52 protein-coding genes (2 of these 52 only partly in view) are annotated in these 57,671 nt (G+C 63.6%); 29 read left to right on the top strand and 23 right to left on the bottom strand.

The window, feature by feature from the left end:
• Positions 1-263: the 5' end (the start) of a TetR/AcrR family transcriptional regulator gene (locus tag CH290_RS17095; RefSeq protein WP_371828051.1), read on the bottom strand. It extends 352 nt beyond the left edge of the window; only the first 263 of its 615 coding nucleotides appear in the window; the start codon lies at positions 261-263; the stop codon falls past the left edge of the window.
• 86 nt (positions 264-349) lie between these two features.
• On the opposite strand from CH290_RS17095, the gene CH290_RS17090 reads away from it, so the two are divergent.
• The gene (locus tag CH290_RS17090; protein ID WP_020112725.1) at positions 350-1,702 is read left to right on the top strand and encodes a cytochrome P450; all 1,353 of its coding nucleotides are present in this window, start codon (positions 350-352) and stop codon (positions 1,700-1,702) included.
• Here the strand turns inward: CH290_RS17090 and CH290_RS17085 are convergent.
• Both CH290_RS17085 and CH290_RS17080 read right to left on the bottom strand, forming a co-directional pair.
• A complete protein-coding gene (locus tag CH290_RS17085) occupies positions 1,695-2,558 on the bottom strand; it encodes an alpha/beta fold hydrolase (protein WP_033188021.1) in 864 nt (287 codons plus the stop codon). The genes CH290_RS17090 and CH290_RS17085 overlap by 8 nt on opposite strands.
• 37 nt (positions 2,559-2,595) lie before the next feature.
• The gene (locus CH290_RS17080) at positions 2,596-2,892 is read right to left on the bottom strand and encodes an antibiotic biosynthesis monooxygenase family protein (protein ID WP_033187949.1); all 297 of its coding nucleotides are present in this window, start codon (positions 2,890-2,892) and stop codon (positions 2,596-2,598) included.
• 73 nt (positions 2,893-2,965) lie between these two features.
• On the opposite strand from CH290_RS17080, the gene CH290_RS17075 reads away from it, so the two are divergent.
• Entirely contained in the window at positions 2,966-3,277 is a 312-nt protein-coding gene (locus tag CH290_RS17075; RefSeq protein WP_033187948.1) for a hypothetical protein, read from the top strand.
• Positions 3,278-3,306: 29 nt separating this feature from the next.
• Here CH290_RS17075 and CH290_RS17070 read toward each other — a convergent pair whose 3' ends face one another.
• The 9 genes from CH290_RS17070 to CH290_RS17030 all read right to left on the bottom strand — a co-directional run bounded on the left by CH290_RS17070 (position 3,307) and on the right by CH290_RS17030 (position 15,693).
• Positions 3,307-5,712, bottom strand: coding sequence for an ATP-dependent Clp protease ATP-binding subunit (locus tag CH290_RS17070; RefSeq protein WP_033187947.1), 2,406 nt, complete (start codon positions 5,710-5,712; stop codon positions 3,307-3,309).
• A gap of 153 nt (positions 5,713-5,865) precedes the next feature.
• The gene (locus CH290_RS17065; protein WP_441347087.1) at positions 5,866-6,741 is read right to left on the bottom strand and encodes an SCO6745 family protein; all 876 of its coding nucleotides are present in this window, start codon (positions 6,739-6,741) and stop codon (positions 5,866-5,868) included.
• Between the two features lie 11 nt (positions 6,742-6,752).
• Positions 6,753-9,035 (bottom strand): ATP-binding cassette domain-containing protein, encoded by a 2,283-nt coding sequence (locus CH290_RS17060; protein WP_033187945.1) that lies wholly within the window; start codon positions 9,033-9,035, stop codon positions 6,753-6,755.
• Positions 9,036-9,160: 125 nt separating this feature from the next.
• Positions 9,161-10,174, bottom strand: coding sequence for a ferredoxin--NADP reductase (locus CH290_RS17055; protein WP_033187944.1), 1,014 nt, complete (start codon positions 10,172-10,174; stop codon positions 9,161-9,163).
• Positions 10,171-10,863 (bottom strand): TetR/AcrR family transcriptional regulator, encoded by a 693-nt coding sequence (locus tag CH290_RS17050; protein WP_033188020.1) that lies wholly within the window; start codon positions 10,861-10,863, stop codon positions 10,171-10,173. The genes CH290_RS17055 and CH290_RS17050 overlap by 4 nt, the downstream gene beginning before the upstream one ends.
• A gap of 4 nt (positions 10,864-10,867) precedes the next feature.
• Positions 10,868-12,328 carry a pyruvate, phosphate dikinase gene (locus CH290_RS17045; protein ID WP_033187943.1) on the bottom strand — a complete coding sequence of 487 codons (1,461 nt, stop codon included), beginning with the start codon at positions 12,326-12,328 and terminating at the stop codon, positions 10,868-10,870.
• The gene (locus CH290_RS17040) at positions 12,325-13,104 is read right to left on the bottom strand and encodes an SDR family oxidoreductase (RefSeq protein ID WP_019667716.1); all 780 of its coding nucleotides are present in this window, start codon (positions 13,102-13,104) and stop codon (positions 12,325-12,327) included. The genes CH290_RS17045 and CH290_RS17040 overlap by 4 nt, the downstream gene beginning before the upstream one ends.
• Positions 13,101-14,498, bottom strand: coding sequence for an aldehyde dehydrogenase family protein (locus tag CH290_RS17035; protein WP_230620840.1), 1,398 nt, complete (start codon positions 14,496-14,498; stop codon positions 13,101-13,103). The genes CH290_RS17040 and CH290_RS17035 overlap by 4 nt, the downstream gene beginning before the upstream one ends.
• Positions 14,491-15,693, bottom strand: coding sequence for a cytochrome P450 (locus CH290_RS17030; protein WP_033187941.1), 1,203 nt, complete (start codon positions 15,691-15,693; stop codon positions 14,491-14,493). Before CH290_RS17030 ends, CH290_RS17035 begins: the two co-directional genes overlap by 8 nt.
• A 146-nt stretch (positions 15,694-15,839) precedes the next feature.
• Between CH290_RS17030 and CH290_RS17025 the strand changes: the two genes are divergently transcribed.
• Entirely contained in the window at positions 15,840-17,336 is a 1,497-nt protein-coding gene (locus tag CH290_RS17025) for an AMP-binding protein (RefSeq protein ID WP_033187940.1), read from the top strand.
• Positions 17,333-17,944: a hypothetical protein gene (locus tag CH290_RS17020; protein ID WP_033187939.1), complete on the top strand. Its 612-nt coding sequence runs from the start codon at positions 17,333-17,335 to the stop codon at positions 17,942-17,944. The genes CH290_RS17025 and CH290_RS17020 overlap by 4 nt, the downstream gene beginning before the upstream one ends.
• Positions 17,945-17,995: 51 nt before the next feature.
• On the opposite strand, the gene surE is transcribed toward CH290_RS17020, so the two are convergent.
• A complete protein-coding gene (surE, locus tag CH290_RS17015) occupies positions 17,996-18,784 on the bottom strand; it encodes a 5'/3'-nucleotidase SurE (protein WP_027498975.1) in 789 nt (262 codons plus the stop codon).
• A gap of 269 nt (positions 18,785-19,053) precedes the next feature.
• Between surE and CH290_RS17010 the strand changes: the two genes are divergently transcribed.
• From CH290_RS17010 to CH290_RS16985, 6 genes are all read left to right on the top strand, one after another.
• Positions 19,054-20,787, top strand: coding sequence for a PEP-utilizing enzyme (locus CH290_RS17010; protein ID WP_033187938.1), 1,734 nt, complete (start codon positions 19,054-19,056; stop codon positions 20,785-20,787).
• A gap of 13 nt (positions 20,788-20,800) precedes the next feature.
• A complete protein-coding gene (locus tag CH290_RS17005) occupies positions 20,801-21,892 on the top strand; it encodes a phosphotransferase (RefSeq protein WP_033187937.1) in 1,092 nt (363 codons plus the stop codon).
• A complete protein-coding gene (locus CH290_RS17000) occupies positions 21,885-22,934 on the top strand; it encodes a TIGR03857 family LLM class F420-dependent oxidoreductase (RefSeq protein WP_033187936.1) in 1,050 nt (349 codons plus the stop codon). Before CH290_RS17005 ends, CH290_RS17000 begins: the two co-directional genes overlap by 8 nt.
• Entirely contained in the window at positions 22,931-23,281 is a 351-nt protein-coding gene (locus CH290_RS16995; protein ID WP_019663285.1) for a hypothetical protein, read from the top strand. The genes CH290_RS17000 and CH290_RS16995 overlap by 4 nt, the downstream gene beginning before the upstream one ends.
• Positions 23,278-24,384 carry a phosphotransferase family protein gene (locus tag CH290_RS16990; protein ID WP_020112742.1) on the top strand — a complete coding sequence of 369 codons (1,107 nt, stop codon included), beginning with the start codon at positions 23,278-23,280 and terminating at the stop codon, positions 24,382-24,384. Before CH290_RS16995 ends, CH290_RS16990 begins: the two co-directional genes overlap by 4 nt.
• A gap of 112 nt (positions 24,385-24,496) precedes the next feature.
• A complete protein-coding gene (locus CH290_RS16985; protein WP_019663287.1) occupies positions 24,497-25,039 on the top strand; it encodes a DUF2231 domain-containing protein in 543 nt (180 codons plus the stop codon).
• A gap of 38 nt (positions 25,040-25,077) precedes the next feature.
• On the opposite strand, the gene CH290_RS16980 is transcribed toward CH290_RS16985, so the two are convergent.
• Positions 25,078-25,761 (bottom strand): TerD family protein, encoded by a 684-nt coding sequence (locus tag CH290_RS16980; RefSeq protein ID WP_033187935.1) that lies wholly within the window; start codon positions 25,759-25,761, stop codon positions 25,078-25,080.
• Positions 25,762-25,896: 135 nt separating this feature from the next.
• On the opposite strand from CH290_RS16980, the gene CH290_RS16975 reads away from it, so the two are divergent.
• Positions 25,897-26,541 carry a VWA domain-containing protein gene (locus tag CH290_RS16975; protein ID WP_329955213.1) on the top strand — a complete coding sequence of 215 codons (645 nt, stop codon included), beginning with the start codon at positions 25,897-25,899 and terminating at the stop codon, positions 26,539-26,541.
• Positions 26,542-26,550: 9 nt separating this feature from the next.
• Here the strand turns inward: CH290_RS16975 and CH290_RS16970 are convergent, their stop codons facing one another.
• Positions 26,551-27,498 (bottom strand): GlxA family transcriptional regulator, encoded by a 948-nt coding sequence (locus tag CH290_RS16970; RefSeq protein WP_033187933.1) that lies wholly within the window; start codon positions 27,496-27,498, stop codon positions 26,551-26,553.
• A 107-nt stretch (positions 27,499-27,605) separates the two neighbouring features.
• Here CH290_RS16970 and CH290_RS16965 point away from each other — a divergent pair, with 107 nt between their 5' ends.
• The gene (locus CH290_RS16965) at positions 27,606-28,244 is read left to right on the top strand and encodes an isochorismatase family protein (protein ID WP_026347465.1); all 639 of its coding nucleotides are present in this window, start codon (positions 27,606-27,608) and stop codon (positions 28,242-28,244) included.
• Positions 28,245-28,246: 2 nt separating this feature from the next.
• On the opposite strand, the gene CH290_RS16960 is transcribed toward CH290_RS16965, so the two are convergent.
• A complete protein-coding gene (locus tag CH290_RS16960) occupies positions 28,247-29,044 on the bottom strand; it encodes a TY-Chap domain-containing protein (RefSeq protein ID WP_033187932.1) in 798 nt (265 codons plus the stop codon).
• A gap of 154 nt (positions 29,045-29,198) precedes the next feature.
• Between CH290_RS16960 and CH290_RS16955 the strand changes: the two genes are divergently transcribed.
• Both CH290_RS16955 and CH290_RS16950 read left to right on the top strand, forming a co-directional pair.
• A complete protein-coding gene (locus CH290_RS16955; RefSeq protein WP_230620839.1) occupies positions 29,199-30,584 on the top strand; it encodes a serine hydrolase domain-containing protein in 1,386 nt (461 codons plus the stop codon).
• 150 nt (positions 30,585-30,734) lie between these two features.
• Positions 30,735-32,969 carry an NADP-dependent isocitrate dehydrogenase gene (locus CH290_RS16950; RefSeq protein ID WP_033187930.1) on the top strand — a complete coding sequence of 745 codons (2,235 nt, stop codon included), beginning with the start codon at positions 30,735-30,737 and terminating at the stop codon, positions 32,967-32,969.
• Positions 32,970-33,045: 76 nt separating this feature from the next.
• On the opposite strand, the gene CH290_RS16945 is transcribed toward CH290_RS16950, so the two are convergent.
• Positions 33,046-34,194, bottom strand: a complete 1,149-nt coding sequence (locus tag CH290_RS16945; protein WP_019663295.1) for an MFS transporter — start codon at positions 34,192-34,194, stop codon at positions 33,046-33,048.
• Positions 34,195-34,305: 111 nt separating this feature from the next.
• On the opposite strand from CH290_RS16945, the gene CH290_RS16940 reads away from it, so the two are divergent.
• Positions 34,306-35,655, top strand: a complete 1,350-nt coding sequence (locus CH290_RS16940; RefSeq protein ID WP_033187929.1) for an amidase — start codon at positions 34,306-34,308, stop codon at positions 35,653-35,655.
• A gap of 24 nt (positions 35,656-35,679) precedes the next feature.
• Here the strand turns inward: CH290_RS16940 and CH290_RS16935 are convergent, their stop codons facing one another.
• Positions 35,680-36,867, bottom strand: a complete 1,188-nt coding sequence (locus CH290_RS16935; RefSeq protein ID WP_033187928.1) for a CaiB/BaiF CoA transferase family protein — start codon at positions 36,865-36,867, stop codon at positions 35,680-35,682.
• A 181-nt stretch (positions 36,868-37,048) separates the two neighbouring features.
• Between CH290_RS16935 and CH290_RS16930 the strand changes: the two genes are divergently transcribed.
• The 11 genes from CH290_RS16930 to CH290_RS16880 all read left to right on the top strand — a co-directional run bounded on the left by CH290_RS16930 (position 37,049) and on the right by CH290_RS16880 (position 51,657).
• Complete coding sequence (locus CH290_RS16930; RefSeq protein ID WP_033187927.1) at positions 37,049-38,134, top strand: XdhC family protein; 1,086 nt, start codon at positions 37,049-37,051, stop codon at positions 38,132-38,134.
• A gap of 78 nt (positions 38,135-38,212) precedes the next feature.
• The gene (locus tag CH290_RS16925) at positions 38,213-39,847 is read left to right on the top strand and encodes a helix-turn-helix domain-containing protein (RefSeq protein ID WP_019663300.1); all 1,635 of its coding nucleotides are present in this window, start codon (positions 38,213-38,215) and stop codon (positions 39,845-39,847) included.
• 143 nt (positions 39,848-39,990) lie between these two features.
• Positions 39,991-41,397, top strand: coding sequence for a uracil-xanthine permease family protein (locus CH290_RS16920; RefSeq protein ID WP_051104797.1), 1,407 nt, complete (start codon positions 39,991-39,993; stop codon positions 41,395-41,397).
• A gap of 76 nt (positions 41,398-41,473) precedes the next feature.
• Positions 41,474-42,373, top strand: a complete 900-nt coding sequence (locus CH290_RS16915) for an FAD binding domain-containing protein (protein WP_020112751.1) — start codon at positions 41,474-41,476, stop codon at positions 42,371-42,373.
• Complete coding sequence (locus CH290_RS16910; protein WP_019663303.1) at positions 42,366-43,004, top strand: (2Fe-2S)-binding protein; 639 nt, start codon at positions 42,366-42,368, stop codon at positions 43,002-43,004. Before CH290_RS16915 ends, CH290_RS16910 begins: the two co-directional genes overlap by 8 nt.
• Positions 43,001-45,469: an aerobic carbon-monoxide dehydrogenase large subunit gene (gene cutA, locus CH290_RS16905; RefSeq protein ID WP_019663304.1), complete on the top strand. Its 2,469-nt coding sequence runs from the start codon at positions 43,001-43,003 to the stop codon at positions 45,467-45,469. Before CH290_RS16910 ends, cutA begins: the two co-directional genes overlap by 4 nt.
• Positions 45,466-46,113 carry an SRPBCC family protein gene (locus tag CH290_RS16900; RefSeq protein ID WP_019663305.1) on the top strand — a complete coding sequence of 216 codons (648 nt, stop codon included), beginning with the start codon at positions 45,466-45,468 and terminating at the stop codon, positions 46,111-46,113. Before cutA ends, CH290_RS16900 begins: the two co-directional genes overlap by 4 nt.
• A 233-nt stretch (positions 46,114-46,346) precedes the next feature.
• A complete protein-coding gene (locus CH290_RS16895) occupies positions 46,347-48,446 on the top strand; it encodes a hydantoinase/oxoprolinase family protein (protein ID WP_026347468.1) in 2,100 nt (699 codons plus the stop codon).
• Complete coding sequence (locus CH290_RS16890; RefSeq protein ID WP_019663307.1) at positions 48,446-50,386, top strand: hydantoinase B/oxoprolinase family protein; 1,941 nt, start codon at positions 48,446-48,448, stop codon at positions 50,384-50,386. The genes CH290_RS16895 and CH290_RS16890 overlap by 1 nt, the downstream gene beginning before the upstream one ends.
• 9 nt (positions 50,387-50,395) lie before the next feature.
• Positions 50,396-51,211, top strand: a complete 816-nt coding sequence (locus tag CH290_RS16885) for an NmrA family NAD(P)-binding protein (protein WP_033187926.1) — start codon at positions 50,396-50,398, stop codon at positions 51,209-51,211.
• On the top strand, positions 51,211-51,657 hold the full coding sequence (locus CH290_RS16880; protein WP_019663309.1) for a MarR family winged helix-turn-helix transcriptional regulator: 447 nt from the start codon (positions 51,211-51,213) through the stop codon (positions 51,655-51,657). The genes CH290_RS16885 and CH290_RS16880 overlap by 1 nt, the downstream gene beginning before the upstream one ends.
• A 26-nt stretch (positions 51,658-51,683) precedes the next feature.
• Here the strand turns inward: CH290_RS16880 and CH290_RS16875 are convergent, their stop codons facing one another.
• Positions 51,684-52,046 (bottom strand): hypothetical protein, encoded by a 363-nt coding sequence (locus CH290_RS16875; protein ID WP_033187925.1) that lies wholly within the window; start codon positions 52,044-52,046, stop codon positions 51,684-51,686.
• Positions 52,047-52,111: 65 nt separating this feature from the next.
• On the bottom strand, positions 52,112-52,729 hold the full coding sequence (locus tag CH290_RS16870; RefSeq protein WP_033187924.1) for a cyclin family protein: 618 nt from the start codon (positions 52,727-52,729) through the stop codon (positions 52,112-52,114).
• A 229-nt stretch (positions 52,730-52,958) separates the two neighbouring features.
• Here CH290_RS16870 and CH290_RS16865 point away from each other — a divergent pair, with 229 nt between their 5' ends.
• Positions 52,959-53,474 carry a hypothetical protein gene (locus CH290_RS16865; protein ID WP_249277812.1) on the top strand — a complete coding sequence of 172 codons (516 nt, stop codon included), beginning with the start codon at positions 52,959-52,961 and terminating at the stop codon, positions 53,472-53,474.
• A gap of 3 nt (positions 53,475-53,477) precedes the next feature.
• Here the strand turns inward: CH290_RS16865 and CH290_RS16860 are convergent, their stop codons facing one another.
• The gene (locus CH290_RS16860; RefSeq protein ID WP_019663313.1) at positions 53,478-54,311 is read right to left on the bottom strand and encodes an adenylate/guanylate cyclase domain-containing protein; all 834 of its coding nucleotides are present in this window, start codon (positions 54,309-54,311) and stop codon (positions 53,478-53,480) included.
• Positions 54,312-54,565: 254 nt separating this feature from the next.
• Here CH290_RS16860 and CH290_RS16855 point away from each other — a divergent pair, with 254 nt between their 5' ends.
• On the top strand, positions 54,566-55,651 hold the full coding sequence (locus tag CH290_RS16855) for a PD-(D/E)XK nuclease family protein (protein WP_141216219.1): 1,086 nt from the start codon (positions 54,566-54,568) through the stop codon (positions 55,649-55,651).
• A gap of 19 nt (positions 55,652-55,670) precedes the next feature.
• Here the strand turns inward: CH290_RS16855 and CH290_RS16850 are convergent, their stop codons facing one another.
• A complete protein-coding gene (locus CH290_RS16850) occupies positions 55,671-56,522 on the bottom strand; it encodes an EamA family transporter (RefSeq protein ID WP_033187921.1) in 852 nt (283 codons plus the stop codon).
• Positions 56,519-57,391 carry a MurR/RpiR family transcriptional regulator gene (locus CH290_RS16845; protein ID WP_033187920.1) on the bottom strand — a complete coding sequence of 291 codons (873 nt, stop codon included), beginning with the start codon at positions 57,389-57,391 and terminating at the stop codon, positions 56,519-56,521. Before CH290_RS16845 ends, CH290_RS16850 begins: the two co-directional genes overlap by 4 nt.
• A 196-nt stretch (positions 57,392-57,587) precedes the next feature.
• On the opposite strand from CH290_RS16845, the gene CH290_RS16840 reads away from it, so the two are divergent.
• A protein-coding gene (locus tag CH290_RS16840) for an AAA family ATPase (RefSeq protein WP_033188019.1) crosses the window boundary here: on the top strand, positions 57,588-57,671 show its beginning. The gene runs 2,364 nt beyond the window's last position; only the first 84 of its 2,448 coding nucleotides appear in the window; its start codon is at positions 57,588-57,590; its stop codon lies off the right edge, out of view.

Genomic DNA, 57,671 nt, shown 5'->3' with positions numbered 1-57,671 from the left:
GGGGAGTGGAGTGCGTCCAGGGCTGCGGTGCGGATCTCGTCGGACACCGCGTCGACGACGTTGCGCAGTAAATCGTCTCGGCTGGTGAAGCTCTCGTAGAAGTAGCGTTCGGTGAGTTTGGCCTGTGCGCAGATCGCAGTCATGGTTGCGCCGTTGGCTCCTGAGGCCGCGAACACCTCCAGCCCGGCTTCGAGTAGGCGTGCCCGACGGTCGGCGGCACGGTCGTCGGCGCTCATGCCTGCGTATCTGCGGGTTGTCGACATGAGTAGATGTTGACAGACGCGAGAAGTGTGACGCACACTACAGTTATCTGACAGGGCTCCCTGTCAGATCGAGGAAGGTCTGGCGAATGGCACGAATCCTGGCGGAACCACCGGCTCGATCCCCGTTGAAAGCAGTCTCCGGTGACGGGGGACTGCCCGTCGTCGGTCACACGCTCGAATACATTCGCGATCCCCTGACTCTGTTTCGTAGTCGATGGGACAAGTACGGCGACGTGTCGTGGCTGACGATGGCCGGGCAGCGATGGATCACCGTCCTCGGGCCGGACGCATGCCAGGAGGTCCTGCAGAACAAGGACAAGGCGTTCGTCAACAGCGACGGGTGGTCGCTGCTCATCGGCCCGTTCTTCCACGGCGGGCTCATGCTGTTGGATTCCGACGAGCACCTGCGACATCGACGAATCATGCAACAGGCGTTCACCCGTGAGAGGCTCGTCAGATCGGTCGACTCTCTCAATCCGGTGGTCGCCTCGGGGCTCGACGGGTGGCATGCCGGTGACGCCGTACAGGTCTATCCGGCACTGAAGGCGCTGACTCTCGACGTCGCGACGTCGGTGTTCATGGGGGGAGCCGAGAACAGCAGCGATGCCGAGATCGACGTCGTGAACGCAAGTTTCGTGGCCTGCGTCCAGGCTGCCACGTCGATCGTTCGATACCGCCTACCCGGGACTCGATGGAAGCGTGGGCTCGACGGACGGAAGGTGCTCGACGACTTCTTCCGGCGTTATCTGCCTGCGCGTCGCGCCCGCGAGACCGATGATCTCTTCTCCGTTCTCTGTCACATCGAATCCGATACGGGTCAGCGTTTTTCGGACGACGAAGTGGTTGACCACATGATTTTCTTGCTGATGGCGGCGCATGATACCTCGACCATCACGCTGTCGACGATGATGCAGTATCTCGGGCAGCATCCGGAGTGGCGGGAGAAGTGCCGAGCCGAATCGCTTGCGCTGGAAACGGAGTCGCCGACGCTGGATCAACTCGACGAACTGGTGAGCGTCGACCTGGTCATGAAGGAATGCCTGCGCCTCGTGTCGCCGACTCCCGTCGTGGCTCGTCGCGCTGTGAAGGACACCGAGGTGCAGGGAAAGTTCGTCCCCGCCGGAACATACGCATCCGTAGCCCCGCACTTCACTCATCACATGGCGCAGTACTGGCCGGATCCGGAGAAGTTCGATCCGGACAGGTTCTGTGCAGATCGACGCGAGGACAAGGTTCATCGCTACGCGTGGGAGCCGTTCGGCGGCGGAGTGCACAAGTGCATCGGAATGTTCTTCGCCGGAGCGGAGATCAAGACGATCATGCATCATCTGTTGCTCCGATTCGACTGGGAAGTCGACCCGAGTTACGTTGCACCACTGAACTTCACGTCGCTGCCCTTCCCGGAGGACGGGCAGCCCGTGAAGCTCCGGCTCAGGTGAGGCGGCTCGTCAGCCATCCGACGATGTCTGCGGTGACTTCGTCCCTGTTCGTTTCGTTCAGGATCTCGTGGCGGGCTCCGGGGTAGATCTTCACCGTCACATCGCTGAGCCCGGCCTCGCGGTAGCGCGCGGCCAGTTGTTCGATCAGCTGTCCGCCGCCGGCCAGCGGGTCGTCGGATCCCGACGTGATCAGCAGCGGCAGATCGGACCGGATCTCCTCGAGCTCGTGCGGATCTGCAAGCTTGTCCGCCTCGGTGAACAACGCGGGCACCGTCGCCGCGGGCAGGTCGAAGCCGCACAGCTCGTCGGCGACGTAGGCGTCGACTTCCGACTCGTCGCGCGACAACCACTCGTATCCGGTGCGGTGCTCGAAGGCGCTGTTGAACACGCTGAGATCACCGGCCGGGGCGTCGACCATGCCCGCGGCGAGCACATCGAGGGTGGTAGACCCGGACAGGACCACGCCCTCGTACAGATCGGACCGCTCGATCAGAACATGTTGGGCAGCAAACGAACCCATCGAGTGTGCAAAGAGGAACAGAGGTAGGTCCGGGTACTCGTTCAACAGTTGCTCGCCCAGTTGTTCGATGTCCGCCCACAGCGCAGGAAAGCCCGGTGCCCCCAGATCGCCCGGTGTCTGCTCGATCGACGTGCCATGGCCTCGATGATCGGATGCCACGACGTGAAACCCGGCGTCGTTCAGCGCCCCGGCGAAGCGGGCGTATCGACTGCCGTGCTCGGCAAGACCATGGGCTATCTGAACGACACCACGAGCAGGCGTGACCGCTGTGGGCCAGGTATTGGTGCTGATCTCGAGCTGATCCTGCTTCGAGGTGTACGACGCTGCAGTGGGCACTGGTTGGTCTCCTTCGGTGCTGAGGGGTGCATCCATGCTAGGCCCGAAGAACCGGCGAGAAGTGCTCGACGACCGGAAACGGATCGTAGAAATGATGCAGCAACGCCTTCCACTCCTGGTACTCCGCTGATCCGCGGAAACCCTCGGTATGGGCTTCGAGGGTCTCCCATTCGACGAGCAGAAGGTAGACCCCTGGTTGCTCCACGCCGCGCGAGAGGGAAAGTGTCACGAACCCCGGCATCGCCGAGATGATCGACTTGGCGTGCGCAAAAGCGGTCTCGAATTCCTCCGAGCGATCGGATGTGACGTGAAGTAGAGCATGTTCAAGAATCATCTGCTCATCTTTGCCGCAGTGCGTTGTACTCTGCCGGTCGGGGAGTGTCGTCGATGGCGCTGGTGGGGGATCAATGGAACAGAAGCCGTCGTTCGTGTGGCTGTGGCGGGAATCGCTCGTGGTGAGTGCTGTCGCGACCTACGGGGTGTGCGAAGGGACTGCGATTGTTGTCCTCTGGGTCTTGGCGGCAATGAATGGGGTGTTCTCGCCGGAGACTGCAGGGGCGGCTGTTGCCCTCGTCCTGGTTTGGGGAACCTGGTACTTCGTCATGGTCGGATGGATTCTGATCCTTGTTGTTTCGCTGCTGGTTGCGTGGGTGCGCTACGTCGTAGCGGTACGCAGGTATCGGCGGTGGACACTACGTGAGAAACCCTCCCGCGCCTGACTGCACGGGAGGGTTTCGACGGAGTTGCGCTACGCCACGTTCAAGGCGAGTTCGTCGTCCGCGACGTCGACGGATACGCTGCCGCCTTCGGTGAGGGCATCGTCGAGCAGCAGGTCGGCGATCTTGTCGTCGAGTGCTCGCTGGATCGATCGGCGCAACGGCCGGGCACCGAATTCGGGCTGGTGACCGTTCTTCGCCAGCCAGTCGACGGCCGAGTCGCTGAACGTGATCTCGATGCCCTTGGCCGAGAGACGTTCCCGGCTTTCGGCGAGCATCAGGTCCGTGATCCGGTGGAGCTGTTCGGTATCGAGCTTGCGGAACACCACGATTTCGTCGATGCGGTTGAGGAACTCCGGTCGCATCGATTCACGGAGGCGTCCCATGACTCGCGCACGCAAGGGCTTCTCGTCGAGGACACCGGTGTTGAATCCGGTGCCGCCGGACTTGCTGGAGATGATGTCCGAGCCGAGGTTGCTGGTCATGATCACCACGGTGTTCCTGAAGTTCACCGTGCGGCCCTGACCGTCGGTCAACCTGCCGTCGTCGAGCACCTGGAGAAGTGTGTCGAACACGTCGGGGTGGGCCTTCTCGATCTCGTCGAGCAGCACCACCGAGTACGGATTGCGCCGCACCTGCTCGGTGAGCTGGCCTGCTTCGCCGTAACCGACGTATCCGGGAGGCGCACCGACGAGTCGGCTGACGGTGTGGCGTTCACCGAACTCGCTCATGTCGAGGCGCAGCATCTTCTTCTCGTCACCGAACAAAGACGAAGCCAGGGCTTTCGCGAGCTCGGTCTTGCCGACGCCGGTCGGACCGAGGAACAGGAAGCTGCCGACGGGACGGTCCGGATCGCTCATACCGGTCCGGCTGCGCCGCACCGCACGGGCGATGGCTTCGACGGCCTCGTCCTGACCGACGACGCGCTCGTGCAGCTCGGATTCCAGACGCCGTAGACGTTCCTTCTCCTCCTGCGTCATCTGGTTTGCCGGGATTCCGGTTGCCCGCGAGACGATGTCGGCGATGTCCTCGGCGGACACCTCGGGTGCATCGTCATCGGATTTTCCGTTCAGGCGGTCCTGCAGCCGCTGTGCTTCGTCGCGAAGCTGAGATGCGCGCTCGTAGTCTTCCTTCTCGATGGCCGTCGCCTTCTCGACTTCCACTGCGGCGATCTTCTTCTCGATCGCGTCGACGTCGATGCTCGGCCTGGCGAGTTGCTTGCGGGCACCCGCCTGATCGATCAGGTCGATGGCCTTGTCCGGGAGGAAGCGGTCACCGATGTAGCGATCGGAGAGTTCGACGGCGGCACTGATTGCCTCGTCGGTGAAGGTGACACCGTGGTGCTCCTCGTACCGACTACGCAGCCCGGTGAGGATGGCCTTGGCGTCGTCCACGCTCGGCTCGGGAACCGTCACCGGCTGGAACCTGCGTTCGAGGGCGGGGTCCTTCTCGATGTTCGTGCGGTACTCGTCCAGGGTGGTGGCGCCGACGATGTGCAGTTCGCCGCGAGCGAGCTTGGGCTTGAGGATGTTTCCGGCATCCATGGCGCCCTCGGCGCCTCCGCCCGCGCCGGCGATGGTGTGCACCTCGTCGATGAACACGATGAGCTCGTCGGAGTGCGCGACGATCTCGTCGATCACCTTTGTCAAGCGCTCCTCGAAATCACCGCGGTAGCGGGTGCCCGCGACCATGGACGACAGGTCGAGTTGCACGATGCGCTTGCCCGACAACCGATCGGGAACGTCACCGTCGACGATGCGCTGAGCCAACCCTTCGACGACGGCAGTCTTGCCGACACCTGCCTCGCCGACGAGGACCGGGTTGTTCTTGGTGCGACGGGAGAGGATTTCGATGGTCTGCGCGATCTCGTCGGAACGGCCGATGACCGGGTCGATACCACCCTCGCGCGCACGCTCGGTCAGATCGACGCCGTACTTGTCGAGCGTCGGCGTCTCGGACTGCGACTGCGGTTCCACGGAACCACCCTTCAGTGCAGTCTGCAGGCCTTCGGGAGTGATGCCCTCGTCCGCAAGCAGCCGGCCGGCGATGTGCTCCGGATCGGCGGCGAAGGACAGGAACAGGTGTTCGGGATCGATGTACGTCGAACCGAGGCTTTGTGCGATGTGGTGAGCCTCGAGAATGGCGGTTTTCAAGGTGCTGCTCAGGGTGGTGGCGCTGACCGAGGTCTCGCGCGCCTGGGGGAGCCGAAGCTCCACGGCGTCCGCCACCGAGTCGGGCGTCGCACCCGCGCGCTGCATGAGGTCCTGGGTGGGGTCGTTCTTCGCCATGACGTGCAGAACGTGCAGTGCATCCAATTCTGCATCACCGCGACCGGCAGCGAACGTGGCTGCATCTCCGATGAGCGACTGGGTAGCCGTGCTCATCAAACGGCTGATGTCGATACGGCGGGGACCCTGCGGACCCAGGTATGCCGGCATTCGTTCCTCCTACTGCAAGGTTGAGCGTCTTCGGCTCAATTAACGTGCTCGCGACGATATCAATTCCCTCCGACAAGAATAAATTCCCCCGGGCAGCCCGAAGCCCCGCCGACCACGGTCGACGGGGCCTCGTGCTCGGAGACGCTCGGTCGATCAGCTCTTCTTCTTGGTGCCGGGCAGAATGCCCGCATCGATGACGGCCTTGACGTACGGGCGGACACTGGTGACCAGGGCTTCCGCGTCGGGCACGTTCTTCCAGATCGACGACGCCAGCGCATCGGTCCTGGCTTCGATGTGCGCGTCCTGTTCGACGCCTCGATCGGTGAGGGCTTCTCGCCCGTCGGTGGTCGTGAGCAGTCCTCGGGAGGCGAGACGATCCGCGGCGGCGGCCCACTCCTCGTCCGACCACTGGCGGGTGAGTTGGGTGATGCGCTTGCCGAGCACTCGTCGAGCTTTCGGGTCCGGATGCTCCGCCTCGTGGAACACGACGGCTTCCGTCGGATCGAGTTGGGCGTCGACGAGTGCGGCCAGGTGACCGTCGCCTCGCCATTCGCGGATCACGGCGATGGAATGCCACAGCGCCAGATGTGGTGCGTCCGGTCGCTGTGTCGAGTGCCATGCTGCAGACAGTGGCCGACCTGCGAAACAGGCGGTGTCGCCGATGTCGCGCAGTCGATCGGCCACACGGGGGAGATCGGGGTCGGACACCAGTTCGCCCAGTGCGTCGCCGAGGACGGTGTCGAGCATGGTCCAGCGGCGTTCGGTGATCTTCTCCAGCCCGGCGTCGACGGCGGCCGGCCACACGCGCTCGATCAGCGCGGGATTGAAGTTGTAGAACGTCGCCGCGACGACAGTCGCCGCGGTCTCACCGAGCGGTGCGGCACGCGACCCGACGTACCACGCGTGCCCGTCCAACCCGGCGTCCACGGAGACCGTCTTCAGCAGGGGATTGAAATAGGCGGTGATGTGAAACGGCTCGAACGTCGTGTAGGCGGCGCGGGCCAGGGCGGTCGATGTGTCGCTGCTCATGATCACCGAACCTACCTGCCGTCGGGTCGGCGCCTCAGGCTCTTGGCGAGATGGACACCTGTGTGCGTGTCGGTGTTCACCAGATCCGCGACCGTTCCGGTGAACACGACCTCACCTCCGCCCAGACCGCCGTCGGGTCCGAGATCGATGACCCAGTCGGCCGCTGTGACGACGTCGAGGTTGTGCTCGATGACGATCACGCTGCGGCCCTCGTCGACCATGCCGGACAACAGTGCGATGAGATTCGAGACATCCGACGGGTGCAGGCCGGTAGTGGGCTCGTCCAGGACCAGTATGGGAGACGACCCGACCAGTTCCGTCGCGAGCTTGAGGCGCTGACGTTCTCCACCGGACAACGACGAAAGATTCTGGCCCAGCGAGAGATATCCGAGGCCGACGTCGGAGCACCGGTGCAGGATGTCACGAATCTTCTTGACCTCGAAGAAGTCCTGCGCGTCCTCGACGGACATCTCGAATACGTCCGCGATACTGACATCGTCGACGGTGTGCCGGATCGCTCCCGGCCGAAAACGCCGTCCCTGGCACGTTTCACAGGTACTGGACACCGGGTCCGTGAACCCCAGATCGGTGAAGATGATGCCGCTGCCCTGACAGTCGGGGCAGGCACCGTCGGAATTGGGAGAGAACAGAGACGCCGGCTGGCCGGTCTTCTTCGCGAAGTACGCACGGATGGGGTCGAGGAGTCCGGAATACGTTGCGGGGGAGGAGCGCCGTGACCCGCGGATGGGCGATTGATCGATGATGACGGCGTCGGGTGCGACCGAACGCAGATGACCGTGGATGAGACTCGATTTCCCCGATCCCGCGACGCCGGTGACGGCTGTCAGAACGCCCAGTGGAATGTCGGCACTGACGTTTCGGAGGTTGTGGGTGTCGGCACCGGTGATGTGCAGGTAGTCGGTGGGTGTTCGTGGAGCGGAGATGGAGTGACCGTCGCGGCGGAGCGCACTACCTGTTCTGGTGTCGGCGGCCACCAATTCGTCGTAGGTTCCTTCGAACACCACGTTCCCGCCGGTTTTGCCTGCGCCTGGGCCTATTTCGACGATGCGATCGGCGATGGCCATCACTTCAGGATCGTGCTCGACGACGAGGACCGTGTTTCCCTTGTCTCGCAGCGCAAGGAGCATGTCGTTGAGGCGGTGCACGTCGCGTGGGTGCAGGCCGGTGGTCGGCTCGTCGAACACGTAGAGCATGTCGTTGAGCGTCGCGCCGAGGTGGCGCACCATCTTGATGCGCTGAGATTCGCCCCCGGACAGGGTCGACGTCGCTCGGTTCAGACTGAGATAGCCGAGCCCGAGATCGACGAGCCTGCGCAGTTGCAGCACGATCTCGTCACGGAAGGTGTTCAGTTCCCTCAGGTTCCATCCGGCAATGCGCTCGGCGAGTTCGGACACTTGCATGGCGAAGGCGTCGGGTAACGACAGTCCGTGGAGGGTCGCGCCGCGGATGGTCTCGTTGTAGCGGGTGCCGCCACATGCCTCGCACTCGCCGCGTGTGACGATCCGGTCGAACGCTGCCTTCGCTTTGCCCTTGAGTGCATCGGCATCCTTCGACAGATAGCTGCGGCGAAAGCGCGAAACGATTCCTTCGTAGCTCTTCATGAGGGCCTCGGTGTTGACCACGTCGACCTCACCGGGCTTGGCATCGAAGAAGATGTGGCGTTCACGGGCGGAGTACTGCTCGACGGGGACGTCCAGATCGAACAACCCGGAGTCGGCGAACACCCGGTACGGCCACTTGCCCGGCTCGAAGTCCGGATGCTTGAAAGGGCCTTCGCGCAACGACTTCGATTCGTCGACGAGTTCGTCCATGTCGATGATCTTCGCTTCCCCGAGTCCCTCGCATTCGGGGCACATGCCGGCCGGGTCGTTGAAGGAGAACGCGTTCGCGTAGCCGATCGACGGCGTCACCCCGCGGGACCACAGCATGCGCAGCCAGTCACCGATGTCGGTGATGGTGCCGACGGTCGACCGGGGCCCTCCGAACAGACGCTTCTGGTCGACGATGACGACGGCGGAGAGGTTGGCGATCAGATCGGCATCGGGTCGGCCGTAGGACGGAAGGAACGTCTGGGCGAATGCGGTGAAGGTCGAGTTGATCTGGCGCTGCGCTTCGGCGGCGATGGTGTCGAACACCAACGAGGATTTGCCGGAACCGGAGACTCCGGCGAACACGATGAGCCGACGTTTGGGTAAGTCGAGGTCCACGCCGTGCAGATTGTTCTCGCGTGCGCCTCGAACGAGGATGGTGTCTAGTGCTTCGGCCGTGGTCATCGCGTGTAGTTGCCTTTCGCCGGTCGAGTGAACGACCAGTCTACCGTACGCTGTACGTTAGGCGTTCCTGGTTTTCGTCGATCGACTCCCGATCCTCCCTTCGACGGATGTGCGCCGGGCTACGATCAGAATTCGACTTCCAGGTGCTCGCTCGTCGGTGTCGCCTGGCACGCGAGTATGTAACCGTCGTCGAGGTCGTTCTCGGTGAGTGCCGTGCCGTCCCCCGGCTCGACTGTCCCGGATTTCAACGTGCATGCGCAGGAACCACATTCGCCCTCTCGGCATGAGTAGGGTGCGTCGATTCCTGCGTTCAGCAGCACGTCGATGAGTGTCGACTCGGCGGGCCACGTCAACGAGTGCTGTTCGCCGTCCAGTTCGACGGAGACAGTGGATGCCCGACCGGACGGGGCGGCCGCAGGCGCCAGCGTGAACGGGTCGCCCGTCAAGGAGGCGAACCGTTCGACATGAACGTGCCCGACACCGAGATCCTGCAGCGCGGATTCGACCGCAGCCATGAACGGGCCGGGGCCACAGATGTATGCGTGCCTGTTCGTGTAGGCGGTGGCGAATTGGCGGAGGTCGTCGTCGGTGGGGATACCACGTTCGGACTCCAGCCAGTGTTCGACGACGATTCGTCCGCGATAGCGCTCTTGGAGGCCGGCAAGTTCTGCGTCGAAGATGATCGACTCTCGATCGCGGTTGGCGTAGAAGACCGCGACTCGGGAGTCCGAAGACTCCAGTGCCGACTTCAGAATGGAGATGACCGGCGTTACTCCGCTGCCCCCGGCGAACAACACGAGATCGTGGTCGAACGAGGCAGGACCGAACGTGCCGCTCGGGGGAAGCACCCGCAGAACCGAACCCGGCTTGACGTTGTCGCACAACCAGTTCGACGCGTACCCGTCGCGCGTGCGTTTGACAGTCACCTTGGGATGGATGTCCGTAACCGGTGAACTGGCGAGTGAGTAGCACCGGGCCACGAACTCGGTGCGTTCGCTCGGCACACGAAGGGTGAGGAACTGCCCGGGGGTGTACGGGATCTGCGTATCGAACACGATCGACACCGCGTCCGCCGTCTCCTGGACGACGTCGAGGATGGTGAGATCCGAGCCCAGAGTGCGGACGGCGGGATCGGTCATGTCGTGGTCCTGAACGGAAGGGACTGGTACCAGACCTCGCCCAGAATCCGGCCGAGCTCGTCGATACGTTCGCGCTTCGGTGTGCTGGCCGGGAGCCCGATGTGGACGTAGGCCAACTGCTCGGTCATGCATCCGAGCGTTTCCGCGAGCAGCTCGAAATCTCGGTTCTCGATCACGTCGGATGCGGCGAGACGTTCCAGCCACCGCTGGGTGCGGGCGACGTAATCCGATCGGAGGTTCAGCCACAACTGCTGAAAGCCTTCGTTTGCGCTGGCCGCCGCTGCCTCACGAAGCAAGCGCAGCATGTGTCGGTGACGCGAATACGTCTGCAGGTAGGTCGTGTTCACCTCGATGAGAGAGTCGAGTTCGCCGTGGGCACGGTCCGGCCGCCCGCGCGAATTGGACAGATCCGCGAGCGCCGGCCGCAACGCCGCGAGAAACACGTCGTCGAGACCGGTGAAGTGGCGATAGAAATTCCCCTGCGCGGTGTCGGCGCGGTGCGTGATGTCGGAGATGCGTGTCCGCGTGTAGCCGTACTCGGTGAAACACTCGGTCGCGGCCGCGACTATCTTGTCCCGGGTCTGCTCGCCCCGACGATTGGCCCGCTTCGGGGAGGTCGGGGTGTTCTCGACGAGGCCGGCCCGGGTGAACTCGGCGTCGATTCCGGTGGTTGCCGCATTCTCTGTCATGTCGTCACGCACTTTCGAGAGGCCGGTTGGTCACCGACGCCAGATGGTGGTCGGCCGGAAGAGGGTTGGGAAGCCACGTCAACAGTTCGGTCAACGACTCATGAGTCCGCGTGCCTGCCTGCAGGACGTTCCCCTCGTAGATCTTCCCTGACGCGCCGTCGACGGTGATGGTGCGTCCCAGCAATGCATCGACGGTGCCCGGACCGCACCCGACTACGCAGGGCAGCCCGATCTCGCGACAGACGAGCGCGGCGTGCGACGTCGAACCTCCCACCTCGGTGACCACCGCCACGGATTCGAACATTGCAGGCACGTCGTCGGGTGCAGTCGACGGTCTGACGAGGACCACGGCCGTACCGTCGGCTCCGAGACGCTGAGCTTCGTCGGTATCGGTAACGGCCACACCTGCTGCTGCGCCAGGGCCGGCGCCGTTGCCCTGTGCGACGACAGGAGCACCGGCTCCGACCTCGTCGGTCTGTTCGAGTGATCGGATGTGCTTCGCCGATACTCGCTCGACGGCTTCGCTGTGCGAGATGGTTCCGGAGTGAGCCAGGTCGACGGCCACTTGCACCGCTGCGGCTGCGGACCGCTTGCCTTTCCGACACTGCAGTACGTAGAGCGTGTCGGACTCGATGGTGAACTCGATGTCCACCAAGTCGCGGTGATCCTGCTCGAGCACCTCGGCGATCTTCTCGAGCTCGGCATAGTGGTGCGGCAAGCTCTGTTTCAGATGGCCGACCGGCGTCGGGGTGCGTTCCCCGGACACCACGTCCTCGCCCTGCGCCCGGGCCAACCATTCCCCGAAGATCGCGTTCTCGCCGGTGCTCGGATTGCGACTGAACAGCACGCCGGTTCCGGATCGTTCGTCGCGATTTCCGAAGACCATGGCCTGCACCGTGACAGCGGTTCCGGTGCCCGTGCCGAGGCCGTGACGAGCCCGGTAAGCGGCGACACGTTCGTTGTTCCACGAATCGAACACCGCACCGATTGCGTTTCGGAGTTGTCGGTAGGGATCGTCGGGGACCGGTCCGACGATGGACGTGTAGCTCTCACAGAAGCGAGTCCACGTGTTTCGTGCCCACTCGGTGTCTCCGGTGGCGTCGGCAAGTCCGTCCCGCAGTGGCTCGGTGAGACCCAGATTGAGCACCGTGTCCATCATGCCCGGCATGCTCTGCGCGGCTCCGGACCGAACCGACACGAGGAGAGGAAACGGTCCGACGCCGAACTTCCGGCCTGTCTCGTGTTCGAGGCGGGCCAGATGCTCGAGGACCTCGGACCACACGTCGTCGGGTAAAGCTCCACCGTTGTCGTGGTACTGCGCACAGAGCGGTGTGGTCAGAGCGAAAGCCGGTGGAACAGGTAGTCCCAGGGCGCGCATCTTGTTGACGCTGTAGGCTTTTCCGCCGAGCAGCTCGCGGCTGCCTGGTTCGGTGCCGTTCAGATCTACGATCGTCGGCATGCTCATGACGCGAGTCCTTTCAGTGGGTTCGACACGAGAGCGGACCTGGTCGCGAACAGGCCGCCCTCGACCGGTACATCGATGCCGTTGGTCCAGGACGCAGCAGGGGAGAGGAAGAATTCTACGACGGCGGCGATTTCGTCGGCGGTACCGTGTCGACCGACTGCAGCCTGCGACCGATCGATGGAGGCCGCACCCATACTCGCTTCGAAGTCGGCGAGGATCGGCGTCTCGGTCGGGCCTGGGCTGACCGACACGACACCGATTCCGCGGGGGATCAGGTGGCAGGCGAGCGACGACGTCCACTCCAGCACCGCACGTTTCGACGTGTCGTAGGCGGCAGGGCCGTCGAGGGGATACGCGTCGAGCCACGAGCGCAGTCCTGCACGGTCCGTCACTTCCAACAGGCGGGCGATCTCGGGTAGTCCGAGTGTGTTGCGATGTGCCGCAACGGAAGCGACGTTGACTATACGCGCGCCTCGCTGCATCGTGCCCACACACCGTGCGGTGAGCAGTCGCATGCCCAGTGTGTTGACCGCGAGTACCGTGTCGGCTGGGGCCGTTCCGGGAACACCGGCGACGTTGGCGAGCATGTCGACCTGCGATGGAAGCTCCGCTGCCTCGATAGCGTCCGGATCGGACAGGTCGCAGAGAACGGAGCGGGCGTCCGGCTCCGGACACGGATTCCTGTCCAGGGCCCAGACCTCGTGGCCGGCGGCAACTGCTCGGCGCACCAGTGCCAAACCGATGCCCGACGCTGCACCCGTTACGACCAGTGTCATGACATCACCGCCGTGACATCGGTGAACTCACTGAGCCCGAGCGCGCCGAGCTCGCGTCCGTACCCGGACTGTTTGACGCCACCGAACGGTACGGCAGGCCTGTCTCTGGTTTTCACACCGTTCACCTTGACCTGTCCCACATGGAGTTTGGTTGCCACACTCTCGGCTTCGGACGTCTCGCCCCAGACTTCCGCGGACAGCCCGAAATCGCTGTCGTTTGCCAGCTGTATTGCTTCGTCGGCATCGCGGTAGGTCTGGAGTACGACGACCGGTCCGAAGATCTCTTCGCGAACGGCTCGGGCGGTTGCCGGAAGATCGGCAATCACAGTCGGGGCCACGAAGCAGCCCGACTCGGGCTTGCCGGTGCCGACGACGAGACGTCCGCCGTCGGCCAGGGCGGACTGTGCGTAGTCGACAACACGATCCAATTGACGTTTGGATGCGAGTGGACCGTGTGTGGTGGCTGGATCGGACGGGTCACCCAGTACGTAGGTCACCTCGGCAATGCGTTCTTCGATCTCACCTGCCAGTTCTGCGGGAATCACCAGGCGCGTGGGCGCATTGCATGCCTGCCCGGAGTTGACGAGTGCGCTTCCGAGCGCACCGGACACCGCAACATCGAGGTCGGCGCCGCGCAGGAGCACCGCAGGCGACTTTCCGCCGAGCTCCAGGGTCGTCCTGGACAGTGCCCCTGCTGCGAGGGTGGCCACTGTGCGACCGGCTGCGACGCTTCCGGTGAAGGACACGTGGGTGACGCCCGGGTGGGCGGCCAAGGCGGACCCGGTGACTGCGCCTGTGCCTTGGACCACGTCGAATGCGCCTGGTGGCACTCCCGCGTCCAGGAAGATCCGTGCGATCAGTACGGCATCGAAGGGTGTGGCTTCCGACGGCTTGAGGACAACGGAGCAGCCTGCGGCCAGAGCTGCGGACACTTTCGCGACGATCTGGTGGACGGGCATGTTCCACGGTGTGATCGCAGCTACGACTCCGCTCGGGCGACGCCGAAGTCGAGCACCGGCGATGTCTTCGACCCACGGGAACGACCGGGCTGTGGCCGCGGCGGATCGTAGAACCGTTGCGGGTAACCGAGCCTGTGTCACCGTGGAGAGTCCGATGGGCATGCCCATCTCTCCGGTCACTGTGGATGCGATGGTCGTGCTGTGTTCGTCGACCAGCTGTGCGGCACGTTCGAGCACGGCGGCACGTTCGTCGACCGGCACGCGTGACCACTCGTCGAATGCTTGTGCGGCAGAACGCACTGCGTGATCCACCGATGCAGGTCCGGATTCGTGTGTCGAGCCGATGGATCGGCCGGTGAACGGGTCGACGACGTCGATCAGGTCACCCGACGTCGACGCGGCACCGTCGATCAGGGTCACCGCATGTTCAGCCATCGAATCGGGTCACTTTCACCGGCAATGTCTTGATTCCTCGAAAGAAGTTGCTTTGCAATCGGTTCACGTCACCTGTGACGTCCATGCGCAGGCCTCGTTCGACGATGCGTTGAAAGAACAGCTTGGCCTCGAGGCGCGCCAGGTTCGAGCCGAGACACGCGTGCGCGCCCCAACCGAAACCGACGTGTTCGTTGGGGAATCGGTCACCTCGAAACTCCTCGGGATTGTCGAACACCCGCTCGTCGCGATTGGCCGAACAGAACCACATGACCACCTTGTCGCCGGTTCGGATCGTCTTGCCGTGCATATCGATATCGCGAGTCGCGGTGCGACGCATCGAGAGAACGGGAGAGGTCATTCGCACCATCTCCTCGACGACGACGCGGATCTTCGCGGGGTTCTCTCGCATGTAATTCCACCAACGGGGGTTCTCGTGCAGCAGCTGAACTCCGCCGGACAACAGGTTCCTGGTGGTCTCGTTTCCCGCGACCATGAGAATCAGGTAGTAGGCGTCGAGATAACCACGCGTCAGGGGCTTTCCGTCCAGTTCGGCAGCCGTGAGGACGCTGATCAGGTCGTCGGCTGGGCACTGTCGGCGCAGCTCCTCCAAGCCCCGAAAGTAGCCGAAGACCTCATCGCGGGCTCGGACTGCTGTCTCGGGACCCTCCGAGTAGTCCGGATCCTCGCTTGCCATCTGGTTGGTCCACCTCAACAGGTTCGGGCAGTCCTCGAGCGGAGCACCCAGGAGTCGGCCGATCATCACCAGTGGAAGTTGGGAAGTGACGGTGGCGACGAGGTCGACGGTTCCTGCATCGGTGGCGGTGTCGAGCAAGGAATCGATGACGGCGGCGATGTCCTTTTCCAGTGATTTGATCTTCACCGGCCGTACGTGAGGAGTCACTATCCCGCGTAGCGGTCCGTGTTCGGGCGGATCGACGTGATGGATGCTGCGTGCGCCTTCACCCTCGGCGCGCCTGCTGGCGATCTGGGTACCGTCGGTGACGGAGAAGTCCTCGAACGACGAGGCAACGGTCTTGACGTCGTCGTATCTGGTGACCGACCAGAATCCCGGTCCGTTCGGTTCTTCGTTCCAGTGCACAGGATCTGCGTCGCGTAGATGCGCGAAGATAGTGTGGTCGGATCCGTCCGCGAAAGGACGGAGGTCCATCAGGTCGACGTCGTCGGTGATCGTCATCGTGTCCTCCCGTGTACTGCTTGGTTTGCGACTCGGGTTTCACTAAACCACACTTTCAAAGTGGTGTGAACCACATCTTGTGAAAAAAGTGACGTGCGCATATCTTGAAAACGTTAGTGACCGACTATTCGCAAACGAGGTTTCAGGTGTACCCACCGAGCATTGCCCGGGACAGACCGGACGACCTGGCCTACGTCATGGCGGGTTCAGGTGCGTCGCTGACGTACGGCGAGCTCGATGCCCGGTCCAATCAACTGGCACACAGATGGCGTGAGCACGGCCTGAGCAGCGGCGACACCGTCGTCATCGTGATGGAGAACAATCTCCACTGGCCCGTCGTCGTCGCTGCCGGGATGCGTACCGGGATGTTCGTGACGCCGGTGAACTGGCATCTCCAGGCGACGGAGCTGGCGGCTCTGGTGTCCGAAGCGGAGCCCGCGTGTGTCGTCACCAGTGCAGGACTGGCATCGACGGTGGCAGGAGCATTGGAATCCGCAGGGCAACGCCCGCTGCGCTTGTGCGTCGACGACGTTCCCGGTTTCGAACACCTCGCGAGCACGCTCGACGGGCGGCCCGAGACTCCGGTCGACGGTGAACTGCTCGGTGCGCGGGTGCTGTTCAGTGGCGGAACAACCGGTCGTCCCAAGGCCTTTCGTCAGTCTCTTCTCGGAGTGCACCCGGAGGATGCGCCGCCGCGACATGCAGGTCTCGTCGACAAGTTGGAGATCGACGCGGACACGGTGCTGTTGTCACCCGCACCGAACTATCACGCAGCGCCGTTCACCTTCCAGCTCATCACGCTGGCGGCGGGCGGAACGATCGTCTGTATGGAGAAGTTCGACGCCGCGGATGCGTTGGATGCGATCGGGGCCTACGGAGTGACGCACTCGCAGTGGGTGCCGACGATGCTCGTCCGGTTGCTGAACCTTCAGGGCGCCGATCGTTACCGTCCGGTATCTCATCGGGTCGCGTTCACGTCGGGTGCTCCGTGCTCCGTCGACGTCAAGAACGGAATCGATCGGTGGTGGGGGCCGATTCTGCACGAGTATTACGGGGCTTCCGAGGGTTACGGGCATACGTACATCTCCCCGATGGACGCCAGGACGCATCCCGGTTCGGTGGGCACGCCGCTCGGATCGACGGCGGTGCACATCACCGACGACGACGGTGTCGAAGTGGTTGCCGGGCAGGTGGGAACTGTCTGGTTCGAACCCGTTACGGCGCAGTCCTATACGAATGCGGCCGACTCCAGCGGGTGGAAACAGATGGGCGATGTCGGATACGTCGACGTCGACGGCTTCCTCTATCTGGTCGGGCGCAAGGGTTTCATGATCATCTCCGGGGGTGTCAACATCTATCCCGACGAGATCGAGGCAGTACTCGTCGGACACCCGGGTGTTCTCGATGCGGCCGTCTTCGGCATTCCCGACGCGGAATTCGGTGAACGGGTCAAAGCTGTCGTCGAACTTGCCGACGCTGCGGTCACCGAGGCCGACCTCATCGCGTACTGCCGGGACCGATTGGCCCACTACAAGACTCCGCGGGTCGTGGAGTTCGTCGCGAGGCTCCCTCGGTTGCCGACCGGCAAGTTGAACAAGCGTGCATTGAAAGACGAATTCGCTTCTACAGGAGGGCACTCATGACGACCACTGCGCAGGAATCGTTCTCGATTCTGCATTCCATCCGAATCAAGGGACTGGCGACGGATCCGGTCCTGGCCGCGATGGTCGGACTTGCCCCTGACGTACTTGCGTCGCGGCTGGAGCCGCTCCTCCAGGATCATCTGGTCGTGCGGAAGGAGGGGCGGATGAGCGGGACGATGCTGACTCCGGTCGGGAAGGAACTCCATGCCGAGTTGCTGGGTGCGGTGCATCCGGGCCCGGCGGTAGCGGAGTTTCATCACGTGTTCCTGCCGCTGAACAGGCGATTCAAGCAGATCTGTAATGCGTGGCAGATGCGCGACGAGACGACGCCGAACGACCACTCGGATCCGGACTACGACTCCGGCGTCGTGAACGATCTGGCTGCCGTCCACGTCGAGATCGTCGAAGCGCTGGAACCGTTGGGGGTGGAGGACCCTCGCATGGGGTTGTATTCCTCCAGGCTGTCGGCGGCGCTGACGCGGATCGAGGGCGGTGATCGCGCTGCGTTCGCGAGGCCGATGTACGACAGCTACCACGACATCTGGATGGAACTGCACCAGGACCTGATCATGGTGTCCGGCCGGAAACGTGGTGAGCAGGACGAGTAGGCCGCTTCGCGGCATGTGAGTGGAAATGCGCACCAGGGTGCGCATTTCCACTCACCAGCGCGTAGCGCCCGCGGTCTTCAACACGTCGACGACCGTGCCCAGGGTCGTGGCGGCGACATCGTCGTCGGACCCGACGGACGTCAGTGCAGTCACCGCGACCGAGCCGGCTCGAACCGTCGCCGCATCGGTACCCATGCTCAAACCACTTGTGTTGTCGTAACGCAACAGTTCCACTCCGCCGTCCACTCGAGTGATTCTCAGCCCGAGCAGGCTGCGTGCGCCGAGGGATGCGACGCAGAGGCCGCGCAACTGGTCGAAGTCCACGTCCGGGACATTCACGTTCAGTGTCATTCGGTGCGCGTCGTTCTCCTCTATCCACCGCACGACTCGAACTGCGACCTCGGCTGCCGTGTCGAACCGGTGGTCGGGAGGGAAACCGCAGCTGACGGCCACCCCGCCTATGCCGGCGATTCGAGCCGTCAGTACAGCGCCCACGGTGGACGAGAAAAGTACGGATCTGCCGGTGTTGTGGCCGGGATTGATACCACTGACCACGAGATCCGGCTGCGGACCGAACTGTCCTGCGCAGAACGCGAGGACTGCGAATGCAGGCGGGCAGTCGAACGCGAACGCTTCCACTGTCGGAAGTCCTGGAAGCGTCCGTGGTTCGACGGCGACGACTGCGCCGTGTTCAAGCGTGCCGAGCGACGTTCCGCTTCCACTGCTCTCCGTCATGGGAGCGCCGACGACGATCTCGTGTCCTGCTCGGACGAGTGCCTGTGCCACGGTCGACAAGCCGGGCGCGTCGATTCCGTCGTCGTTGGTGACCAGAATGCGCATCGCAGTTCCCCTTTCGCGCACCCGGCAGAAAAGTGGGTGCACTAGTGATCGTCCACCGATAGTGACTTAGTGTTCGCACTTTTGTCCAGCTTTCGGGTGTGGACCACTGAACAGCGGGGCGAATGGCGTCCGGAATCCTCGGAAAGACTATTGACACCGTGATCGCAGTCACATAATACTGTGAATACACGTTCGCTAACCATTCGGTACGACAAAGGCTTCGACGGGATCGCCCGCACGGAAGACCGTCTCGACGAAAGAGGTACGACATGGCCGAGTGGCCGATCAACGACGCAACGTCCAAGGTGTTTCCGCTGTACTCGCGGGCCAACGTCGGTGAGATCTTCCCGGACCCCATCAGCCCACTGAATGCATCGGTCGGATTTCAGCACGGACTGGAACCGGGTTGGCGCGACGCCTTCGTGGCCTGCGGGGTGTGGGACAAGGACCTCTACGACGAGACCGTCCCCATGAACATCCTGCCGGCCTTCGGGAGCTACCTCTACATCAACATGTCCCTGATGCGGTTGTTCGGTGTTCGCGTCCCGGGGATGTCCGCGGAGGCTGTCGATCTGCAGTACTTCGGAGACATGCCGGGAATTCCCAGCTACGAGAGCGAACGCCGCGACTTCGACGAGAACGCGGAGTACGAGGCCAAGGCCGGGCAGTGGCTCGGCGAGCAGGTGCTCGGCGCCACCGATCTCGCCGCGTACGACGCAGACCGCGTCGAGGTGGAGCGAATCCGAGCGGAGCGTCCCGACTTGGCCACGCTGTCCGACGCCGAATTGTTCTCGCGCATGCGCTCGTTCGAGACACTGCTGCGTCGTCTCTTCAAGCACCACATCGAAGCCAGCCTCAAGTCGGGTGTCGGCCTGGGTGCCATGGCGCAGCTGACGGAAGCGATCGGCCGCCCCGAACTTGCTCTCACTCTCGTCGCGGGGATCGGGAACATCGACTCGGCACTGCCGTCGATCAGGATGTGGAACCTGGGCCGCCTCGCGCAGAAGCCGCAGATCGCCGAGCTCTTCGACGCAGGTGTCGCAGAGTTGTACGAGCGTCTGAGCGCTTCCGACGATTCCGATGTCGTGGCGTTCACCCGCGAGCTCGACGACTTCCTGACGGACTGGGACTTCCGCGGTCCCGCCGAGTGGGAGATCCGCGCCACCACGTGGGGAGTGAATCCTGCTCTGGCGCTCGGCACGATCGACAGGATGCGTCACGTCGACGAATCCGAGGCTCCGGAGACGAAGACCGCAGAACGTGCTTCCCAACGAGAGGCCGCATCGGCACTGGTGCGTGAAGCCCTTGCCGCGGAAGCGGAGGCGTCGGGACAGTTCGAAGCTGTGCTGAACGCTGCCGCACTCTGGATGCGAGGCCGAGAACGCGGACGCACGACTGCCGCGATGCTGATGCACGAGATTCGGCTCGCTGCACTCGAACTGGGCCGGCGCGGTGTGGCCGCGGGCTCGCTGATCGAAGTGAAGCACATCTTCATGCTGTTCGCCGACGAGATCGACACCTACCTCTCGGCTCCCGCGACGCTCACCTCCACGCTCGCCGACCGTGAGAGAACGTATCTGGACCTGTTCGACCGTCAGCCGCCTTTCGTCGTCGACGGCACAGCTCCACCGGTCGAGGAGTGGCCGCTCCGAGCCGACCGGCGCAGCACTCTGCTGGGGCAGGGGGAGTCGATCGTCGGTGTCTCCGGATGTACCGGAATCGCCCGCGGCCGAGCCCGTGTGTTGCTCTCACCGGACGATCCGTCGGCACTTGAGGCTGGCGACATTCTCGTCGCGCCCATCACGGACCCGTCGTGGACGCCGTTGTTCGTCACGGCCGCGGCAGTGGTGGTCGACGTCGGTGCCCCGTTCTCCCATGCCGCGATCGTCAGTCGCGAGCTGGGTATCCCGTGCATCGTGTCGGCGACGGACGCAACCGTCCGCATTGCCGACGGTGCCCAGATCGAAGTGGACGGTTCGACCGGAACCGTGACGGTTCTGTAGGAGGCGGCCCCACATGCACGCATCGGACATATGTCCCAGCTGGATCGACGAGGTTCTACACGACGCCGGCCTGCTCGACCCCATGTTGACCGTCACCGCCGTCGATGCACGTCCCATCGGGACCGGTCAGGTTGCCGACAGCATCCAGGTGACTCCGACGTACTCGGGATCGACCGACGCGCCGTCGTCGTTCGTGTTGAAGGTCAGTTCCGAGAACGAGCAGAGTCGGTCCGCGGGACGGACGGAGATGAACTATCTTCGCGAGGTCCGCTTCTACCAGGACATCGCCCCTCGTCTGAAAGTGCGAGTCCCGGTCTGTCATCACGCCGAGATCGATTCCAATCGAACAGAGTTCGTGCTCGTGCTGGAGGACCTCAGCCCCGCGCGACCCGGTGACCAGATTCGCGGATGCACCGTCGAGGAGACGACGCTCGCCGTCGTCGAGGCGGCGCGCATCCACGCTCCGTTCTGGGGATCCGCCGAACTCGACGGCAACCCGTGGCTCGACATTTCCGGCACCTACTGGGCCAGGTTCGTCGACATGATGCCGTCGTGGTGGAACGGGTTCGAGGAGAGATATCGTGACAGGCTCACCGCTGAGGACCTCGCGTTGGGGCGCGCGTTCACCGAGCACATAGCCGACTACTACGCGGCGCTGCGGACCGTCCCCTTCACTGTTCAGCACGGAGACTTCCGTCCGGACAATGTGCTGTTCGACGCGGCGGGTGGTGACGTTTCGTTGGCAGTGTTGGATTGGCAGACAGTGATATTCGCCCCCGGCACAGTCGATGTCGCGTACTTCGTCGGTGGTGCACTCGATCAGGACACCCGCCGGGCGAACGAAACGGCTCTGCTGAGGGCCTATCACGACGAGCTTCGTGCCCTCGGCGTCGCGAACTACGGCTTCGACGACTTGCTGCGTGACTATCCGATCGGGACGTTCCAGAACTTGGTCATCGGTGTCGCGGCAGCGATGCTCGTCGTTCGAACCGAGCGGGGTGACGACCTGTTCGTGTCGATGGTCGAGAATTCGCTGGCCCATGCTCGTGACCACGATGCACTGGCGAGGATCATCGAACAGTCGAAGCAGGCTGTCCATGTCTGAGCCGGGCGTCGATCGATTGGCTTTCTACACGCTGGGTGGCCACGTCGAGAGCCCGAGAATCATGCTCGACGAGTTGGCCGAGGCCGAGGCCATGGGCATCGGGCAGGCATTCATCTCCGAGCGCCTCAACGTCAAGGAGGCGTGCGCATTGTCGGGTGCTGCGGGCGCGGTCACGTCGACCATCGGTGTCACGACGGCTGCCACCAACATCAACACCCGTCATCCGTCGATCACCGCTGCGTTCGGGTCGACCATGCACCGACTGACCGGCGGCCGGTTCACTCTCGGTGTCGGTCGTGGACTCGTGCCGCAGATCGCGGCGATGGGGCTGAAGCAGACCACCACCGTGCAGCTCGAGGAGTTTGCGCACGTCATGCGTCGGTTGTGGCGAGGCGAGAAGATCCTGGATTACGACGGTCCGCTGGGTAAGTATCCAGCTCTGTCTTTGGATCCCACCTTCGACGAGGACATTCCGCTGGCGACGACTGCGTTCGGAGACCGGACACTTGCGATGGCGGGCCGGGCGTACGACGTGGTGGTCCTGCACACGTTCTTCTCCGACGAGACCGTCGTGCGGTCGGTGAAGGCGGTGCGGGACGCGGCCGAGCACGCAGGCCGCGATCCGAACAGTGTGCAGGTGTGGTCCTGCTATGCCACGGTCAGCGACGAGATCGACGAGCAGACGATGCTGAAGAAGACCGTCGGCCGCATCGCAACCTACCTGCAGGTGTACGGCGACCTGTTGGTGTCGACCAACCGGTGGGATTCGGCGAAGCTCGAGGAGTTCCGTCGCTCGGCCGTAGTACGAAACCTACCCGGATGGGCCGACGCGGTAGGCGACACCGACACATTCTCGGAACTGGCGAAGGTAATCCCTGCCGAGTGGCTGGACTGTGCGGCAACGGGTTCACCGCAGCGGTGCGCAGATCTGGTCCGGCATCAATTCGACCTGGGCGTCGACGGGGTGATCCTGCACGGTGCAACGCCGTCGGAACTTCGGTCGACGGTGTCGGCCTTCTCGAATGCTGCGATGTCCGCATGAACGCCGTTCGACTGGTCGAGAGGTACCTCTTCGAGCTCTACAACGATCGGCAGCTTCAGCTGGTGTACGAGATCTGCGGTGACCCGATGGTGCGCCACGCGGCTGGGTCGGTCACCGCACTGAACCGAGACCAACAGTTCGCGCGGATCGAGGCCGATCTCGCAGCTCACGAGCCGGAGTTCTCGGTGGTGACCCTGGTCGGCGACGACACCCATGCGTCGTTGACGTGGAATGCAGTCCGTCGTGCAACAGGCGAGAAGCTGTGCGGCATCGAGATTTTCAAAGCTGACGGCGGTGTCATCACCGACGTCTGGAATTCCGGCTACTTCGAAGGATCATGGTCATGAGTACAGTCGAACCACGATTGTTGGACACTGTCGCGGAAATCGATTCCGCGTGGATTCAGTCGGTCCTTCGGTACGCCGGAATTCCGGGTGTCGATGTCGCCTCCGTGTCGGCTGCCCCCATCGGCGCCGGAAACGTCAGTGACACGGTTCGCGTGGCGATCGAGTACTCCGGTGCGGCGGGCGAGGCACCGAAGTCGCTCGTCGTCAAACTGAAGCCGAGTGATCCCGGTGTACATGCTCACGGTTTGCGGAGCGGCGCTTATCACCGGGAGATCGGAGCGTACGTCGATATCTCGGAGCGTCACGCGTGCCGAATTCCGCTGAAGTACTGGGTGACAGGCGACGAGACCACCATCAACCTCGTGATGGAGGATTTGAGCACCACGACGACTGCGGGCAATCAGATCGCGGGGTGCGGCCCGGTGGAAGCAGAATCCGTGATCGTGGAACTGGCTCGGCTGCATTCGGAGTTCTTCCCACTCACCGACGCAACGGCTCCGGGGTGGATGATCCGTCTCGGCGACGTGTGTGAATACTGGTCCGCTGCTGCCGAGAGAGGCGCGCAGGCTGCGTTACGTCGATTCGCCGAAGACCTACCTCGGGAATCGCTGATCGCTGTTTCGGAGGCCACCGCGCTCGTACGAGACTGGTACCGGCTTCCGCAACGCAGACTCACCTTCACTCACGGAGACCCGCGGGTGGACAACATTCTGTTCGACACCTCGGGTGCTGTCCCGGCCGCGATCCTCATCGATTGGCAGGTGACGGGCCTGCGCAATCCCATGTACGACGTCGGTTATTTCATGTCCGGAAGTGTTGCGACGGACGACAGGCGAATCATCGAAAGGCGGCTGCTGCAGCGGTACGTCGACGTGTTCGCCGAGCGTGCATCGGGATACAGCATCGACAAAGCAACGTGTGATTACCAGATCCAACTCCTCAGCGGCCTGTACATCACCTTGGCGGCGATCGACGTTCTACCGGACAACGACGTCGTCAACCGACTGATCCTGGCGTTGCTCGAACGTAACTGCGCGGCAGTGATCGACTGGAAGTCGGTTGCTGCGCTGACGAACGTGACGCAGGCGTTGGAGGTGGCCTAACCCTCACGTAGGGATCAGTACAGCTAGTCCTCGCCGCTGGCGTGTACGACGGGCAGGTGTGGTTAGCCAACCCAGAGGTTGACGTCGTGATCCGCGGGGTAGGCGAGATCACATGAGCCTCCCCGGAGTATTGAACAGCCTCGAAGATGCGTCCTTCCTGGACAAGGAGAGCGATGCGATCAACGGCGTCCTGAAGCCCGCACTCGACGACACAGTGGTCGGTGGACTTCTACGCGGGTCGTTCGTGGGCCACCCCATCCACCCCGCATTGGTGAACGTCACGGTCGGCGCGTGGACGAGCGCCGTCGTGCTCGACCTCGTCGGCTTCGAGTCGAAGGCCGCTCAGCGGCTGATCGGGCTCGGTCTGCTGTCGGCGCCCGCAACCATTGCCACCGGGTGGGGTGACTGGTCCACCCGCGGCCCACGTGCACGCCGAGTCGGGATCATCCATGCGGGAGCGAACGCCACCGGCGTATTCCTGTTTCTCGGCTCGTTCCTCCGCCGACGCCGTCGCACGGACGGAGCCGCGAAGGGTCTCGCGCTCGCCGGACTCACCGCCGCCGGTCTCGGCGGCGTCATCGGTGGTCACCTTGCCTACAGTGTCACCGAGGAGCCGGCCGAGCAGCCCGCGTTCGACGAGCACCAGCTGACGTAGAACCTCGAATCCACGCGGGGCGGGACGATCGCCTTCGGCTACTTTCGTCCCGCAGCCCATTTCATGCCCCAGCCGTACTTCTTGTCGAGATCCGACTGGCTGCCCTGGATGTATTCCACCAAGCGGGTTACGGTGACTCCCTGTTTCCCGCTCTCCAGCAACGCAATTGCGCAAATTCGAGCGGAGTTGCTGTCCGATTCGAGCTTCACCTCGACCTGTGGACCCGAGGTCGGGAACAGGGTGACGACGCCGTCGACTGCGGCCCAGTTGGGGGCGCCCTCGTAGATCATCGCGAAGATCAGGACCCGCTTGAACATCTCGGGGCGGGCGAGGTTGATGTGCATGTTCTCGCCGCCGACGACAGTGCCCGAGCGATCGTCACCGTCCAGTGCGATGTACGGAGCGCGATCGACCGCGCCGAAGCTGTTGCCGAGCGCCTGAATGACGCCCTTGGAGCCGTCGGCGAGTTCGTAGAGGCAGCCGAGGTCGAGGTCGACGCCGCCGGTCCCGTAGGACGCCGCGGCCAGCTTCGCCAGAAAGCCCTTCTTCTTCGGTGCGGGTGTCGCACCCGTCGACCAGTTCAAATTGACACGCATCGTGCCCTGTGACTCGCCCGCCTTCGTCAGGTTCACCGAGGGCGCCGACTTGGACAGCGTCACCTTGCTCAGGCTCACTGCGGGCGTTGCCGGGGTCGAAGGCTTGCGGGTGTAGTCGATCGCCATGAAATTTGCCTACTCGTCGTGGTGTCCGTTTTGCCTTGTCCGAGAATAGCGGGCAAACGTGTCGGTACCCCTCGGTACGGTTCTTTTCATCAGCTTCACCCGCGCGAGTCCGCGCACTTTCTCAGGAGGTTTTCTTTGACGAATCCACAGTTGTCTCTGGTGGCCGCGTTGCTCGACCGCTCGGGTTCCATGAACGCCATTGCCGATGACACTCGCGGTGGTTTCGACTCGTTCATCGCGAAAGAGCGTGCGCACGAGGGTGACACGGTGGTCACTCTTGCGCAGTTCGACGATCGCTACGACATGGTCTACAGCTCGCAACCGATCGATTCGGTTCCGCCTCTCGTGCTCGAGCCTCGGGGCATGACGGCGCTGTACGACGCCATCGGCCGGCTCATCACCGATGTGGGCTCGGAGCTCGCAGCAACACCCGAGGACGAGCGTCCTGGTTCCGTCACCATCCTCGTGATGACCGACGGTCACGAGAACGCGAGCAAGGAGTGGAGCAACACGGCTGTTCGCACCCTCATCGAACAGCAGGAGCGGGACTATCAGTGGGACTTCGTGTTTCTCGGCGCCAACATCGATGCAGTGGACGTGGGTACCGATCTCGGCTTCGCCCGTGACAAGTCAATGACGTACGTGTCCACCACCGTGGGCGTCACGTCCGCGTTCGATTCGGTGGCGAGCTATCAGAGTCGCAAGCGCGCCTCGGTGATGGGGGCGCCCCCGGTGCAGGGTTTCTCGGAAGAGGATCGTCGCCGAGCTCGAGGGGAGTGAGCGAGGCCGCTACCGCCTGGGGGCGAACTGTTTTCGGTATGTCGTGGGTGCAACCGCGAACGCCGAAGCGAAGTTCTGTCGAAAGGTCACCGTGCTGCCGAATCCGCAGGCAGTCGCGACGTCGTCGATGGATTTCGTCGTGGTCTCCAGCAGGCTCCTGGCTTCGTCGAGGCGTCGATCCAGTACCCACCGTGCGGGCGTGGTTCCGGTCGCCGACTGGAACTGCCGGATGAAGCTCCGCCGGCTCATGTGCGCACGTTCGGCTAGCCGGTCGATCGGTAGGGGCTCGTGCAGGCGTGCAAGAGCCCACTCCAGGACGTCGGCGATGGTCGTGTCCTCGGCGTGCGTGAGGGGCCGCTCGATGTACTGGGCTTGACCGCCCTCGCGGTGGGGTGCGACGACGAGGCTGCGCGCGACGGAGGTGGCCGCGGCGGATCCGACGTGCTTGCGGACGATGTGCAGGCACGCATCGATCGACGACGCGGTTCCCGCCGACGTGAGGACGTCACCGTGGTCCACGTAAAGCACCGAGGAGTCGGGTTGTGTCTGGGTGGTCCTCGCTTGCAGTTCCGCCATCTTGGTCCAGTGCGTGACGGCCGGGCGGCCCGCGAGGATGCCTGTGTCGGCAATCGCAAAGGAGCCGAGGCACAGTCCGGCGACCTCTGCGCCGCGCCGATGAGCTTGTCGTATGCGTGAGCCGAGTTCTACGTCGACGGGCGGTAGGGACACCGGCCAGGACGGGACGATCACGATGTCCGCCCATTCGATTGCCTCGGGTCCCGCGAGTTCACCCAACGAGTAGCCCTCGGCCGTCCTTACCTGCTGTGCATCGTCCGACCACACGCGCGTTTGCCAGTCCTGCGCCTCGTCGAGTCGAGTGACCTCGCCGAACACCATGAGCGGCGCGGCGAGATGGAACATGGTGATTCCGTCGAATGCGTACAGCGCAATCTTCATACCCCTCCAACTGTGGCGCAAAGTCATCGAAAGTATGCATCCGTGCCACTCGTCGGCGCAAGAATCAGGCTGAAGAATCGGAGTTACCCAACACGAGGAGGATGACCATGACTGCACCACGCCGCGCGCTGATCGTCGTCGACGTCCAGCAGGAGTACTTCGACGGTGTACTGAAAATTCAGTACCCACCGCGTGAGGAGTCGCTGGCCAACATTGCCAGCGCCATCGAAGTTGCTGCCTCGCAGGATATTCCGGTTGCGATCGTGCAGCACGAGATGCCGGAAGGGTCGCCCGCATTCGTCAAGGGCACACCCACCTGGGAACTCCATCCGCGGATCGCTGCGCTGGTACAACCTACGTTCGAACGCGTCGAGAAGAAGTTCAGCAGCGTGTTCGAGGGAACCTCCGTCGCGGAGTGGTTGACGGCCAACCGGATCGACACGATCACGATCGTCGGATACATGACCAACAACTGCGACCTGGCCACGGCAGCCGGTGCGGAGGCGCTCGATGTCAGCGCTGAGATCCTCTCCGACGCCACCGGCGCGATCAATCTCGCGAACGAGGCCGGCACGGTGTCGGCAGAGGATCTGCACAGCACGTTGATGGTGCTCTATCAGTCCAACTTCGCCGCGGTGGCGTCGACGTCGGACTGGATCGAGGCCGTCAAGTCCGGATCGAGCCTCACCGCGAACAACCTGGTCGTGTCCGCGGCCCAGGGGAACGACACTTTCGGAGGAGAGTGACCTCAGCGTCGACGGCTTGCGCTCCGTGATTCGCGGTTCGTCAAGCGGGCGCCTGCCTCGTCGAGAAATCGAAGGAACATACGAGTTTTTCGGGCCAGGTGTTCCTCGACCAACGGAGAGCAATCGACGCGCGCCACCACGGCAACCGCGTCGGGCGCGACGCGAAATGCCATGTCGGGCCACGATTCTGCCAACCGAAGTATCGACGCAGGTGTGGGCGGCTCCCCGGTGTAGGTTGCCGAGTACTCGACGACGGCCTCGTCGTCGAGTACTCGGATGCGCGCGTCGCGGACGAGGCGATCCACGGCGACAGGTCCCAGCACGGCGAACACACGCGAGGTCAGATCGTCGTCCGTTCGGGCCCGGCTTCCGTCGAGAATCCAACCCGGTGAAGCGCCGGTGGCGTCGAGAGCCAGAAACGATGGGTGGCTGATCCGTCCGAAATCCCGGAACAGTGTCATGACCGTGCGGGCAATGGGCGTGCCGTTGCCGCTGATCCTGAGCTCCGTGCCGTCCGAGTGCGACCGGGCGGGGCTGGCGCGCCACCGGGCGTACGCGAGGGTCGTTCGCTCCTCCGCAGTGCGTGCGTCGAGCAGCGACCTGGGGACGTGCGCCACCGCGTCGACGAGGTCACGGTCCTTGGCGAGAACCACCGACAGTCCGCTCACCTGCCAGACCGAGTCCGACAGAAGGGTGAGGGTCTGGGGTGCGCGCATGCCGTCGAGATACCGGCCCAGACGGGCAGCGAACACTGTCCAGGACGTGTTCACTTCCGTGTCGAAGTCAGGGTCCTCCATCATGAGGCCTCCTGAACTGGACAAGTTTTGAACTATCCGAACCATGATAACTGCTGGTCCGACGGGTGCGGGCCCACTGGGTGGGCCGAGGGTTGCGCTCGGATTGCTACGCCGTCAAGATTCGAGGGGCAAACGACTTCGGGTGGGAGCGAGTGCGGTGACGGCTGTTCGACGTGGGTTCCTGGTAGTTCTGCTCCTCCTGGTGGCCTCCGGGGCGACGATGTTCGCCCACGCTGATCCGCCGCCCTCACTGCAGCAACAGGTCGAGCGATGGGCCTCGGACATCGGGGCGCCGAGTATCTCCGTGCAGATCGTCGATTCCGACGGGCTCGTCGACGACGCCTCGTCGGGGCCGGATGCCGGCGCCCCCTTCGTGTGGGGTTCGGTGTCGAAACAGCTCGCGGCAGCCACGGTTCGAGGGCTGGAGCGCGACGGCCTTCTCCAGGACGACACCGTCGTCGTCGACGTCCTGCCGCAGGCCGAGCACCTGCTCGGTGACCCCCAGGTCACCGTCGGTGACCTGGTTCGTCACACCAGTGGGCTACCGCACGACGTCTCCGTCACCGACGACTGGACCCGTCGGGAATCCGCGTCGGATGTTCTGGCGTCGATACCGCAACCGAGCGGAATGGGCGAGCGAGGCACGTTCCGGTATTCGAGCCTCAACTATCTGCTCGTGCAGGCCGTGGTCGAGCAGGTCTCCGCCGGGCAGTATGCGGATGCCGTCCGCCGGTACGTTCTCGATCCTGCGGGCGCGTCGGGCACCATCACCGATCCCGACGCCTTCACCGCGGCCGTCCCGGACGGTCACGTTCCGTTCTTCGGGACCTCCAGGGCGGTGGACGTGGGCGTGGATTCGGCGGGGCTCGGTTACGGATACCTGGCCGGGACGATCGAGGACCTCGGCCGGTACGCGTCGTGGCGGCTGGACAACCTGGGCGATCCCGTGGTGGCCGAGACCGGTCACGGCACGGCGTACGGCGACGGTCTGTACAACGAGGACATCGATGGTCACGACGTGTGGTGGCACTCGGGTGCGGTGCCCGGCTACTACACCTACGTCGCGTTGGTGCCGGGGGAGGACCGCGCAATCGTGCTGGCCACCAACCGGTATGGCGAGATCGAGGCCGAGCGTGTGGCGGCCGTCGGCAGAAACGTGACGACTCTGGTGCTCGACGGGTCCGCGTCGGATCTGCCGTCGTCGATGGCGCCGGCGGTGTTGGGCACCCTGCTCGGACTCGCGACTGCTCTGCTGGCGGCGTCGGGATGGTCGGTCGTGCGTGGAACGAGAGAGCGCTCTGCTGTGGGTGCGATCGTTCGGAGCGTCGCCGCTGTCGTGGTGGGAGGGACAGTGATCGTCGGCGTCCTGATCGGTGTCCCGGCTTTGGCGGGCGGTACGTTGTCGGCGATGTGGTTGTGGACGCCGGACGTGACCGTTGCGTTCTGGGTGTTGCTCGCGGCGGTCTTCGTCGCCACCGTAGTTGTGGTCATAAAATCCGCGGCCGGGTACCGAAAACTGCGTTCTCGCACTGCCGAGGGGTGACGAGCAGGCCCTGCTCGGCGACGCCGACGGGGCTACCGATGGGTAACTAAGCCGTACCCAACACTGCCCCGCACGGACTCGCGTCGGCAAGTTTAAAGTTGGAGGTGGACGCATCCAAAAGACGACGTTGAAACAGAGGCAAAGGCGAACATGACAGCAAAACAGCCGACCATCATCTACACCCTGACCGACGAGGCGCCGATGCTGGCGACTCACGCGTTTCTGCCGGTCATACGTGCTTTTGCCAGCGCGGCCGAGATCAACGTCGAATCCAGTGACATCTCTGTCGCCAGCCGCATCCTCGCCGAGTTCCCCGATTACCTGAACGAAGACCAGCGCGTCACGGACAACCTGGCCGAGCTCGGGCGCCTCACCCAGGACCCCGACACCAACATCATCAAGCTGCCGAACATCAGCGCCTCGGTCCCTCAGTTGCTCGCAGCCATCAAGGAGCTGCAGGACAAGGGCTACGCCATCCCGGATTACCCGGGCAACCCGAAGACCGACGAAGAGCGCGAGATCCGCGACCGCTACACCAAGTGTCTCGGCAGTGCAGTGAACCCTGTTCTGCGTGAAGGCAACTCGGATCGCCGCGCACCGAAAGCCGTGAAGGAATACGCCCGCAAGCACCCGCACAGCATGGGTGAATGGTCGCCCGCGTCGCGCACGCACGTCGCACACATGCGTCACGGCGACTTCTACCACGGCGAGAAGTCCATGACGGTCGACGGCGACCGCGAGGTGAAGATGGAGCTGCTGACCGAGAGCGGGAAGACCGTCGTCCTCAAGGAAAAGGTGTCGCTGACCGACGGCGACGTCATAGACAGCATGTTCATGAGCAAGAAGGCGCTCATCGAGTTCTACGAAGAGCAGATGGAGGACGCCTACAAGACGGGCATCATGTTCTCTCTGCACGTCAAGGCCACGATGATGCGGGTGTCGCACCCCATCGTCTTCGGTCACGCGGTGAAGGTCTTCTACAAGGACGCGTTCGCCAAGCACGGCGAGCTGTTCGAGGAACTCGGCGTCAACGTCAACAACGGCCTCTCGGATCTGTACAGCAAGATCGAGTCCCTCCCCAGCGCACAGCGTGAGGAGATCATCGACGATCTGCACAAGTGCCATGAGAAGCGCCCCGAGCTGGCCATGGTCGACTCGGCACGCGGCATCTCCAACTTCCATTCGCCCAGCGACGTCATCGTCGACGCATCCATGCCCGCGATGATTCGCAGCGGCGGCAAGATGTGGGGAGCGGACGGACGGCCGAAGGACACCAAGGCAGTCAGCCCCGAGTCGACGTTCTTCCGGATCTACCAGGAGATGATCAACTTCTGCAAGACCAACGGGGCGTTCGACCCCACCACGATGGGCACCGTTCCCAACGTCGGTCTGATGGCGCAGAAGGCCGAAGAGTACGGCTCGCACGACAAGACGTTCGAGGTCCCCGAGGGTGGCGTAGCGAACATCACCGACCTGGCGACGGGCGAGGTTCTGCTGACTCAGGACGTCGAAGAGGGTGACATCTGGCGTCTGTGCATCGTCAAGGATGCGCCGATCCGCGACTGGGTCGCTCTGGCGGTGCGCCGCACCCGTGAGTCCGGCATGCCGGTCGTTTTCTGGCTGGACCCGTACCGCCCGCACGAGAACGAGCTGATCGGCAAGGTGCGCAAGTACCTGAAGGATCACGACACCGAGGGTCTGGACATCCAGATCATGTCGCAGGTCCGCGCCATCCGCTACACGATGGAGCGCCTCATCCGCGGGCTGGACACCATCTCCGCGACGGGCAACATCCTCCGCGACTACCTGACCGACCTGTTCCCGATCCTCGAGCTCGGCACGTCCGCCAAGATGCTCTCCATCGTTCCCCTGATGGCAGGCGGCGGACTGTACGAGACCGGTGCAGGCGGCTCGGCTCCGAAGCACGTCAAGCAGCTCATCGAGGAGAACCACCTCCGGTGGGACTCGCTGGGTGAGTACCTCGCCCTCGCGGTCAGCCTCGAAGACCTCGGCACCAAGACAGGCGGCAAGGCAACGGTTCTCGGCAAGGCACTCGACGCTGCCACCGGAAAGCTCCTCGAGAACAGCAAGGGCCCGTCGCGCTCGACCGGCGAACTCGACAACCGCGGAAGCCAGTTCTACCTCGCCCTGTACTGGGCCGAGGAGCTCGCCGCACAGACCGAGGACGCGGATCTGGCGAAGCACTTCGAGCCACTGGCAAAGGCCCTGGCGGAGAACGAAGATCAAATCGTCAAGGAGCTCAACGACGCTCAGGGCACGGCCGTGGACATCGGCGGATACTACTTCCCCGACCAGGAAGCCACCGCCGCCGTCATGCGTCCGAGCAAGACGTTCAACGAAGCTCTGGCCGGCTTCATCGCCTGACCCCACGTGAGCGGAACGGAGCCTGCGGGTCAGTCCGCAGGCTCCGCTTCCAGCACGCCAGGGCCTAGATGTCCGCTCACGAGCGGCGAGTACGTGCCACGGCGAAGCCTCCGACCATGAGGACCGCGGCAACGGTGAGGCCGAGAGTCGGGGCGGCCAGTGACAGCAGTAGAGGTACCGCAAAGCCGAGGTAGACGAAGCAGTAGTACACCGCTACGGCGCTGGAGAGATCGCCGCCCACCGGGATGTTGTTCTCGACGATCATCAGTCCGGAGACGAGCAGCATGCCGTAGCAGCTACCCAGCAGCACACACGCGAGAACGATCAGTCCGAGCGACACCGCGCCAGTAGTCGCCAATGCCGCTGCTGCCGAAGCGAAACCGACGCAGCCGAATGTGACTCCGGTGGCGACGGGGATCATGGCCCCTCGGCCGGCCAAGCGCCGAGCCGTCGGCTGCACGGCGACGCCGGTCCAGAGCGTCAGTGCAGCTACGGCTCCGGTGAACGCGACGGACAAGGAGCCGGTGACGTCGGAGACGTGCGGCGGCAAGGTCGCGAAAGCGACTGTCGCCGTGCCGAATACCCACGGCGCCCATGGTGCGACACCGGCGATGAACCAGCTCTGGCCGACGACGCCTGCCGTGGGCGCCTTCCGTTCGACTGCGCGCGCCCGTGTCTCGGGGACGCGCCACACCGATGCGCCCGTGGCGACCATCATCACCAGGTGGACCAGATAGGGCAGTACGTCGGGCATCGGTAGCCACTGTGCGATGAGTCCAGCGAACAATGCTCCGCAGCCGAAGCCCGCCGACAACGCGACCGCGGTACGACGCGCACCTGCGCCTGGACTGTCGCTGAGTTCCTTGATCCAGGCACCGCCTGCAGTGAAGGCCATGCCGGACGCGACACCGGCCAGCACGCGACCGAGATACAGCAGGCCGGGCATGTCGGCGCCGAGAGCGAGAATCACCGTCGACACCATCGCGACGCCGACCATCGGTCGGACGATCGCGCGGCGACCGACTCGATCCGAGAGTCTTCCGAAGTACAGCAACGACGGAATCAACCCCAGCGCATACGTGCCGAGCATCGCGGTGAACGCGGTACTCGTCAGGCCGGACGTGTCCCGGTACACCAGCTGCATCGGAGCGAACTGGTTCGCACCCCAACTCACGGCGAACACAACGGCGACCACACGCATCCAACTCACGGGCATTCCCGTCATCCTTCCTCTCCGATGCTCCGGTGGATGTGGCAGACGTTGCCAGCGTCGACCGCGATTCTGTGTCGATTGTGGTCGTATGTTGCCCACTGCAGGAAAAGTAGGTTCACGACAATGAACGGTGGAGTCTGGGTGGGGCGATCGGCCAGGGCCATCGCCGACGACGTGCAACACGGGCGAGTTACCGCCCGCCGGGTCGTCTCCGAGCATCTGGCTGCGATCGAGCGCGGCAACGACAAGCTGAACGCGCTGGTCACCGTCTGCGGATCCGAGGCGTTGTCGGCGGCGGACGATCTCGATCGCCGGCGCAAGGCCGGGGAAACACTCGGCCCGTTGGCGGGCGTGCCGTTCAGCGTCAAGGACACCATCGCTACCGCCGGGGTCCGTACCACTGCCGGGTCGCGGGCATTGGCGTCGAACATCCCGGTGCACGACGCCGCTGCGGTGGTTGCGTTCAAGAACGCAGGCGCGGTTCTGGTGGGCAAGTCGAATGCTCCGGAATTCGGGTCGTGCGGTTTGACACGCAACGATCTGTTCGGCACGACGGCGAGTCCGCTGATCGCCGACGGGGTGCCGCGCTCTCCGGGTGGATCGAGCGGAGGTGAGTCGGCGTCGGTGGCGGCGGGGTTCAGTGTGCTGGGGTTGGGGACCGATTTCGGTGGTTCGGTTCGGTGGCCGGCTCATTGCACAGGGTTGATGTCCGTGCGCCCGACACAGGGCCGGATCGACGGAACCGGGCAGCTTCCCGGTGTGCTCGACGATGGGCATGTGCTGGTGAACCCGGTAACAGCGCACGGAGTCATTCAGACGATAGGTCCACTTGCACGGAATCTGGGCGATGTGAAGCTCGCACTCGACGTGCTTTCCGGCCCGTCGTGTTCGCGTCCGGCAGATGCGCCCACCGTCACGTGGGCTTCGGGGGACGGCACGGTTCCTGTCGATGTCGAGATCGTCGATGCAGTCCAGGCTGCGGCGGCCGCGCTGGGTGCACGACGCTACGAGGGCGGCGCTCTGGCGCAGGCGAATTCACTGTTCGGCGCACTGCGTGCCACAGAGTCGCACTCCGATGTTCGGGCCATGGTCGGCGACCGCATGGATCTGCTCACCGACGAGTTCCGATCCACCCTCGAGGCTCCGCGGGTCTCGGGCGCGGAGGAGTTGTGGGCGACACGGGCGAAGCTGATCCGGCAGTTCAGAGCTGAGATGGGTGATGTTCTGCTGATGCCGGTGGCGTCGATTCTGGCCCCGCCGGTGGGGCTCGAACGCTTCTCCGTGGACGGCCGAGAGTTGACGTGGATGGATGTACTCGCGAGCTCACGCGCCATCAGCGTGCTCGGTCTCCCGTCCGTGACGGTACCGATAGCCCGCGCACGCAACGGTTTGCCGATCGGTATTCAGATCATCGCTCAGCCCTGGCGTGAGTGCGACGCTTTCGCGGTGGCCGAGACACTCGCCCGCCCCTGACGCGGAAGGGCGGGCGAGACCGAGTCAGATGACTGCGCGCTTGCGCAGGTCGATGATGTCGTCGGCGCTGAGGCCGAGTTCGGTGAGTACCTCGACGGTGTCTGCGCCGAGTGCGAGCGGCGGCGCACTCTTGACCGGCAGCGTTTTGCCGTCGACCCAGAACGGGCCACGCACGACGGGCGTTCGACGTCCGTCGGGGGTCTCGGTGTCCTGCACCATGTTCAGAGCACGCACCTGCGGGTCGGCGAAGACTTGGTCGATGGTGTGAATCGGGCCGCACGGTATTCCGACCGCACGCATTGCGGTGATCCATTCCGCCGCGGTCTTGGCCGTCAGGAGTTCGAGAATTTCTTTGGTCAGGCTGTCGCGGTGCTGTAGGCGGAGTTTGCCGTCCGCGTATTCGGGCTTGTCGGCGAGCTCGGGCGCGCCGAGTACCGAAGTGAGCGCTGTCCAGTGCTTTTCGGTTCCAGTGGCGATGGTGATGGGAAAATCGGCGGTGTCGAAGACGCCGTACGGTGAGATGGACGGGTGAGTGTTGCCGGTGGGCTGCGCCACACGGCCGGTGCTGATGTAGTTCTGTGCCTGAAACGTCATGATGGAGATTGCGGACTCGAGTAGGGAGGTCTCGACGCGTCGTCCGCGTCCGTCGCGTTCACGCGCTGCAAGCGCTGCGGAGATTCCGAGCGCGGCGTAGATGCCGGACACCGTGTCCACGATCGGAATTCCGACGCGCATCGGTGCGCTGCCTGCATCGCCGGTCACCGACATCAGGCCGGACATTCCCTGCGCGACCTGATCGAGCCCGGCGGCGAGGTGATCCGGCCCGACGGGTCCGAACCCGCTGACGCTCATGATGATCAACCGCGGATTCTCGCGTTCGAGTTCGTCGGGGTCCAGTCCCATGTCGACCAGCACGCCGGGCCGGAAGTTCTCGATCAGCACATCCGCATCGAGGACCAAGCGCCGCAGTATCTCTCGGCCGTCGTTGCTCCTGAAGTCCACGGCGACAGATCGTTTGCCGCGGTTGACCGAGGTGAAGTACAGACTTCGCTCGTCCTCGAACGGTGGCCACTGACGTGAACTGTCGCCGGTGCCGAGTGGTTCCACCTTGATCACCTCGGCGCCGAAGTCCGACAGCAGTGATGTGCACAACGGGCCGGCGAGTGCCCTGGTGAGATCGAGAACTTTCGTCCCGCTGAGTAATCCGTCCATCGAAAGTATCCCTCGCTCGTCTCGTCCACTGGTATGCCCTCAGACGATGGCCGAGGCACCGGGGGCGGCGCGACGGCGACATTGCACAACGACGACGCCGACTTTTCGGCGCTATGTGTGCCCGGGCAGCCAGTCCGTTGCTTATAACCTGAGTCCAGGCGAGTGAACGGAGGATCGAGCGATGCGTGAGATATCACCTCAGTTGTACGCATGGCTGCAAGCCGGAGACGATGCCGCGCTGGCGACCGTGACCCGCACGTGGCGATCGTCCCCTCGCAGGCCGGGCGCTGCTATGGCGGTGAACCGCCGTGGCGAGGTGATCGGCAGTGTGTCCGGCGGATGTATAGAAAGCGCGCTGTACGAGACGGCTCGGGACGTACTTGCAGACGGCAACTCGCGCGTCGAGATATTCGACGTCACCGACGACGACGCATACGGCGTCGGGTTGACGTGCGGGGGACGCATCGAGGTACTGGTGGAGTTCGTCCATCACGGGGATTCTCCGATGTCGGACGTGTGCCGCCGACTTGCTGCGGACGAACCGGTTGCCGTGTTGACCACCCTCGCCACGGGCATGCCGTCACGGCATCTGATCGTCGACGCCAAGTCTGCCTCGGGGGATCTGCACCTGACACGGACGCAGGTTCGGGACATCATCGCCAGGCTCGAACACGGTGAGTCCGACGTGTTCGTCGCAGCGGCCGGGACGCTGGCCGATAGTGACGTTCTTGTCGACTTCCACCGGCCACTGCCACGCATGTATGTTTTCGGGGCAATCGACTTCGCAACGGCTGTCAGCACACTCGGTGTGTTCGCCGGGTATCACGTCAGCGTGGTCGACGCCCGGCCAGTCTTCGCGACACGTGCGAGATTTCCGTCGGCGCACGAGGTGATCGTCCGGTGGCCGGACAAGTTCTTGGCAGAGGCTCCCATCGATTTGCGAACGGTGATCGTCGTCCTCACCCACGACGAGAAATTCGACATCCCGTTGCTGAACATCGCCCTGCGTTCCGACGCCGGGTATGTGGGCGCGATGGGCAGTCGGTCCACCCATGCGCGACGGGTGGATCTACTGCGCGAGCGAGGAATCGACGCACAGCAGCTCGCCCGCCTGCACTCGCCTATCGGACTCGATCTGGGAGCTCGAACTCCCGCGGAGACTGCGTTGTCGGTGATGGCGGAGGTCACCAAGACGGTACGTGGTTCCAGTGGCGACGAACTGCGCTTCGGCCGCGGACCGATTCACGGGCTCGTTTCGTCTGCTTGACCTGTTGTCCTGCCGCGCGGGGCAGTGAGCGTTAGGATCGACGTTTCCCCCGCGAACGAAAACCGAGGTGCCAGCCCAGTGTCCGTACCCATTCTGGACAGCGAGATTCCACTCGAAGAGCTGCTTCGATCGGCGCTGTTGCCGTCCTCCTCGGTCGTCGTGGGAGATGTCGACGGGGTGGCAGTACACGGGGTCGGGTTCATGGCGGTTCCGGACATCGGGCCGTGGCTCCGGAGTGGTCAGCTGTTGATCACGTCTCCGCGCACGCTCGGCCTGCTGACCGAGGCGGCGTCGACGTTCGTTGGGCGTCTGAGCTCGCGTGGAGTCGTGGCGCTGGCGGTGCAGTTCAACAGTGACGGCTGGAATCTCGAACCGGAGATGATCGATGCCGCTGCACAGCTCGAGCTTCCGATCATCGCCTATCACGGCGACGGCGACCACCCACTCGCCCGCGGTCGAGCGCGCATCGAAGCGGCGCAAGTCGGCGCGATGTTCGAAGCCGAGCGCATCAGAAAGCTGTTGGTCGACATCGTCATGGCAGGAGGTGGCCTGACGGATCTGGCCGAGGTAGCGTCGCGTGAGTTGAACGGCACCGTCTTGCTGACCACGTCCGACGGCCGCGAGATCTGTCGAGCGGGCGATGCGGGCGGACGCAGGAGGTTGTCGACCAGTCCCGCCCTCGACTCGACGGGGCGGCTCCGAACCGACACCGTCGAAGGCGGTCTCGGCATGCACGTCTTCGACGGCCACGCCAGTGCGGTCGCGGCCGTCTCCGCCAACCACATCGACCACGGGCGAATGGCGCTGTTCGCGTGGGACCGCGAGATGGCCGAACACGACCTGTACCTAGTGGAGCGCGCGGCTGCGGTGTGTGCACTGGTGGTGACTCGTCAGCAGGCAGTGGCGTCGGTCGAGGAACGGCACCGGGCAAACTTCATTCACGATCTGATGTTGGGTCGTGCCGGAGACTCGGATCACGTTGTCTCGCATGCCAAGACGTTCGGCTGGGATTTCGACAGGCCCTTGGTCATCGTCAGTATCGAACCTGATCCGGTGGTCGACGAATCGTCGAGTTCGGTGCACCGACTTCCTGTCGTCGATCGTCAGGCGATGGCGTTCTCCGGCGCGATCGCGCACCGGGACCCCGGCGCGGCGGTGACGGCACTGACTGGAGAAACGGTCATAGTCATGGGCGTCGGGTCCGACACGATGGCATTGGTGCGGGATTTGGTGAACGTCGTTCGCGGCGAAGGTGGCGGCGGCAGAAGGCCGTTCAGTGTGGGAGTATCGCGCACTGCGGGCTCGACCGACGGCGTTCCGTCCTGTTACAGCCAGGCTCGCACGGCGTTGACTGTCGGTCGTCGCATTTCGGGTCAATGGTCGCTCACGAATTTCGACGACCTGGGTGTCTACCGCCTGTTGTCGCTCGTGGAGGACGAGGACGAGCTCGAGAACTTCGCGCGAGAAACGCTGCGTGAGCTGACCGAGGACACTGCGGAGGCGCAGGACATGCGAAACACACTCGAAGCGCTACTGGCAACGAACATCAATATCGCGGAGACCGCCCGGAAGCTCCATTTCCACTACAACACACTGCGTTACAGGGTTGTGAAGCTGGAGAAAATCCTGGGCTCGTTCACCGAGCAGCCGGAATTGCGGTTGGACCTGTCTTTAGCACTGAAGATAATCGCGATGCGCGGCATCAATCACTAAATCTGCCAATCCGAGCCCGCTCGATCTGTCAGATTGTCATCACTCGGGCCCTCTCCGCCTGTAATAACGTTCAGGTTCACCACGGGCGATCTGTGAGCTGGAACACAGAACGCGGGCGCCCTCCTCTTCGTGAAAGGCTGAACATGCCGATTTGGACGTTGCATGGGGATGGCAAGACGGTGGCGCCGGGTGAAGTCGTCGCTCCCGGTGAACGGCTCAGCTGGGGGCGGACCATCGGACTCGGTGGCCAGCACGTCGTATCGATGTTCGGCGCGACGTTCGTGTTTCCGATCATCATGGGTCTGAATCCGCAACTGGCAGTGATGATGTCAGGGTTCTGTACCATCTTCTTCCTTCTGGTGGTCAAGGGCCGGATTCCGAGTTATCTCGGAACGTCCGCTGCGTTCGTCGGCGGCATCGCCGCGATTCGGGCGCAGGGTGGCACCTCGGCGGAGGTCACCGGTGCGATCCTGGTGTCCGGCCTCGTGCTCGGGCTCATCGGCGTCGCTGTCCACTTCCTCGGCGGCCGCCTCATCTTCAAGTTGCTTCCGCCCGCCGTCACCGGGGCGGTGGTCATGTTGATCGGCTTCAACCTCGCACCGGTTGTGGCCGGCCTCTACTGGCCGCAGGACCAATGGATCGCGCTGTTCGTGATGGCAGCGTTGATCATCATGTCCGTCGCGCTTCGCGGCTTCATGGGTCGGATCGCGATCTTCCTCGCGTTGATCCTCGGTTACGCCGCGTCGTGGGCGCTCGACCGTCTCTCCGGGCCGATAACGTCGTACGACGCGAACGTCGGCGAGATCACCGAGCACTTCCGCGTCAACTGGGACCCTGTTGCGTCGGCCTCCTGGTTCGGTCTACCGCCGTTCTCCGACGAGGCCAACGGTGTCGTCGGCATCCACGCCCCGTCGTTCAGCCTCACGTTCGTCGTACTGGTTCTGCCCGGTGTCATCGCGTTGATCGCGGAGAACGCTGGTCACGTCAAAGCTGTCGCGGAAATGACCAAGGAGGACCTCGACCCGTACATGGGCCGTGCGTTGGCCGGTGACGGGTTCGCCACGGCAATCGCCAGCGGCGTCGGTGGCTCACCGACGACCACTTACGCCGAGAACATCGGCGTCATGGCCGCTACGCGCGTCTATTCCACCGCCGCGTACACCGTGGCCGGCATCGTTGCCATGCTGCTGGGTTTCTCGCCCAAGTTCGGCGCGTTCATCTCGGCCACCCCGGGCGGTGTGCTCGGCGGCATCACCGTTGTCCTCTACGGCATGATCGGCCTGCTCGGAGCCAAGATCTGGAAGGAGAACGGCGTCGACTTCGGCAACCCGCTGAACATGATGCCCATTGCTGCCGGCCTGATCATCGGTATCGGCGACGTGTCCCTGACGTTCAGCGACACCTTCTCCCTCGGGGGCATCTCGCTCGGCACGATCGTCGTGATCCTCATGTACCACTTGTGCCGATTCGTCGGAGCCCGCAATCCCGAGTTGGACCGTTACACATCGGGCACGTCCGAGGGATCGACACCGAGCAAACAACTGACCTGATTGTGACAGGCATCGTGCGTGACTGTTGTCACAAGTAGACAAGTTACCTTCGTTTCCGGACAGGCAGGATCGAGACATGAAACCGTCGCCGCTGACATACCACCGGCCCACCACGATCCCGGAGGCGTGCCGGATACTCGCCGAGGTCTCGTATGAGGGCAAGGTCATGGCGGGTGGTCAGTCACTCGTCCCGCTGCTGTCGATGCGGTTGGCCGCACCGGCGCACATCGTGGACATCGGAGCGGTGCGAGACCTCGATTCGATTGTTGCCTCCGGTGATTCGGGCGTCGAGTTCGGCGCGCTGGTCACGCACTCCGTACTGCACGATCACCCTGCAGCCCGAGAAGTTCAGCCGTTGTTGAGCCGAGGCCTGCATCTGGTGGCGCATCCGACGATTCGCAACCGCGGCACCACCGTCGGATCGATCGTGCACGCGGATCCCTCGGCCGAGATGCCGGCCGTGCTGTCGCTGCTCGGCGGAGAGGTCACGGTGCAGTCGACGCGGGGTCAGCGCGTGATCGCGTCCGCCGACCTGTTCGCCGGGCCGCTCGAGAGCACGCTCGAGCCCGACGAGATCGCTCTGGCCGTGCGCGTACCGGCAGCGCGAGCGGGAGTCGGTACCGCTATCGACGAGATTGCCCGACGGCACGGCGACTACGCGTTGGTCGGTGTCGCGGCCCAGGTGGAAGTGGTGGACGACTACGTTGTCACCGCGAAGATGACATACATTTCGGCAGGAGAGCTCGGTCTCGTCGTCGATTACAGCGACACCCTGGCCGGGGCGTCGGCGACCGACGAGCGTGACCCCAAGTGGCGTGCGCTGGGCGAGCTGGCCCGCGACACCGTCGAGACCGACGCCGACATCCATGCCACGGCCGCTTACCGTTCTCAGCTGGTGTCTGCGCTGACCAGTCGAGTCGGACTCGCGGCGGCCGCGGACGCACGCACACTCGTGAGGAGCAGAACCAATGCCTGACAAAACCATCGACGATCAGCTCGCGGAGCTGCAGGCCGACACCGGCGAGCATCACGTCGCCGTCACGTTCACGCTGAACGGCGTCACCGAAACCGCGGTCCTGCCGTCTCGGACCCTGGCGTCGGATGCGATTCGACATCACCTGCGCCGCACCGGAACACACGTCGGCTGCGAGCACGGTGTGTGCGGGGCGTGCACGGTGTTGCTGGACGGCAAGCCTGTCCGATCCTGCCTCGTGCTCGCAGCGGGCTTGGAAGGCCACTCGGTGACGACGGTGGAGGGCCTCGTCGAACCCGACGGCACGCTGCACCCGGTGCAGCAGGCGTTCAAGGACTGCCACGGTCTTCAGTGTGGTTTCTGTACTCCGGGATTCGTCACGACGATCGCGGCATTCCTCGAGGACAACCCGAATCCGACGCACGACGAAGCGACCGATGCCATTGCCGGAAACTTGTGCCGCTGTACCGGATATCAGAACATTCGTGCATCGGTGCTCCGCGCCGCCGAGATCAAACGTGAACGGGCGGGGGAGTTCCCGCTCGGCGTCGACGACGAAGCCACCCGTGACGCGCTCGACCGTAAGGTCCGCGGCGCGACTGCACCTGTCGGTGGAAAGGCCGGGAGGGCATGACAACCCAGATCGACACCGCGCACGTGGTAGGCGCGTCGGAGAAGTTCTTCGGCAAGCCCATTCCGCGGGAGGAGGACACGCGTCTGCTCAGTGGGCAGGGCCGTTACCTCGACGACCTCGGCCACGGCGCGCTGATCGCGGCGTTCGTGCGTTCCCCGCACGCGCACGCGAAAATAATCGACATCGACATCGATCCGGCGCTCGATGTGGCAGGCGTTCACGCCATCTACATCTACGACGATCTGGTCGACGATTCGGAGGAGATGGCGGAGAATCTGCCACTGCTTATTCCGCATCCCGCGATCGTCGCCGCGCGCAACGGATATCCGCTGGCCAAGGACGAGGTCAACCACGTCGGTGAGGCCATCGCCATGGTCGTCGCGGACAACCGCTACATCGCCGAGGATGCGTGCGCGAAGATCGACGTGACGTACGAGATGCTCGACCCTGTTGTGGGTATCGACACCGCGCGCACTGCCGCCAAGGCGGTCCACGCCGATGTGCCGGACAACGTCGCGGCACGGCTACAACACGGATTCGGCGATGTCGACGCCGAACTGGCGGCTGCACCCAACCGTCTGACATTGGATCTCGAGATCGAGCGGTCCGCCTCGATGCCCATGGAAGGCAAAGGCGTCTACGCCCGCTGGGACGGCGACGAGAACGTACTGACGTTCTGGACGTCGACGCAGACCTCCACGTCCGCGCGTGCCGCCATCGCAGCTCGACTCGGCATGGCACTGAACAAAGTTCACTGCATCGCGCCCGATGTCGGCGGCGGTTTCGGTGTCAAGATCGTCCATCCCTGGCCGGAGGAGGTCATGGTCACCTGGGCTGCCCGACGCCTCGGCCGCGCCGGCGTTTCCAACGAGGTCAAGTGGGTTGAGGACCGCCGTGAGCATTTCATCTCGAGCGCCCACGAGCGTGGCCAGATCCAGAAGGTCGAGATCGGTTTCGACGACGACGGACATCTGCTCGCTTTCGACTTCACGTTCTGGCACGACAACGGCGCGTACCTGCCCTACGGCATCATCGTCATGATCAACACGGCCACACAGGTGCTGGGACCGTACAAGCCGAAGTCCTTCCGCGTCGACGCGTACTCGCTCTATACCAACACGGTGCTGGTCACGCCGTATCGCGGCGCCGGACGGCCTCAGGCGGTGTTCGCGATGGAACGTGCGATGGACGCCATCGCCGACCATCTCGACAAGGACAAGATCGCCGTTCGTGAGATCAATTTCGTTCGGCCCGAGGACATGCCGTACGACTTCGGGCTGATGTTCCAGGACGGGCGCCCGTTGATCTACGACACGGGCGACTACCAGGCCGGCATCGACAAACTCAAGAAGCTCGTCGACTGGGATGGCTTTCCCGAGTACCAGAGGAAGGCGCGAGCCGAGGGTCGTACTGTCGGCATCGGTATCGGCGCGTACGTCGAAGGAACCGGACCGGGACCGTACGAGGGCGCACATGTTGTCGTCGAGACGTCCGGCAAGGTCAAGGCCGCGACGGGGTTGACGACGCAGGGGCAGGGACATCAGACCGCGTTCGCGCAGATTGTCGCCGACGACCTGGGCGTGAAGGTGTCCGACGTCGAGATCGTCACCGGCGACACCCGTCGCTTCGGCTACGCCGTCGGTACGTTCGCCTCACGTGGTGCGGTGATGTCGGGTTCGGCGTTTCATGTCGCGGCGCAGATGGTCGCTGAGAAGGCGAAGAATGTGGCGTCGGGAATCCTCTCGGTGGATCCGAGTGATCTGGAGCTGCGCGGGGGACATGTGTGTGTGGTCGGCACCGAACCCGGTGTCGACGGGACATCGGTACCTCTCAGCGTCGTCGCGGTGCTGTCGAATCCGCTGCGCTACGCCTTCGACAAGGAATCCAAGCTGGCCACGGGTTTCGCCAAGACCAACCCGGACATGACGAAACCGCCGATTGCGGAGGGCGACCAGCCTGGGCTCGAAGCCACAGGGTACTACTCGCCGCCGCACTCGACCTTCGCGTCTGGGGTGCACGCTGCCATCGTCGAAACCGATCCGATCACCGCCGAGATCACCGTGCTGCGGTACGTCGTTATTCATGATTGCGGCAATGTCATCAATCCCCGCATCGTCGAAGGACAGGTCCAGGGTGCAGTGGCGCAGGGCATCGGCGGAGCGTTGTACGAGAAGATCGTCTACGACGAGCACGGGCAGATGCTCAACGCCTCCTACATGGACTTTCTGATGCCGTTCGTCACCGAGATGCCGAACACGTTGGAAATGGACCATACGGTGACGCCGTCGGGCCTGAACCCATTGGGAATGAAGGGTGCAGGCGAAGCGGGCGTGATCCCCACCAGCGCCGTCATCGCCGCAGCCATCGAGAACGCCGAAGGCATCCCCATCACATCCATGCCTATCTCACCGTCGGAGTTGTTCGAGCTCCGCCTCGCGCACCAGTCAGCACAGGAGAATTCATGAGAATCGCCGGCACCGCACAGCTCACGGCACCTCGCGAGGAGGTGTACGACAACCTGCAGGACGGACGCGTACTCGCCGCGACCATTCCCGGGGTGCAGTCACTGGAACAGCTGACGGACAACCACTACAAGCTGTCCATCATGGCCGGAGTCGCGTCCATCAAGGGAGTGTACGACGGTGAAGTCGTTCTTTCGCAACAGGATCGGCCCCATTCGTTCGTCATGACGGCGTCTGGCGCGGGTGCCCCGGGAACGGTAAAAGCCGACGTCACGGTCACCCTGACCGAGAACGAGGGCGGCACCCTGCTCTCCTACGACGCCGACGCGGTCGTCGGAGGAATGGTCGGAGGCGTCGGGCAGCGCATGATCACCGGCGTCGCGAAGAAGATGGCCGGAGTGTTCTTCAAGAGCATCGACGGGGTCATCGCCAACGGCATTCCGTCGTCGACACCCGAGGCCGCACCGGCCGGTGAAACGGATGCGGCGCAGCCGGACCGGCAGGTCGCAGCAGCATCTGCACCCTCCGTGGCCGTGGCGAGTGCGGGGGGTGCGGACATCCGTACCGTCGTGGTCAGCGCTGCCCTGGGAGCCGCCATCGCCCTCACCGGTGTAGTCATCGGCGGCGTACTCGGACGGTCGAAATAGGTCTGCACTTCAACCGTTCCCCCGTCCGACACTCACTCCGCCCGACGTTCGCTCCGGAAACCGGGGTCCCACTCCATGCTGAACGCCCCGAACCCGTCCGGTTCGGGGCGTTTTTCGTGCCTGTTCACTGGATGCCGAAGACCGCCCGCAGTGTTGGGCAAAATCTGCCAACGACTACGTGATGCACACGCTGTGAAATGGCATTACACGCCAGCAACTACACGGAGGCAGCAGTGGATTCCAGGAAGATTCGGATCGGTATCGACACCGGTGGCACGTTCACCGACATCGTCGCGGTCGACGACGAGACCGGCGCCATGGTCACCACCAAGACACCCTCGACGCCGGCAGACCCCGCGGAGGGATTCCTCACCGGCATCGAGAAGGTGCTCGAGAAGCTCGGTGAGAGCGGTGAGAGTATCGGCGCGGTCAGCCACGGCACGACGGTTGCTACCAACAAGCTGCTCGAGGGCAAGGTAGAGAACCTGGGGTTCATCACCACCGAGGGCTACGAGCACGTGCTCGAGATCGCCCGTCAGTCGGTGCCCGACGGCTACGGCAACTCCTACTTCTGGGTCAAGCCCGATCGCATCGTTCCGGCGGACAGAGTCAAAACCGTCGGTGGTCGTCTTGCGTTCGACGGCCGCGAGATTCGTCCACTCGACGAGGCAAGTGTCCGCACCGCTGCTCAGTTCTTCAAGGATCGCGGGATCATGACGATCGGGGTGTGCCTGATGCATTCCTATGCCGACCCGTCCCACGAGGAGCGGGTCCGCGACATCCTCGACGAGGTGTTCCCGGAAGCGACGGTGAGCATTTCGAGCCAGGTTCTGCGCGAATACCGCGAGTACGAGCGGTCCATCACGACACTCGTCGACGCTGCCGTGAAGCCGAACATCCGCAACTACGTGAACAACATCGCCAACCGGCTGCGTGAGTTCTCCACTGCCGACGGTGAAGCCCGAGACATCCCCTTCTACGTCATGAAGTCCAACGGCGGCGTGCTCTCGGCCAAAGAGGTCGTGCACCAGCCGATCACGACGGTCTTGTCCGGTCCGGCAGCGGGTGCCCTCGGTGCAGCACTGATCGCCGACGCTGCAGGCGTCGACCAAGTTCTCACGTGTGACGGCGGTGGAACATCGACCGACGTCACCGTTGTCGTACAGGGCGAGCCTGCGCTGACCACCGAGGGACGCGTCGGGAACTATCCGTCGAAGATTCCGATGATCGACGTCGTGACCGTTGGTGCAGGCGGCGGGTCGATTGCCTGGATGACTCCCGAGCGCACCCTTCGCGTCGGACCTCAGTCGGCCGGTGCTGATCCGGGACCGTTGTGCTACGGCAAGGGCGGCAGCGAGCCGACCATCACCGACGCCCACGTGCTGCTCGGCCGGATCCCACCGCACTTGCTCGGTGGTGAGATTCCACTCGACACCGAGCTCGCTCGAAAAGGGCTGGAGCAGTTGGCGACAGAGTTGAAACTCGGGTTCGAGGAGTGCGCCGTCGGTATCCTCGAGGTGTCGGCGTGGAACCAGGCGAATGCGTTGCGGCAGATCACCGTCAAGCGTGGTCTCGACGTCAGGGATTTCACCCTTGTCACCTTCGGTGGTTCGGGCTCGCTCCTCGCGTGCAGGCTCATCGACATTCTCGGTCTCAAAGACGTGCTGGTACCACTCGACCCGGGCAACGTGTCGGCATTCGGACTGCTCACCGTCGACGTGCGCAACGACTACGTCCAGACGCACGTCGGTCGTCACGACCGGTTGCAGGCCGCCGAGCTGCAGGAGCTGTTCGATGCACTGGCCGGCAAGGCCGAGATCGCCCTCGCCGACGAAGGTTTCGACGAGACGCAACGCCGGTACGCGCGCACTGCCGACCTCCGGTACATGGGCCAGGCGTTCGAGGTCCGCGTTCCTGTCGGCGACGGGCCCATCACGCCCGAACTCATGGACGCGTCCGCCGAGGCGTTCCACGAGGCGCACCGCGAGCTGTATGGTTACGACTTCCGCGGCGACCACGCTCAGCACGTGGAGTGGGTCAACCTGCGAGTCAGCGGAATCGGGCCCATTCAGCGTCCGGCCGCCCGTACGGTTGCAGCCGGTTCAGGTTCCGAGTCTGCCCGAACCGGTTCCCGTAAGTCCTACTTCGACTCCTGGGTGGATACCACCGTCTACGACCGTGCTCGCCTGGGTGCTGGTGACACGATCGACGGTCCAGCCGTCATCGAGGAATTCAGCTCCACCGTCCCGATCCACCCCGGATTCTCGGCGCGAATCGACACCCACGGAAACATCCGCATCTCCAAGACTTTCGACTCGAACGGAGCGAAGTGATGACTGCTGTACTCGATGCTGCGGCCGCGACCGCAGCCAAGCCCTACCGACTGACCGAGACCGACGGTGCGATCCCGGACCCGATCCTCGTCGAGATCGTCGCAGGCTACCTTGCCAGCGTCGAAATGGAGGTCGAGACGTCCATCTCGCGGACCTCCCGTTCGCCGATGATCCGCGATGCCCACGACTTCCGTGCCGGCATCCACGATCGCAATCTGCGTAAGTTGACGGGTCGTTCGTACTCTGCGTTGGTGCACCCCATCGCCCGTGATTTCCCCCTGGAGACGATGAAGCCCGGAGACGTCTATTTCCACAATGACGTCTACCTGTCCGAAGGCGGAATCGGCCACCTCCCTGACCTCTGCGTCACGGTCCCGGTGTTCGCTCGTACCACTCCCGATTCGGAACCGAAGGTGGTTGCCTTCGTGCAGGCCTTCGGGCATCACGACGACATCGGCGGCTGCTGCCCGGGCTCCATGCCGTCCGGTGCGACGACCGTGTACGAAGAAGGGTTGATGGTTCCGCCCATCAAACTCTGGGATCAGGGAGTGGCCAACGAGGCAGCTCTGCGCATCATGACGCGCAACTCCCGCATGCCCGACGCTTTGGCCGCCGATCTGGATGCCGAATGCTCGGCGTGCCTGATGGGTGCGCGTCGACTGACCGAGTTGTTCGAGCGTTACGGCGTGGACACCATCGAATCCTGCTTCGACGCGATGATGGACGCGACCACCGAGACGTACCGCCGTGAGATTCTGAGCAAGATTCCGGTCGGTGAGTACACGTGGGAGGACTACGCGGAGCACGACGGCGTCGACGAGCCCATGCTGCACACTCAGCGCATCACCTTGACGAAGACGAGGCCCGAGGACGAGGGCGGCGAGCGGCTGATCCTCGACTTCACCGGGACCGGCCCGCAGGCGAAGGGGCCCATCAATCACTGTGGTGACTACGCGGACGGCAACTTCCTGATCAAGTGGCTCGCGCCGATTCTGCGCAATCTCGCCGACACACCCGAGCGCATGGCCGAACTCGACGTCAACGAGGGAGTCGTGCCGCTGATCGAGATGAAGTTCCCCGAGAAGGGAACGCTCATCACCCCGATTTTTCCGGCTCCGACGAACGCTCGAACGTTCGTGATCCTGCGTCTGCTCGGTGTCCTGTCCGGTGTGGTCGCCAAGGCCGTCGACGGCAACATGCCGGCCGATCAGGAGACGATTCGGTACACCGGTGTCTACGGCGAGGACTTCGACGGGCACTCATACCTGATGCGCGAGGTTCTCGGCGGCGGTTCGGGTGGCCGGTATTACGCGGACGGCGAGGACACTATCCACGTCGTGCCGGATTCGCGAAACCTCCCTACCGAATTCAGTGAGAGCCGTTTCCCGTTCATCGTCGAAAAGCTCGGATTGGCCGTCGATTCCGGCGGTGCCGGACGGTATCGCGGTGGTCTGGGGTACGAGAAGCACATCCGGATGCTGAAGGACGCGCACTTCATGTCCATCGCGGACCGTTCGATCCTGGCCTGCTGGGGTGTCAAAGGCGGCAAAGCCGGTCGACCGTTCTCGGTGGTGCTCGACCCTGACGGCCCTAACGAACGCGAGTTCGACGCACTCACCGACGCTGAACCCATCAAGGCTGGGGAAGTGATCCGCATCCGCACTACCGGCGGCGGTGGGTGGGGCGACCCGCTTGACCGGCCGACCCAGGAAGTTCTGCGGGACGTGTCGTGGCGCAAGGTCTCGGTGGACGGCGCGCGGGAGGATTACGGCGTCGTCATCGTCGACGGGGACGCACCGTCGGTCGACGACAACGCCACCGCGACACTGCGCGAGCAGTTGCGCGGAGGTCGCGGTGAGAGTGAACCGTTCTTCGATCGCGGCCCGGGATACGCCCAACTCTCCGGCGGAGACACCTCGGCCGTCTACGATTACGTCTAGGACGGGCTCATGAGCAACGGAACTATCCGCGGCGCCGACATCGCAGTTGTCGGCGCCGCGGGTAAGACCGGTTCCGCAGTGGTCGACGCGCTTGCGGACACGGTGGGGGTACGACGCCTCGTTCGACGAGCGCGTTCGCAATTCGATCACGAAGTGGAGCTGGAAACCGGTGCCGGGCTGCGCAAAGCGCTCCTCGGGTGTCGGGCGGTGTACTTCATCGCCCCCAATGTCCATCCGGACGAGCCCAACTTGCTGCGAAATACGTTGACCGCAGCGGCTTCTGCTGGCGTCGACCATTTCGTGTATCACTCGGTGGCGTGGCCGTACACTCCGGCGATGCCACATCACATGGACAAAGCGAAATGCGAGGACGAGCTGCACCGATCTCCGTTGAAGTGGTCGGTGCTGCAGCCGTGCGCCTACGTCGAGAACTTCGCCGGTGCGTTGTCGGGGGACTCGACGAGGGTGACGTTGCCTTACAGTCCGGATACCCGCTTTTCTTTCGTCCGTCTGCATGATGTCGCAGCTGTCGCCGCGGCCGTATTGACCGAAGGCGAACGACATCATTGCGCGACCTACGAACTCGGCGGTCCGCAGGCCCTGTCGGTTCGTGAACTCCTGCGGGGGTCCGGTGTGGAAATCGAACAGATCTCACTGGACCAGTGGCAGGACTCGGTGAGCGGGTCGATGCCCACGGGGGCGATTGCGCGGTTGCGCGCGATGTTCGACTTCTACGACCACCACGACTTCCTCGCCGGGAGCGCGGCCGTGCAGTTCGTACTCGGCCGGCCGGCGTCGGGCGTCGACATGGTCGTCGCCGGCTGATGACCACTGCCACCGACACCCGTGCCGATTCGATGGAGACGATCGCGACGTTGTTACGCAACACGGACGCGGTGAAGGCGCAGTTGGAGGAATCCCTTGCGCGGGTGGGTCTGAATTGGGCGAGGTTCGAGATCCTGCGGACCATAGGGCAATGCGGACCGATGACCTACGAGCAGATCTGCCGCAGGCTCGCACGTCACCGCACCACGATACGAGTGACAGTCGCCGGGTTGGAACGTGCGGGTCTGGTCGAGAGGTACCGCGATTCCGCGCATTCACAGCGCTTGCTCGTGGCCCTCACGAGCTCCGGTGAGCGAACGGTCGAACGCGCGAACACGGTCATCGCACAGTGTGCTGTCATTCGTCGAGTCGATTCCGATGTCGAATTGACCGACGCAGTCTCCTCGGTCGAAGGGTTCGTGCGCGGTGTGAGAGAACACCGCTGAGCCGGAGACCGCGTACAGAGGCCGGTTCAGTAGTCGAGAACCGTGAACGGGTCGAAGACTGAAATGGTGCGGAAGGTGTAAGTGGACGACCCGGCCGGGAGTTGGATCGACCGCAGAAGATGTGCCTGGCCGGCCGGATCGACCTGCCACGTCTGGCCTTGGCCGTGGAAGCTCCAACTGTAGATGGGCTGGTTGGCTCCGTAGGGACTGATGATGAGCGGGTCAGACCCGCGTGTACCGTACGCGGCGGGGTCGAATGCGCTGACGTAGTGCTCTGTGTTCTCACTGGTGAACGGTGAATCGTAAATTCCGTCGGCCGAAGCCGGCGTCGCTGCCAGGGCTGTGGTGCCCAGTGCGAGTGCGGACGCAGCAATGATTTTCTTGATCAACTTTTCGGTCCTATCGTCGTTGGGACATTGTGTGAATCGACTCCGCGGTGAACCTCGTTACCCGGTCAGAAGGTCACGTTGACGTCGCGGGAGATCATGAACCCACTGTCAGCTCCGCTGTAGCAGGCGACTCCGACTTCGGTGGAGCGGCAGACCGTTCCGGTTACTCCGATGACCTGGCCGTATTCCAGTACGGGCGTGTCGTCGGCGACGAAGATGCCCTGGTTGGTGCAGATCTGCTCGACGGCGCCGCCTTCGAGGATCCGCACTCCGTAGGTGTTGTTCTCGGTGTTGAGACATTCCCGACCGCTGCTGCCGGGCACGGAGTATCGGACTTGGCAGCCCACGACCGTCCCGGGCGCGTTCTGGGAGTTGAAGCCGCAGAACACGTTTTCGCTCGGGGATCGGAAGAAGTACTGGCCGTCACCACGCTCGAAATCGCGAGCATCGACGTTGACGTCATCGCGTGACGGTGTCGGCGGAATCGTGACCGGATTCGGTCCGGGGGTGGACTGATCCTCGGGCGCAGGTTCGTTGTCGGGTAGTGGAGTTTCGGTGCTGTTCGGCGTCGCCGTTGCAGTGACTGCGGCGACGGTGTCGGGTTCCCGGTAGTCCGAAGAACCGCAGGCTGCGAGTGCTGTTGCCGCGAAGACGGCCATGGTGGTGACGAACAGACGCTTCATGAAGAGCCCTCACCGGTGCATGCGGGGTGCAGCACCTTCTCGACAGGAAAATCGATGCCGCGGGAGTGGGCGTTAACGATGTTCGCGTCACGACCCCGTCACGAATCGGTGTAGGGGTAGACGTGTTGCCGCCCGTTTTGCGAAGGTGTCGTGAGTGGAGATGTAGGCCCTGGCCTACATTTCCATTCACATGAGGGGAGAGGTTATGCGAAAAGTGTTGCGAAGAGCCGTGGTTACGACGGCATTGTTCGGTTCGCTGGTCCTGGGTGCGGGCACGGCTGCCGCGGCGCCGCAGACCAGCATCACGCCGGTTCCGGTGGTCACCGGCTTTCAGATCGCTCCGGGTGCTGTGCCGGGTGGGTTGTTCCAGACCATTCCGATGAAGACGACCGTCGGAGCAGAGCCCGGTGTCGTGAGTATCTCCGCTGCGAACGTCGCTGCGTGGGACCCCCAGTATCCCTATCGGTTCTTGACGGTGCATTGGCGCAATCTAGCTACTGGTGCAATGGGTTCCGAGGGTCTGCGGCACTGGGAGCTGTCGGGTTACGAGAGGCCGCCGTACGATCCGGCGATTCCGAACGGCAACGTTCCGCTCGAGACAACCGGAGAGGGTTTGCCGACGGAAGTGGTGGCGAGAACGGGTGCAGGGCCGGTTGCCATCGTCGTGACTCATTCGCGCGAGTACTGGGGGCCGCCGCGGGTGGACACCCTCATTCCGGGTATCGGTGTGGTGTTGGTGCCCTGACGGTCAGTCGAGTTCCCGCACGGTCGTCGTCGCCGGAAGTGCGGGAACTTCCACGGGGTACAGCTGGTGGGTTCCTTTCATGCCCTTCAGCTGCACCTCTCGTGGTTCGGCTAGGACTATGTCGTACGCACGACCGATCTTCTCGCGTACCGATTCGCTGATCAGGATCTCTCCGCCGTCGGCCTGCCCTGCGACGCGTGCGGCCATCGCGACGTTGAGCCCGAACAGGTCGTCGCCGCGGCGCACCGAGCTGCCGACGTGGATGCCCATGCGGACTCGGATCCGATCCCACTTGTCCGGATTCTCCTGCAGAGCCTCCTGAACTGCGATTCCGCATCGCACCGCTTGGCCTGCATCGGTGAACGCGATCATGTAGCCGTCGCCCTGGTTCTTGATGACGTGGCCGCCGTGGCCTTCCACCTGCTTGGTGATCAGCCGGTTGTGGCGTTCCAGCAGCTTCACCCAGCCGCGATCGCCCAGTTCCTCGTTGCGTGCCGTGGAGCCTTCGATGTCGGAGAACACGACCACCACGTCGCCGTCGGCCGCGATCCGCGCGAGATCGGGACGCTCGACCTTCGCCCAGCCCGCGAGGTCTTCGACGGAGTTACGCACCGTCGCGCCGAAGCCCTTGTTGATCAGCGAATCGGCGGTGTTGAACGTTGTCCGGATCGCGAACGGCACCAGGCCACGACGTTTACGACGCTTCGACGAGCTGTCGAGTGCGCGGTCCAGAGCAGCTCGGGTGGTCTTCAGCTTCTTCTGCGACACGATCAACAGCACGCCGAGCGCAACAATGACAGCGAGCTCGACACCGGCAGCAACAATCCACAGGGTCACGCAGACATCATCGTCTGTGTCTGCCGGTTATGGGCAAACACCCCCCCTCGAGTTCGGGCGGGACAGCCTCGGACATTGCGCCGAGTACTTCGTCACAGCCGTTCCGCGCAGCGGAGTCGGGCAATGAAGTCGACGGCCGGGCTAGGCCAAGTCGAGCACGTGGATGCCTCGTCGCCGGCTATTCGTGACTCGCCTGCCCGTGTTGCCGTTGTCTTCGAGTACGGTTGGACAGATTTTCGAGGGAAGGTGTGACCATGTCCGAACTAGCTACATCGGTAGTTGCAGGTTTAGCAGCGAGTCCGCTTTACCAACTATCGACTGCAGGGCAGGAGTTATTCCACTCGAACATGCTCTACTGGTTGATAAAAGAACAGCCTGCTGCATCGGTGCCGGTGATGGAGTATTTCAAAGCGGACGCCATCGCTGGGTGGCCTGAACTCACAGAGGTCCGGCGAGAATGGATGAATCTCGACCTCACGTTGTTCGGTGGGACGGCTGGTCGAAACCTTGTACTGGAAAATAAGCTCCACTCCATTCCCAACCGCCAGCAACTGGTTGACTACCATGCGGGCTGTACCGCGATTTTCGACGAGGGCAGGACGTCGTTCATCCTGCTCACGCTTATCCGGCCAGGTTTCGATGTTCCCAAGCCATGGCGGCATGTCGACTACTCGGAACTGCTCGTACCACTGGCCGCGTCGGCGAAGGTCTTACGCGAAAACGACCAGGAGTTCGACGCGCTGCTTGTTGAGCAGTATGTCGAACTTGTCGGTCTCTTGGTTGGCCTCCGGGACAGCTTTGCTATTTCGGAAACTGGCAGTGAGCCCCTCCATATTTCGGTCGACGCGCGAGAGAAGCTTCGCGGAGCGCGCCTCTTACCGTTGGTCGAAAAATTGAGGATCGCCGGGATGGCCTCCGCCATCGAAATGCTCATGCGTTCGCCGGTCACCGTGGAGGTCGGCCTATCAAATACTCGTGGCAGGATGGATTTTCATGCTCGCACGGGCGGAGGACATTACGTTGGCTGGCAGTATCAAGGTGGCCAGATGCGACTCTCGGTCATCCTGGATAACGATATCGATGGCCCGTGGAGGAATCGCCGGGCGGAACGAGAGCGCTTCGTCGAACAAAAGTTTCTTGACTATTTTGATTTTGACGTAGCGGAAAGCGCCTCTCGCCTACTTGGTGGGTACAGCGGTCGGAAGAAGAAGTGGCTCGGATACGAGCCTGATTTTATTTACAGATACAAGCCGGTAAACCCGGACGTGGTTGTCGGCGACCTCGTACGGCTGTGTGTGGAATTCACAGAACACGCGCTGGCTTACGCTTCAGCCCACTGAGGGGCCGGGATCGCGAGAGTCAGTTGACTGCGATCAACACGATGCCAGTCAGCACGACGGCCGAACCTGCCAGTCGTCGGACAGGGTTGCTTTCGTGGAACAACCACCACGCCAGCAAGGATCCGATGACGATCGACGACTCACGGGCTGGGGCGACCACGGACAGCGGCAGGGACTTCATTGCAACGAGAACCAGGATGTACGCAGCGGGGGAGAGCGCTCCGACGAGTAGGACTTCTCGCCGATAGGTCCCGAATGCGCTCTTCAACTGCGCCCCCTTGCCGACCACCTTGGGCGTGAGCAGCAGCGATTGCATCGAGACCGCCAACGCGAAATACGTGACCGGCGACAGGTCGAGAGTGACGACGGAGAAGTGATCCCACAGGGTATAGGCGGCGATCATCGCACCGGTTGCGGATCCGAACAGCACTCCTGTTGACACCGAACCATTCTGGCGACGTTTGTACCCGGTCACGACGAGTATCCCGAGAAGAATGATCACGCCGCCCAGTAGCGGCAGAATTCCAGGGCGTTCGCCGAGCACTGTGACCGCGACGACAACGGTGATCAACGGTCCTGTGCCGCGTGCGACCGGGTAGACCACGTTCAAATCGGCTCGTGCATAACCGACTTGGAGGGTCAGCGAATACCCGATGTGAAGGACGGCCGTCACGAGTGGGCCGATGAGCAAGGCCCATGATGCGGTCCACTGGCCGAACAACAGCGCTACCGGGAGGCACAGCACGGCCGATGCCGTCATGTACATCCACACGAAGACGGCGGCGTCCCCGGTGAATCGTTTTGCTGCAATGTTCCACACGGCGTGGAGTATTGCTGCGAGACCGACCAGCCCGAGTGCTGCGTGATTCACCGTCGGTCTCGGACCGGTGTGTCGAAGCCTATTGCCTCGGCGCGGCGAGTTCGGTCCATGTCCGCCAACGCAACTCCCGCGTGCAGTATGTCGACGACGGTCAGGTGTGCCAGGCGACTGCTGGATTGAGCGAGCTGGAAATCGAGCTCTGAGCCACCCGCGACGAGCACGTGATCGACGATGTCGACGAGCGGCGACGAAGTGAAACTGGTGATGGCCACGACCGTGGCGCCGACATGACGAGCGGCCTCGGCCACAGCGACGGTTTGCGGAGTGATTCCTGTGTGGCTGACAGCGAGGAGGATGTCCGACGGGCGGAGAAGACGGGCGACGACGAGCGTGGACAGATGATCGACCGGCGCCTGGACCATCAGTCCGATCGAGGTGAACCTGACCGCGGCGTCGGCGGCGACGGCCGACGACGTGCCCGATCCGGATATCAGTATCCGTTCGGCCTGATCGAGTTTGCCCACGACCTGCTGCACGACTTCCTCGTTCAGGGTTCCTCGGACGGCTCCGATGACGTTGACATGGCTCGACAAGATCGAATCGACGAGTTCCTTGGGTGTCGTCACATCGGTCAGGCGGGGAGGTGGGACGAACATTCCTGCCCCGCCGGATGCCCGAGCCACCGCGAACTTCAGGTCGCTGAACCCCGTGAAACCGGCAGCTCGAGCCGCCCGAACCACGGTTGCGTTCGATACACCGGCGCGCTCGGCGACCTCTGCCGTCGACGCGTTCTGAACGAACTCCGGCTGATCGAGAACCAGCCGAATCACCGACGCATCACTGGCTCTGAGGCTGGGCAGCACCGCACGCATCGCACCCTGGAGGCTCGTCATGTCGAACGGGTGTGTCGGCGGTGTCATCGTCGGGAGTCTCTCCTCGGTGCGCTCGTGGCTACCGACAAGGTATCAATGTTTCAGATCGGAGACAATGAAGGAAATGGTGTTTCCAACTGCTGCGGTGTACGCGTCCGCCCCTTGTCCGGGTGCGCAGTGTCGGTCTCGTATGGAACTGTGGGGTCTGGTTGGGGAACCAGACAGACACGACAGGGGAGTGCCGGTGACCAAGCCCGACGAGGCCGTGGACAGACCGCTCATGGAGGTCGTGTTCGACGCCATCGACGCAGATCAGGACTTGGACGAC

Source organism: Rhodococcus sp. 06-156-4 (assembly GCF_002259345.1).
GTDB classification, from domain to species: Bacteria; Actinomycetota; Actinomycetes; order Mycobacteriales; family Mycobacteriaceae; genus Rhodococcoides; species Rhodococcoides fascians_E.
This window is presented reverse-complemented; position numbering and strand designations above follow the sequence as displayed.

Bases quoted from the DNA above. Each gene is read 5' to 3' on its own strand.
- CH290_RS17035 (WP_230620840.1), bottom strand. From the start codon at position 14,498: ATGGCTGAACATGCGGTGACCCTGATCGACGGTGCCGCGTCGACGTCG.
- CH290_RS16930 (WP_033187927.1), top strand. From the start codon at position 37,049: ATGCGTGAGATATCACCTCAGTTGTACGCATGGCTGCAAGCCGGAGAC.
- CH290_RS17060 (WP_033187945.1), bottom strand. From the start codon at position 9,035: ATGACCACGGCCGAAGCACTAGACACCATCCTCGTTCGAGGCGCACGC.
- CH290_RS16900 (WP_019663305.1), top strand. From the start codon at position 45,466: ATGAGAATCGCCGGCACCGCACAGCTCACGGCACCTCGCGAGGAGGTG.
- CH290_RS16870 (WP_033187924.1), bottom strand. From the start codon at position 52,729: ATGAAGCGTCTGTTCGTCACCACCATGGCCGTCTTCGCGGCAACAGCA.
- CH290_RS17040 (WP_019667716.1), bottom strand. From the start codon at position 13,104: ATGACACTGGTCGTAACGGGTGCAGCGTCGGGCATCGGTTTGGCACTG.
- CH290_RS16965 (WP_026347465.1), top strand. From the start codon at position 27,606: ATGACTGCACCACGCCGCGCGCTGATCGTCGTCGACGTCCAGCAGGAG.
- CH290_RS16950 (WP_033187930.1), top strand. From the start codon at position 30,735: ATGACAGCAAAACAGCCGACCATCATCTACACCCTGACCGACGAGGCG.
- CH290_RS16990 (WP_020112742.1), top strand. From the start codon at position 23,278: ATGAGTACAGTCGAACCACGATTGTTGGACACTGTCGCGGAAATCGAT.
- CH290_RS17075 (WP_033187948.1), top strand. From the start codon at position 2,966: ATGGAACAGAAGCCGTCGTTCGTGTGGCTGTGGCGGGAATCGCTCGTG.
- CH290_RS17000 (WP_033187936.1), top strand. From the start codon at position 21,885: ATGTCTGAGCCGGGCGTCGATCGATTGGCTTTCTACACGCTGGGTGGC.
- CH290_RS17045 (WP_033187943.1), bottom strand. From the start codon at position 12,328: ATGAGCATGCCGACGATCGTAGATCTGAACGGCACCGAACCAGGCAGC.
- CH290_RS16995 (WP_019663285.1), top strand. From the start codon at position 22,931: ATGAACGCCGTTCGACTGGTCGAGAGGTACCTCTTCGAGCTCTACAAC.
- CH290_RS16980 (WP_033187935.1), bottom strand. From the start codon at position 25,761: ATGGCGATCGACTACACCCGCAAGCCTTCGACCCCGGCAACGCCCGCA.
- CH290_RS17090 (WP_020112725.1), top strand. From the start codon at position 350: ATGGCACGAATCCTGGCGGAACCACCGGCTCGATCCCCGTTGAAAGCA.
- CH290_RS16855 (WP_141216219.1), top strand. From the start codon at position 54,566: ATGTCCGAACTAGCTACATCGGTAGTTGCAGGTTTAGCAGCGAGTCCG.
- CH290_RS17065 (WP_441347087.1), bottom strand. From the start codon at position 6,741: ATGAGCAGCGACACATCGACCGCCCTGGCCCGCGCCGCCTACACGACG.
- CH290_RS16970 (WP_033187933.1), bottom strand. From the start codon at position 27,498: ATGAAGATTGCGCTGTACGCATTCGACGGAATCACCATGTTCCATCTC.
- CH290_RS16890 (WP_019663307.1), top strand. From the start codon at position 48,446: ATGACTGCTGTACTCGATGCTGCGGCCGCGACCGCAGCCAAGCCCTAC.
- CH290_RS17080 (WP_033187949.1), bottom strand. From the start codon at position 2,892: ATGATTCTTGAACATGCTCTACTTCACGTCACATCCGATCGCTCGGAG.
- surE (WP_027498975.1), bottom strand. From the start codon at position 18,784: ATGCGCATTCTGGTCACCAACGACGACGGAATCGACGCGCCCGGCTTG.
- CH290_RS16945 (WP_019663295.1), bottom strand. From the start codon at position 34,194: ATGACGGGAATGCCCGTGAGTTGGATGCGTGTGGTCGCCGTTGTGTTC.
- CH290_RS16960 (WP_033187932.1), bottom strand. From the start codon at position 29,044: ATGATGGAGGACCCTGACTTCGACACGGAAGTGAACACGTCCTGGACA.
- CH290_RS17010 (WP_033187938.1), top strand. From the start codon at position 19,054: ATGGCCGAGTGGCCGATCAACGACGCAACGTCCAAGGTGTTTCCGCTG.
- CH290_RS17050 (WP_033188020.1), bottom strand. From the start codon at position 10,863: ATGACAGAGAATGCGGCAACCACCGGAATCGACGCCGAGTTCACCCGG.
- CH290_RS17070 (WP_033187947.1), bottom strand. From the start codon at position 5,712: ATGCCGGCATACCTGGGTCCGCAGGGTCCCCGCCGTATCGACATCAGC.
- CH290_RS17020 (WP_033187939.1), top strand. From the start codon at position 17,333: ATGACGACCACTGCGCAGGAATCGTTCTCGATTCTGCATTCCATCCGA.
- CH290_RS16845 (WP_033187920.1), bottom strand. From the start codon at position 57,391: ATGACACCGCCGACACACCCGTTCGACATGACGAGCCTCCAGGGTGCG.
- CH290_RS16940 (WP_033187929.1), top strand. From the start codon at position 34,306: ATGAACGGTGGAGTCTGGGTGGGGCGATCGGCCAGGGCCATCGCCGAC.
- CH290_RS16915 (WP_020112751.1), top strand. From the start codon at position 41,474: ATGAAACCGTCGCCGCTGACATACCACCGGCCCACCACGATCCCGGAG.
- CH290_RS16935 (WP_033187928.1), bottom strand. From the start codon at position 36,867: ATGGACGGATTACTCAGCGGGACGAAAGTTCTCGATCTCACCAGGGCA.
- CH290_RS17005 (WP_033187937.1), top strand. From the start codon at position 20,801: ATGCACGCATCGGACATATGTCCCAGCTGGATCGACGAGGTTCTACAC.
- CH290_RS16880 (WP_019663309.1), top strand. From the start codon at position 51,211: ATGACCACTGCCACCGACACCCGTGCCGATTCGATGGAGACGATCGCG.
- CH290_RS16920 (WP_051104797.1), top strand. From the start codon at position 39,991: ATGCCGATTTGGACGTTGCATGGGGATGGCAAGACGGTGGCGCCGGGT.
- CH290_RS16985 (WP_019663287.1), top strand. From the start codon at position 24,497: ATGAGCCTCCCCGGAGTATTGAACAGCCTCGAAGATGCGTCCTTCCTG.
- CH290_RS17055 (WP_033187944.1), bottom strand. From the start codon at position 10,174: ATGACCGATCCCGCCGTCCGCACTCTGGGCTCGGATCTCACCATCCTC.
- cutA (WP_019663304.1), top strand. From the start codon at position 43,001: ATGACAACCCAGATCGACACCGCGCACGTGGTAGGCGCGTCGGAGAAG.
- CH290_RS16910 (WP_019663303.1), top strand. From the start codon at position 42,366: ATGCCTGACAAAACCATCGACGATCAGCTCGCGGAGCTGCAGGCCGAC.
- CH290_RS17030 (WP_033187941.1), bottom strand. From the start codon at position 15,693: ATGACGATCACCGACGACGTCGACCTGATGGACCTCCGTCCTTTCGCG.
- CH290_RS16885 (WP_033187926.1), top strand. From the start codon at position 50,396: ATGAGCAACGGAACTATCCGCGGCGCCGACATCGCAGTTGTCGGCGCC.